Raw genomic sequence first — 57,671 nt, forward strand, 5'->3', positions numbered from 1 at the left:
GCGCCCACTACTACCGCAACGAACTCACCATCGCCGCGATCTTCATCTGGCTCAAAGATCCACGAGAAACGGCCTAGTCCGCCCGCTCAGCCATCGTCGCCGTCCTCCAGATCCTCGTTCGGCCACGCCCATGCCGCACGCTACAGGCCAGCCGGTATCAGCACCATTTTCTCCGGCAATGATGCCCCGGAATGTAGCCACCGCTGACATGATGGCTCTCGTTGTCATTCAGTCCCGACGATCCGCTGTCGTATGTTCCCGCCGGCGGGTCGGCGGATGCCGTGTAGGTGGGCTGAGGTGTTGGCTTGAGGACGACGGTGATCAGGCGGCCGGTCCGAACGTGCTCGCCTGGCCGAGGGAAACTGTCTGCCACGGTAGCGGTTGACGTGTAAGTTGTGGCCGCGAGAACTTCCCGAGAGGCGCGTTCAGATGCCGGTTCAATTGATGGATCGGCAGATTTTTCTGTCGCCCCTGATGCCGGCTGAGTGCTGGGTGTGCTGGTAGGTTGGGACGCGGTTTCTGTGCTGGGTGTGCTTTCAGTTGGGACTGAACGGTAATCGATGAGTTCGCGGATGCCTTCGAGCTGGGGGATGTTATCTCCGGGTGTGCCAAGGGGTAGTTCTGGCATCGTCGAGTGCTGCTGAAACCAGGTGTACTCGTCGTTCCGAAGATAGTAGAGACGCACACTTTCGGTGCTCGAAACAGGAAATCCAGGTGCTGGTACTGTTGCTGCCACCGTCCAGTTGCTCGTCAGCCAGACGCCCCGGCCGCGTGGTGAGAGATCTTGAGTCGTATAACCGTGAGGGGCGGAATTCTTGACTTCGCCGAGCCTCATGCCGACAAGATTTGGCATCCTTGGTGAACTCGATGACTGGGTTCCGGCCGGCTGTGCGGTGAGGTCCGCGAATCCAGTGCCCGATGCTTCTTCGTTACCATTCTGTCCCACTATGATACCGATAATGAGTAGGGCGGTGATGGTAGCAGTCCAGCGAGGATGGCGCGATACCCATTGGAATATCGACCGAATCCTCGTCTGGCCGCTCATGAAAGCCGACCATATTTAATAGTTATCAAAGCTCCCCCGTAGCTTCGCGTCTGTTCAAGGTGGCGCATGCTGAGCATAGCGGGCGCGGGTTTCGGGTCGGACTACGGGTGACCTGATCGCGATGACGTGGTCGCGCGACGAGAGGATGAGCCGTCCTAATGCTGCCCTTCGACGTAACGGGTAGGGATGAAGGGGCTCGGGGCTGCATGCCAGGTGACCAGGAGAGCATCTCGGGCTCGGGTCGCAGCGACGAAAAGCAGGGAGCGGTCCTTGCGGCGCTCGCGCTGGTAGCGATGGGGGTCGGAGTCCTGCAGGCGGTCGAGGAAGCCCCGGGGAATGAGCCCGTGGGCGGCGCCGGCAATGATGATCTGGCGGTATTCGAGCCCTTTGAACCGGTGCATCGTGCCCACGTGGACGGCCGCGGTGTCTCCGCCCACGGGCGGGCCGTCGGGGCCGATCTCCGCCGCGCTGATGCCGTCAGCTTGGAGGGTGGCCAGGACATCGGCGGCAAGCGCTCGGGTGGGGACGCAGACGGCGAGCTGGCCACTGGTAGACGTGCGATGGGTGGGTTGCGGGACGTCGAGCCAGGTGCGGATCTGCGCACTGATGGTGCGCTGTTCGTCGGACCAGGTGGTGCGACCGATGAACAGGGGCTGGTCGCCGTTGAGAAGGCTGCGGTAGCCGGCGAGGTTCTCGGCTCCGTCATCGAGATTGTCGTAGCTTTCGCCGTGTAGAAGATCCAGAGCGACGCCGAGAATCTGACGGGTGGTCCGGTAGCTGAGGGTTAGCCGATGCGACCGGCCGCGGATGTTCACGCCGAGGCTACCCAGACTGACGACGTTGTCATAGATCCGCTGGTGGGTGTCGCCGACGAGAAACAGGTCGTCGACACCGGGTGGGACCATGGCGCGTAGGAGCTTCCAGTGCGCCGGGCTGAGATCCTGCGCCTCGTCGACGATCACATGCCGGTAGCGGTAGCGCGGAATCGATGCGCCGGATTCGCTGCTGGCGGTGTCGCCGCTGCGGGCGGCCCGGGCAGCCCGGGCCATCTCCAGCTCAGCGGCGCGTTCAGCGACCTGCTGCCAGGTCCAGACCCCCCGGTCGGCAAGCCGTTTGGTGAAACGTTCGATGAGCTGCCAGATGGCATCGCGGTCCTGGCGGGCGAGCTGTCGGCCGCGGCCAGGACGGCGGGCCCGAAAATAGTCGGCCCGGGACCGCAGGACCTGGCCGAGGATCACCTGCGACCACTCGGCGGCGAGGAACTCCGCGCTCCACCGGGTCTCGCCGAGCTCGAGTAGCATCGCCGACCATTCCCTGATCTCGGCGTCCTGGCCGATGGTGCGACGTCGGGCGTCGTCGGCCTCCGAGACCACCCGGGCAGCCAGGCTATCGATGTTGATGATGTCCACGCGCGCGGTGTGTTCCGGTCCGGCGAGTTCCAGCAGCCGCGCCCGCAGATCGCCGGCGAGGTTCCGGTTGAACGTGGTGAACAGGATCGGCTTACCGTTGCTGCCCGAGGGCAGGTGCGTGATGAGATGTCGAGCGCGGTGCAGGGCGACGATCGTCTTGCCGGTGCCCGGCCCGCCGCTGACGCGCGCCGGGCCGCTGTAGGTGGTGTGCGCGAGTCGGTGCTGGGTCGGGTGCAGGAACACCTGCCACCGGGCGAAGGATTCGGCGAGGATGGCGCGCAGCGCCTCGTCGTCGGAGGTCACCGGGGTGGACGGGCGGCCCACGGCGGTCGCGAAGTCCTCCCGGTCGACGAGGCCCGGTGCCGCCACCGGCCGAGTGACGATGTCCAGGACCTCGTCGACACTCTTACCGTCGTGCAGCGCGATCAGGACATCCGAGGTCAGCTGCGGAACGCACTCGACGAACTGGAGCAGCTGCTCCTCGGTGCGCAAGGTGCGGACCGACGGAAGCAGCGTGGCGGCGACCCCGAGGTCGAGCAACGTCTGGTCGTCCAGACCGGAGAACAGCCTCTCGGCGGGAGCGGGCACCTGGTCGGGAGCGGGGGAGTGGGCCGGAGCCGGCGTTGATCCGGGCTCTGCGGCGGCGAGCATGCGGCCAGCGAGACTGTTGGTAACGGCGGACAGGTCGATGACCTCGATGCCGCCAGTCACCTGGTTGATCTCATAGCTGTAGCGGGTCAGATCGTCATAGGCATCCTTACGGTCCTTCACCGAGACCAGCAGATAGTCGGAGTTACCGGCGTGCAGCAGGAGCGCTCGATGGTCCTGACCGACACGCGCGGAGCACAGCCGGCTTCCCTTGAGTTGTTTGAAGCGCAGCGATGGATGCTGCGGATCGGCGCGGAACTTCGACTGGAACTCGTAGACCGCACCCTTGACGACCCGGGGCAGCGCGAGAATCTCCTTGTCGGCCCGTTCGAGAATGCGAAGGGTGACCCGGCCCTGAGTGTTCACCGTGCTCCCCTGTCGGTGGTGGCTGCCATGGTGTCGGCCGCTGGGGTGTTGGGGGTACCGATCCGGCGGGCGAGTTCGGTGGGTGTCCAGGCACCGGGCGGGCGGACGTCCCAGCCAGCCGATCGATAGGCGTGATCCCGCCCGGCGGCTTCCTGGTCGTCGGCGCCGGCTGGGGCGAGCACGACACCGACGCGGGCCGCCGGCCAGGCCAGCTCCGCCTGCCAGGCGGCATCGCCGAGCTCAAATCCGGGGGTCGGAAGGGCCAGGCGAGGCACCGCCTCCGGTCCGTGCGGGCCATCCAGTGCCACCAGACCACGCACCAGGTCCACCAGGCCGGGTTCGTCGGGGAGCAGATAGGCCAGCACCTCTCGCCAGCGTTCGCCGACGGCCGTGGGTGCGTCCAACCGCGCGGTGGACCTCTCGGGCAGCGGCGGTCGGCCAAGCCAGGTGGACGTCTCCGAATCCAGCGGCTGCCTGGCCCGGACCTCGGCGAGGCCGCCGCCGTCGGCCGCGGCGAGCAGGGATGGGTCGACGTCGTCCATCCCGGTCACGGTGAGTTGTAGGGCGTCGCCGCCGCCGTCGTCGAGGAACTGGATCAGGTTCGTCCAGGCAAGCCAGGACCGCCACCGGCGCCGGTGCGAGGAGTCGTTTCCCGCGGGATCTGCGCTACCCGGCTCCCCGTCGCCTCCCCACTCGTCGAGGCCCAGCCCCACACCGGCGGAGCCGTGGTCGGCGGCCACCGTCTCAGGTCGGTCGTCGATTAAGACCAGCGCGGAGAAGACGCGTTCGGGCAAACCCCCTGTCCTGGTATCGATGAGCACGGTGATCGGGCAGCCGGCGTCGTCCCGCGCACGCACCACGGAGATCTTTCCGCCGGTTCGCGATGCGGGTAGCGGCAGGCCACGAAGGGCTGCCGTTACGGCGGCCGGAACACCAGGGGGATCGGTGCGGATCCGAGCGTTGCCCGGGGTTTTTAGCAGGCCACCCAGTGCAGCCTCCGCGCGGCGCCGCCACAGCCGCGCGTTCGGGTCGGCGAGGTAGGCGAGCAGCTGATCGACCGGGTTGGTCCAGGCATGGCGATCCAGGTCGTCGGCGGGCCGCGGCGGGTCGCTCACCTGCCGGTAGTAGTTGTGTGCCACGCCTTGGGCGAGGCCCTGGTAAGGCGGGCGGACAGTCGGTGGCGCGCCGGGCTCGCGGGTGCGCCATTCCTCGACGTCCCACCATGTCAGCTGGAAGACCCGCAGGCCGTGGGCGCGTAGGCGGGCGCGTTTGTCGGCATCGTCGGCGAGCCGGTTGTGTTCGGTGCTGGCGTGGTAGCGGAAGCCGTCGAGGTAGACCGCGACCTCGGTCGGTGGGCCATCGAGCCGGGTGAAATGCACATCTGGGCGGGTGCCCTGGACGGTGTGCTGCAGCCGCATCCGCCAGTGGGTGATGGTGCCGTCCGGACCGCTCAGGCGCAGTTCGGCGACCCGGCCGTCACCAGCCGGGTCGGCTCCGGTGGTGACGCTGCCGGCGGTGTCCGGGCGGGTACCCCAGGCTCGCAGGCCGCCGAGGAAACGGGCCTCCAGTTCGCTTTCCACCAGCTGGACGAGCGACATCTGATCGGTGGGTGCGCTGTCGGTCACCGCCCAGCCGTCCAGCAGCTCGCGTAGCACCGCGATCGCTTCCTGTCGCTGGATCTGGGCGAATTCGTCGCCGCGGGCATACCGCAGCAGGCAGCGGGGGCAGCCCGCCCGGCCGGCGTCGACGCAGGCACACGTCTCGATGGCAGTCAGCGCGGTGGTGAGCACCGCGTGGAAGCTGGCTGGATCGGCCAGCCGGTGCAGGTAGCCGGTGCCGCCGGGCTGGCTGTCGTACAGGACGAGGAACTGCCGGGAGTGCCCGGTGGTCGCATCCGGCATGACGGCCGCGGTCAGCCGCAGATGGTCGGGACTGCCGCTATACTGCCGGGCGATCCCGAGCCGCAGCGCCGCCGCGAAGGAGTGCCGCCGGGTGGTGATCGACGTGGTGAGAGCCGGGACGAGGATCCGTACTGCCTCGGTGTGCAGCTCGTTGGCCAGCAGCAGCGACTGGTGGGTGGCGGCCAGGGGCGAACGCCGGTGGCGGCACCACAGCCGATGATGTTCGTGCCCGCGTAGCTCGTCCGCGGACTCGGAACGTTCTGCGCCTGCAGTCCCGTTACCGAACGCATCGGGCAGGACCGGCTGGCCGAAGCCACCGCCCGCATGGGTGGTCGGGGGACCGTCCACGCTGGTTCCGCCGCAGTCGACGCAGACGTGAAACGGGTTGAGGCTGACCGGCTCGCCGGCGAACATGTCGGTGGCCGTCCGGTCGACGCGGCTCGCGCCCAGGTTGAAGGTGCGGATGACCGCCGAGCGGGCGTAGTCGACCCCGAACGTGGCGTGGGAATGCCGCCAGGAGCGGGCGATGCGGGCCGGGTCGATGTCGACGGTGGTGACGGTCGTATAGGCGCGGCTGTCCCGGTCATCAAGGTCGTCGCGGATGCGGACGTCGTCGCGCCGGTCGACCGCGGTAACCCGGGTCGGCCGCAGCACCGCGAACCGCGCCCCGGCATCGCCGATCCCGGCATGCTGGCACCGATCACACGGGCTCGCGTCGTCGGCCACCTGCGCGGGACTGGCGTCGGAACCCGCGCCGGTGGTGCCCGTGTTCGAGGCCGCGGCCAGCGCGCTCTCACGAGGGGTGCGAACGTAGCCGCAGGCGGGGCAGATCCGCCAGAACTCCCAGGCCGGACGGGCCCGCGGGCCGATGTCCAGCCCGGTGATCCGATGGGCGAAACCGCGCACGTAGTAGGTGTTGCCCGGGGCGATCTCGGTGAGCGCCTGGCTCACGGGACGGGCGTACTCGCGGACCTCGCTGCTGTAGAGGCGTTCGCCGTCCGGGCCGTCCTGCTCGCCGGTGAGCGTGGCCTCCAGGATCGTCGATCCGTCGAACAGGGCGTAGTTCGGCAGCAGGCCGAGCTCGACGAGGGTCGTGTGCGCGGATCGGCGGGAGAGCTCACCGGCGAGTTTCGCGAGGGCGCGTCGCTGCGCGGACAGCGAGCGCAGATCGCGGCGCTGCTCCTCATCGGAGCGCAGCAGCGCGTCGCGGGCACGGTCGATCGCGTCGAGCCGGTCGCGTAGCCCGGCGATCCGGGTCTCCCACAGCCGTTCGGCCGTGCGCGCCGCGTCGGAGAGGCCCGCCCGCGCGTAGGCGCGCAGATCGGCCGCCGCAGCGTCACTGACGTATTGGTCGGCCGGAGGAACGCCGAACAGGGCGAGGAAGATGTCGACCTGCGTCGGACCAGCCCGCAGACCTGCGGTGACGAACTCGGTCAGCCAGCCGTCCGGACCGAACAGCGCGCCGGTGACCCGCGGCAGTGGCCGGGCGCCGGGGAGTCGCTCCCGGGCGGCCAGATCGATCAGATGGGCGGTGTACTGGCGGCGCAGCAGTTCGATCGCCGACAGATAGGTCCCGGGCGGCGCGATCTCACCGGCGATCATGTCCCGCGGTTCGGCAAGGTAGTACTGTTCCCGCTCCCCGCGTTCGAGCAGGGTGAGGATGAACGCGTTGCCGCTGGCCCGTCCCGCCCGGCCGGCACGTTGGACGTAGTTCGCCGGCCCGGTCGGCAGTGACGCGAGCAGCACGGTCGACAGCGCACCGATGTCGATGCCCAGCTCCAGCGTCGGCGTGCAGGACAGCACGTTCGGATCGGTGTAGGTCGTACCGCGGCGGAAGTCGTGTTCGACAGTCTCCCGCTGCTCGCGGGTCAGCAGGCCGGTGTGCTCGGCGGTCACCACCCGGAACGGGCCGCCGTCGCGGTAGAGCCGTCGATAGTAGTCACCCGCCGCGCGGGGCAGTGGTGCGGGTCGCAGCCGGCCCGGGCAGCGGTAGCGCTGGCAGGGCTGGCCGGTCCAGCCGGCGACCCGGGCCGGTGGCACGGTCTGCGTCCAGGAGCATGCGTCACAGCGCACACCGGCTTCGACCGCGTCGTCATCATCGAGCCGCATGATCTGCAGATGTCCTGGTTGCAGGCCATAGACGGTGATGCCGGCGGCCGGGGTCGATCCCGCGCGGCCTCGACTCCGGCCACCCACGCGCCCATTGCCGGTGGGGCGGATGATGACCCGCCGGGCCAGCACACCCACGTCGGCGAGCCGTGGCAGGAGCACCCGCAGGTAGTCCGCTGCCTGGTCGCGTGGTAGGCCGAGGCAGCGCGTGGTCCAGTCCTGATACCAGTTGCCAGTGTTGGACAGCACGTCGAACTGGGTACGCGGGCGCGGCGCGGTCATCAGGAACGCCGGTGCGGCAAGACCGCGAGGAAAGGCGGGCATGCCGTCCGGGCGACCGCCCCAGATCCGGTAGCGCCGTCCGGCCTCGTCCAGGTACCGGCCGAGCCACTCGTGGTTAACACCACCCCGGAGTCGCAGCCGCTCCACCAAACCCCGCAGGTAGGCGTCGAGGCGGGCGTCGGTGAGGTCGCCGTGGTCCAGCGCCTGGACCTGCGCCTGCAGCAGCGTGTCCCGGGCCAGCGCACGGGCCATCGTGAGCTGCGGCAGGGCAGCCTCGGCGGCCACGGTGCGGGTCAGTTCCAGCGTGCGCCCGTTGCGGGAACGCAGCCCGAACTCCAGGACGGTGGCGAACCCGAGCCGGTTGCCGAGCAGCCGCCAAGTGGGCCGCCGCCCACGTTCCCGGCCAGCGAGCAATGCGTCCACATCGTCGACGTCGTGCAGTTCCGGTGGGACGATCGCAGCCAGGATCTCCCGGTCGCCGGAGGCGTCGATGAGATCGGCGATCAGGTCGTTCAGCGCGACCGGCATGGTATCGGTGAGCTGCGCGGCCAGCAGCGCGCGCAGCGAGAACGTGAACGCCCGCGCCGCGACGAACCCGGCCCGGTGCGCCGCATCCTGCACCGAATCGTTGAACAACAACGTCCGCTGGGATGTCCGGTCCGGTAGCTCACCGCCGGTGAACAACTGGCTGACCGCCACCGACGCGAGGGCGGCAAGCCCCGCCCCCAGATAGCGGATGCCCTGTTCCAGCCCGCACGCCGGGCAGCGGTCCGCCTCCGCCCCGACCGAATCGTCCAGTGCGCACAGGACGGGAATCCCCGCCTGGTCCGAGGCCGGATCGAAGATGTGCAGCTTTGTGCCGGAGACATCGAGCATCATCAGCGGACTACCCGCCGGCACACCGATCTCCTGTTCGGTCGCCCGAATCAGCGCCCGCACCCGTCGTTTGTCCCGACCGACACTGGCCCGGTAGACCTTCGCCGCGGTCGATTCCAACTCCTGTGGTTCACGTTCGGGGGACAGCGCCGCCCAGCCCGAGCGACCGCAGTGGCGGCAGTACACCGCGGGCAGCATCGGCTGCCCGCTGTCCGCGACCATCCAGGCCGCACCGTGCTCGCTCGTGTCCAGACCGAGCGGGTCCTCTTGTGGATGCCCGTCGCCGTCACCCGGGGTCAGTGCGGCTTGAGAATGACCGCCTGGTTCGGTGGCGGCCGTGAGGTCGAGCGTGGGAACTGGTGCGGGGCGCTGCTCGCCCTCCCAGGCGAACGCCGGCTGGGGGCCGACCGCGCGCAACAGCCGGGAGACGGCCCGCGCCCACAGATGCGTCTCGACGGTGACCAGCGGACGGCGTGCATCGTTGGGATCGCGGGCCACCGACAGCAGGGCGATAAACCGTGCCAGGCCCGCGGCCGCGACTGCCGGTTGGGTGGCCACCGCGACACTCCAGTCGCGCAGGTCCTCTCGGGCGAAGCCTTCCAGCGCCTCCTGTGCGGTGCGCGGCTCACCACCGAGCAGGTTCAGCACCGCCCGAGTCAGCTTGTGGCGGCGCAGCTGGGCGCCCAGCGCAGCCGGGCGCAGGTCAGCGTCGCGTAGCCCGGGGCCGAGGATAGCCTCGGCAAGAATCCGGGTCGAGGCGGGGTTGTCTCCGTTGATCTGCAGCGCGGCGAGCACGGCCGGCGTCGGCTCGTTCAGCGTGGCATCGGGCTCGCCCAGCACCTCGGCCGGAGCAAGCCGATCCTCTCCGATCACCGAACCCTCATCGAACCCGACGCCGAACACCTCCGTGGCCACCGCCCGGATCGCGCCCGTCGTGTCCTCGTCCAGCGAGCCGGATCCCAGCGTCGCCGAGGTGGCGACCGGGCAGACCGTACCCAGCGGCTGGCCGGGCCGGGAGACTCCGGTGACCGCGCCGAGCCGGCGCAGCAGCATCGCGACGTCGGTACCTTGCGCGCCGTCATAGGTGTGGAACTCGTCGAGTACCACGTAGGCGAGGCTGTTGTTCTCCCACAACGGCACGTCCTCCGGGCGCTGCAGCAGCAGGTCGAGCATCTTGTAGTTCGTGATCAGAATGTCCGGCACGGTGCGGCGGATCTCGCCCCGGTCCGTCATCACCCGCGGGTAGGACTGCGCCGGGCCTTCGCCGATGTAAAGGCCGGCGGTGACCTCGGCCAGCGCCGGATCCTGCAGGAAGGCATTGAGACGACCGGCCTGGTCGGTGGCGAGCGCGTTCATCGGATACAGCAGCAGCGCCTTCACCCCCGACTGGCCTTCGGCGCGAGCCCGTCGGCAGTGATCGAGGATCGGCATCAGAAACGCCTCGGTCTTGCCCGAGCCGGTACCCGTGGTCACCACGGTCGGCTTCGCTGTGCCACTCTTCGTCGACAGCCGTGCGAACGCCGTCGCCTGGTGCGCATATGGTGTCCACCCGTCCGGCGCCCAGGCGAGATGCTTCCGCCAGCCTTCGGCTGCCACCCGAAACGGTGTGCGGACCCGTAGGTAGGGGCCCCGGTAGATGCCGTACTCCGGATCGTCGAGGAACGAGGCGAGCGCCGCCTGCTCCGCCGAGTCGGCCAGTGCGAACGTCGTCGTCAGATACTGCGTCAACGTCTTTCGCAGCTCATCCGCCGCAACCGTCGGCCTCATCGGCTGGGCTCTGGCTGCGCGGTAGCTGGCGTATCAGTCCCTCGGTCTACTACTGGATTCATCCAGCCGCTCGAGGTTTCCCGCCATCCCTCTTCTCGTGACGCCTCCAAACGTTTCGAGAAGACGGCATGTGCCGCTCGCATCTCATTCTCTCGGTCGGCTTTGTAAAAGGGAGGCGAATAGCCGGATGGCACCTTTGAATGTGGGGACTTAAAATGCGCTTGAAGATCGATCCAGTCTTGCTTTATCTGCCCATGGCCAAAGGAATTGAAGTTTGCGGAAATTTTCCGCCCATGAGCATCAAAAAACATTTCGGATTCATAGTCAAAAATTTGCGGAAATCGCGACTTGTAGATTGCCGCCAGCGCGTCGGCGGATATCCCGAGCCATACGGAGACCAAGGCATCGAGTTCAACTAGTGCCGCCCTTCTTGCGTATTCCGATCGCAATGGAGTTAGTCGACTCCATTCCTGGTCGACACGCTCTAGGGGCGCCATTTTTGGCCAATCTATTGCCCATTTATCAGAATTTTTCCAAACTGGATCGTAGACCTCATGCCATAGCTCTTCGTAGGCCTCGGTAAGGCAGTTCAGTCGAAGAGTCCGTAGTAGGAGAGACGTCATTAGAGGGTGTTCGGACTCGCCGGTCGGCATAACCCTTACGTCGGAGCTTCTTAGGTCTCCGCGCCCGCTTGCGCGCATCAAATAGTCGAGTGGAAGAGCACTCCAGAATCCGGCGGCCAGTACAAGCTGCTTCTTGGTTGGAAGTGTAAGTGAGTGGATTGAGTCCACGTGGGCCGGCCCTGGGGGCAGAATAGCGGCAAAAAGTGACCTTTCTCCGTTAGTTGCGATCCGGCGCCGCCAAGCTAGCCTGTAGTAGCTCGTGTACGGCCGTCCAGCCCAAATATCCTGCGTTTCAAAATACCGCTTTTCGGGGCAGTTTCTGGTGAAGTCACTCGCGGGAACAAAGTCGTTTGAGATGCGCGTCAAATCGGTTGACTCGTCGTGAGATCCCAATGCCGGTGGCTGTTTGGCGATTGGAGTTCCAACGGCAATTTGAGGGCCGCGTAGAATTACATCTCTCCACTGTTCGCGCGCTCCGGTGTCTTTTCTAATTATTCCCCTCTTTTGCGCTCCGGTCTCATGGTATCCGGGGCTTATCATTGGAAGATCTCCGAGTCGGATCTTCCATGCGGCGAGGGCGGATATTGCAGATCGCTCTTCTTCTCCAACGAGGTAGAGAACGCGGGCAGAAAATATATCTCCTGCGGATTCTCCTGTTATAAGTTGCCATTCTCGGAGAACTTCGTGGTTGACAACGATAATTCGTTGTCGGTGTGGTCTTAAATCCCACGATCCATTGTGTTTGATACCTGGCGCAGGGCCATTGTTGTCATGAATGAGTGAGCCCGATAGTACTGAGGCATCGAAAATCCACGCTGCGTGCATAAAATTGATTGATTGTGGCGGTCCGTAAATGTGTAGGCCGAACTCCTGTGTGCGGCTCAGATCCGCAAAAGCCCAGTTTGCCACGTTAACAAAATGTGCGTGCGCGCGTAGGCGAGGAAATGCCTCTTTGCGTATTCTTTTTTCTCGGACACCGTCAAGATGGGAGTCTGGATGGATCATTCCCACAGTCCCGGTCGGCTTGGCGTGTAGCCAGGCGCGGCACATAAATCCGCGATAGAGGTCTGGCTGTGTCCCTGCAAGAAGAGGATAATTGGTGACATCGCTAAGAAATCTATCAAATCCTGCATTTGCGGTAAGTTCATGAATGACCATTTTGTGCCATTTTGAAATGCCAAAAATCCCTTCCCGGCGGACTTTCCACTCGTCGGTTTGGGTGCCGCGGGACAGCGCAAACCATGGGTCCGCCTCGGCGTATATTGAGCTTTCATGCCAGTTCGGGCGAACCCATGGTGGGTTTCCTACCTGCAAGTCGAAACCTCCGTCGGCGAAAGCTGCGGAAAATTCGACTTCCCAGTGGAAAAAGCCGTGTTGGTTGGCAGCAGTCTCGACGGTGTCGAGCCAGGGGAAGAGTTCGGCCAGGCGGTGCCAGGCCTCCTGGCCGAGCCAGGTGGCTAGGTCTTCTTCGTGGGTTTCGAGCTCGTCGAGGGTGGAGAAGTGGGTGGCGAAGGTGTTCTGTCCGACGTCTGCGGTGCCGATCAGGGCGGTGGCGAAGCGGATCCAGTCGTCCAGGTTAGCAAGCGGGAAGGGACCACGGAGCCGTTCGGCGGGCCGGGCCGACTGGTTTCCTTGCCGCTTGCCGGCGGGGCTTGTGGTTCCGGCCTCGGGTGCGATGAGAGCGGCGTTTTCGATGGTGCCGTCGTCGCCGAACATGGAGGCCGTCTCCCAGGTGCGGGGCGAAACCGCCTCGAGTGCTGGGGCTGGAATTGGGGTCGGCTGGATGCGAGCAGGCGCGGCGGCATTTGTGACACGCAGGAATGTGCGTTGGTAGTCAGGGGCGGTGCCGTCCAGCAGGGAGGCGCTGTCGACGGGCCAGAACCAGAGGGCGCACCAGGTGTCCATCAGCTTTTTCAAGCGCCAGTAGGGCGTGCCAGGGGCCTCGAGGTCGGCGAGGATCTTGGCGCGGGGAACGACGTCGCGGACCTCGGGCAGGTCCTCGGCGCCCCAGACGTCGATCTGGCGGCGGATCTCAGCCTCGGACAGGGCGAGGCGCTGCTGGACGAGGGTCCACAAATACTCGGCGCGCCGGGTGAGCGCAGCGAGTATTGCCGCCTGGTTGGGCTTGCCCTTTGCGGCTTTCGTCGTGGGGGCCTTGGTGATGACGCGGCGCCAGGCGGCGAGTTTTTTGGCGTCGACCTCCGCCAGGTCCTTGGCTTCCTTTTCGGCGGCGACCGCGCCCCAGCCGGCAGCCGGGAGCAGGAAGTGGTGGATGGCGTCCTTCGGTAGGTCGCCGTCGCGGAAGGGATGGTCGACGGGGGCGCTTGTTAGCCAGGAGCGGTCGGCGAGGGTGTCCTGGGTGTAGTAGCGGCGGCCGGCGCCGACGAGGGAGTTACCGCGGCGCAGGTGCAGGCCGAACCAGGGGGCCTGCAGGCCCGCATGCATGACGTTCAGCCAGAGGGAGACGTCAGCGAGTTCGATGGCGGTCGGGTTCAGGTCGACGCCGTAGCTGTTGTGCAGAGCGATGTACGCCTTGACCTTCTGCAGTTCGACGGCGTAGCGCTCCGGGTCGAGCGGCTCGTCGAGCGTACCGTCGGCGCGCTTCTCCTCTTGGCGGCGGCTCAGGTACTCGGCCGCGACCTGGTTGATGGCCTCGTTGAGGAACGCACCAGAGCCGAGGGCCGGCTCGCAGATCGTCCAGTCGAGCATCTCCCGGGCCTTGAAGTCCGGTCCGGCCTCCTTGATCCGGTATTGCAGCGCCAGCTGGACGGTGACCTCGGTCAACGACTGGGGGGTGTAGTACGAGGCGGAGGTCTGTCGGTCGCGCCCGGATAGGCGATAGACGAACGAGCCGGCGGGGTAGCGGCGGCGCCGGTCGGTGCGGTGGCCGTCCTCGTCCACCTCGTGGACGAACACCTCGGGCGGGTACTCGTCGGCACGTGAGGTGGGAACGGTCCAACTGCCGTCCTTGGGATCGCCGCCCTTGGCAACTTCGTAGAGCGCCTCACCAGCAATAAAGCCGGTGTAGGACATAAGGCCCTCGTAGACTGCGCCGAGCTGGGGGATGCCGAGCTGCCGGTAGGAGATGAACCCGCCTCGCCGCCGGGCACCACCGCGGGTCCGCCGACCACCCTTTGTGATCATTAGGCGGCGCAGAATCGCGTACAGCACGTCGTTGCGCAGGCGGGTGTCGAGGATCGCGGCGCGGCCGGCGGGCGCCGTCCCGTCCTCGTCGTCGTTCTCGGGCCAGGACAGGGACTGGCCGATGAGGGTGATGGAGGAGGGTTCGAACAGGTCGGAGCGTAGTGCTTCGAACCGGATGCCCTCACGCTCGCTGGGCCGCCCGCCGGCGGCGCTGCCATCGCTGTCGGAGCCGCTGTCGACAGCGGTAGCGGCTGCGAGGGAGGAATTGGCAGGCTGGCTGGTGCCGTGGGCGTGGTAGCCCTCGTTGACGGCCTTGAAGAGCAAGTTCAGCGAGTCGAACAGGTGGGTGCCGGTGCGGGCCGCCGGGCTCGTTGGTGGGCGGCGGGCAGCCAGGTCACCAAGCCGCGCGAGGCTGTAGCCCTCGGCGTATTCGGGATGGTCGACGGGGAGCATGCCGAGTTCGGGGCGGGCCTCGGCGTAGAGCAGCACGAGGATCCGGTAAAGGTAGCGAAGCGCCTCCCGGGTCAGTCGGTCGCCCAGGGATGTCAGGTCGTCGATCTGCTCCGGTCGCACACCGGCCTCGGCCAGGCGCGCTAGTACCTCGTTCGCGATCAGCTCGACCGATTCCTGCAGGCCGACACGCAGCTCCGCGGTGACGCCGACGGCCTGCTTCCGCGAGCCGGAGAGCAGGTCGGCGAGTGGTTCGGCACCGCCGGTTTCCGGTGGGCACAAGGCATCCGCGCCGAACAGAGCGGCGATCACGTCGATCTCGCCGCCCGGTTTTGCGTCGTGGCGGCTGAACGCCGTATCCAGACTTGCGGCCAAGTAGCGGCCCTCACCCCAGGTCCGCCGGTCGGCGAGGATCACGACGCCGCCAGCGAGCAGCAGCACGTAGCGGGGCGGCTCCTCGACGACGAACAGGTGCGAGGCCAGCCGTATCCCGGAGGTGACCATCTCGCGCGGGCCAAGCACGACCGGGTGAAGCAGCCGGCCGGCGCCCGCCAGGTCGACCGCTGCGTCGGCCTCGGTGGCCCAGCCGCACTCCACTGCCCAGACCCCGTGGACGTCGGCGGCCAGCGGCACGGCAACCTCCACCCCGCCGTGGATCACCGTTCTGGTGTACCGGTGCGTCGGGAAACCGAGGGCACCGAGGACACCGTCGTGCAGCACCTGCAGCACCTCGGCCCGCTTGACGGCGTCGTCGTCCGGGTCGAGCGCGAGGAGATCGCTTTTGCGTTCGTAGTAGTACCGGCGAAACTCCCGCAACCCGGCGCGGGGCGTCACCGCGGTCGCGAAGCCGGCCGGTTCTGTGTCGAGCCTGGCGGCCGGCGAGTCGACCAGGATCGCTCCCAGTTCCGGCCCGATGGAACCCAGCAGGTTCGCGCCACCTGCGGGCAGGACAAGCGTCGGAGTCGTCTGCTCGTGCTCTGGTGACTCCAGGGCCTGTGCGGCCTTCTCCCGCTCGGCCCAGCGGGTCGAGATGTTCTTGCGGATCTCCCCGGGCAGGATTTCCTCGATGAAATACGGCGAGAAGTACTCACCGCGGTTGGTAAGAGCGTCGAAACTCATCGGGCACCCCCCGGTGTCGGTGCGAGGACGGCGAGGACGCGCAGCATCGGCTCGCCGATGGTGTGCAGCCGCTCCACCAGCTCGCGCTGCCGGTTCTCGGTCTCGCGGACGAACCGCGCTCGTTTTGTCAGCGCCGCGACTGCCTGGTCGGTGCTGCCGGGCAGACTGCGGGTCACCCAGGTGTCCAGGCGGGTGAGGTAGGCGCGCAGCGGCTCGGCGATGTGCTCGTCCCAGTCGACCCGCTGGCGCTCAAGGTGGGCGCGGGCGGCTGCGACCGCCGCCGGTACGAGTGCCTGCAACGGCGCGAGGTCCAGGGCAGCCTGGATGTTCGTCATCCCCGGGCCGACGCCGGCCGCGGCCAGCGCCTCGTGCATCGGCCGGAAGCTGGCCGGGCCCGGCAGCCCGGCCAGCGCCATCCACTCGACGACGGTCGGCTGCCCGAACGCGTTGCAGTAGACGCCCTGAACCAGGAACGTCGGCTCGTCGACCGGGACGGTGAGCACCGGTGCCTGCTGCCGGTCTAGGCGCACCAGCACCTTGTCGACCAGCCAGTCAACGACCGGGTGAATGTCGGTCAGGAACCCCTTTTCCGGCCACAGCGTCTCCTTGCCCGCGCGGGATGCGGCCAGAGACGCCTCGGCTTCTTGCCGGTCCACCGTCAGCTGCAGCCGGAGCTGGCCCTGCTGGTCGCGCAGCCTGGACAGGTAGGAGCGGGGCAGGTCGGTGAGCCGGGCCTCCAGATCCTCCGGGGCCGTGAGTGCGAAATAGGTTGCCCGCTCCCGCCCGCCCGTCCCCCGGGCAGCGGCAAATCCGAGGGTCAGGCTGACTGTCGTATCCGCCCGTCCGTCGTAGACCTCGGACAGCGCCTCGTCGACGAACGCTGCCACATCATGGAACAGTCGGGGTGGGCTGAACCGCTGCGGCGTAGGGTCCGCCGCGTGGGCGTCGAGGTCCGGATCGTCCTCCAGCCCAAGCGGATCGTCGGCCTCGACCGTCTCGTCCGCTTCGGCGGCATCGTCCGGCTCGTCGTCGAGTTCGAGTGCGTCCGCGCTGGCCGAAGCGGACGGTGCGCCGGACGTGCTGCGGCGGGCGGCGCTAGCCGCCAGCGACTGGTCGACGGTGCGGCCGGCGAGCAGGTCCTGCAGTAACCGGCGCTCCTCCCGGTCGGCCAGATACTCGCCGGTGACCGCCTCGGCGGTACCCAGGGTGCGATAGGCCTCCTCCTCGGCGGCGAGCAGTCGGGCGGCAACCGCCCGGTCGTCCAGCGACCGCGGGATCGCCGACGTGAGCAACAATGCCCCGAACCGGGGCTGCTGCCGCTGGCCGTAACGGTCGATCCGGCCGTTGCGCTGCTCGATGCGGATGAGGCTCCAGGGCACGTCGTAATGGATGAGCTGGTGGCAGGCCCGGTGCAGGTTCACGCCTTCGGAGGCCACGTCACTGGTGAACAACAACCGCACGGAGGCCTGGGTGAGGGAGAACTCCTCGACAATGCGCTGCTGATCGGCGACAGAAAGGTCGCTGTACAGAATGCGGGCGGCCCCGCGGTTTGCAGGATTGTTGAACGCCTGGTCGAACGAGGCGCCACGCTGCCCGCCGGGCTGCTTCGCCACCGGCAGGTCGAGCAGTGCGGGGACGACGCGGGCCAGCCAGCGCAGGGTGGTCAGTCGTTCGGAGAAGATGACGACCCGGGTGGGCGAGTCCGGCCCGACCCCGGCCGCGCGCAGCTGCGCCAGCAGGTGGCGCAGCTTGCTCGCATCGTCGTCGGACATGGCGGCGGCGAGTTCCTGTAGGCGTTCCAGCCGCGCCCGTTCTTCGGTCTGGTTCTCGCTGTTCGCCAGGGTGGACGAACGCAGCCGATGGTCGATGGACTCCAACAGCGCATGATGCGAGGACAGAAACGCCTTCACTAGGGTGTACGGAAATAGCTGCTGCCTACCGCCACGGCGTGCGCCCGGGCTGCCCGGTGCCGTTGGAGCCGGGTCTGTCGCCTCACCGGGGGCCTGCACCCAGTGGGCGGTCAGTTCGGCAAAGACCCGTTCCTCCACCGGGCCGGCCGCACAGATCAGCCGCTCCGAAGGGCCGCGGTCGGCCCAGACATCGGTGACCTTGTCTCGGACCTCCGAGGACATCTTCGTCCGGCGAATATAAAGGTGTTCGATGTCCGAACGCTGGTAGGTCTTCAGGTTCGCGATCGCCACCGGGTCGAGCATCCGGATCAGCTCACCGAAGGAACGCTTGTTGCCGTTGTGCGGAGTCGCGCTGGCGAGGATCAGCGCGTCCGTCTGCGCGGCCAGCGTGCGGGCAAGTCGGTTGCGCAAGCTGTTCGCGCCGATCAGGTTGTGTGACTCGTCGATGACGACCGCGTCCCAGCGGATGTCCTCCAGATGGTGGCCGTACATGCCAACGTTCTTGAGCGTGTCGACGGAAACAATCACCCGTTTAAAATAGGTGAACGGATTGCGCCCTGCTGGGATCTCCCGCTGGATCCGCTCGATGCCGACCGCATCCAGGCGCACTAGGGGGATGGAGAACCGGGTCCACAGCTCATGCTGGAACTGCTCGAGTACGTGCTGTGGGGTGACCACGAGCAGCTTCTCGCCCCGGCCGCGCCGAATCAGCTCGCCGAGCAGCAGCCCGATCTCCAGGGTCTTGCCCAGCCCCACGACGTCGGCCACCAGCACCCGCGGTTCCAGCCCGCTCAGCGCCATGGCGGCTGGGCGAAGCTGATAGTCCAGAGAGTCAAGCAGGAACGTGTCGGTCAGAGCCAGGCGCCGTTCGGAGCGGGGCAGTGGTGTACGCCGCAGCACTGCCTCCAGGTACAGCCGGCTGCGGCGGAACTGCGCGGACCCGTCGTGGACGAGTTCGGTCTCCTCGGGTAGCAGCGCGTGCACCTCGTCCAGCCCGGTGAAGAACGAGGCATCCAGGCCCCGGACGAACTCCGATGCCCCGGTGACCTTCACCAGGTAGCCGTCCCGGTCCGTCGGCACGACACTGCGGACCAGCCATTCCTCGTCCCGGATGAGTACGCGTGCGCCAGGGGCGTAGGGCGTCGGGGACGGCGCTGTGACCACGGACTGTCTCTTTTCGGATGGGAGGATTCGAGACGAGGGCGAGCAGGGCGTTGGTGCGGCCTGGGTCGGGCGCGCGGTCAGAGCGGGGCGTTGCGGGCATAGGCGGCCCGAAGCTCATTGGCGAGCCAGCCGACGTTGAGCGGCCGCGACCCGCGAGGCCGTGACAAGGGGGTCGGTCCCCTGCCGCCGGCGGCCGCGCCCACAGGCGGCACCGACGCGGGCGGCACCAACGCGGGCGGTGGAACGTCCGGCGGACTGATGATCACTGTCTGATCCGGTTCCGGTTCGGGCTCCGGTGGTTCTGGCTCGTGCTGTTCCGGCTCGTGTGTGGCCGGTTCACGTGCTTCGCCGATCGCGACCGGGGGAGCGGTGCCCTCGTCTGGGGCCGGCGAAGCCTCTGCCGCAAGTTCGGCGGCGATCTCGGGCGGCAACGCGTCGTGGTTCGGCGCCATGTAGGTGCGTTCTTCGAGGAGACGGCGCATCTCGTGCATCGGTCCGGCGGTCTCGGCGACGGCGACCAGGCGCTGCTGGACCTCCAGCACACCCGGGCGGGCGCCCGGGTCGAGCGCGACCATCGTGGCGATCAGCTCGGTCAGTTGGTCCGGAACACCTGCCAGGTCGGGTGCGGTCCGATCGTCGACGATCGCCGCGAGCAGCGCAGCTGCGGTCAACGCCGGGTACAGCGTGTGCCCGGTGGACGCGTAGACGAGCGTTGCGCCCAGCGCGTAGATGTCCGTTGCCGGGGTGAGCTGCCGGCTGCCACTTGCCTGCTCCGGCGGCAGATAGGCCGGGGTGCCGACGATGAACCCGCTGGCGGTCAGGTGCCCGGCCTGACCTTCCAGCACCGCGAGGCCGAAATCAATGACCTTCGGGCCGTCCGGGCCAAGAATGATGTTCTGAGGCTTAAGATCGCGGTGCAGGAGACGCGCATGGTGGAGCTTGGCGAGCGCGTCGGTCAATGTCACTCCGAGTGTGGCGGTTGCCGCCGCGTCCAGGGGGCCCTCGGCCTCGACATGTTGACGCAGCGTGCGGCCCGGGACGTATTCGAAGGCCAGCCAAGGCGGGTCCGTCTCCACCGCTGCCGCCTCGAACCGGGTGTTACGCGATCCGTGCACGAACTGCAGTGCGTCGATCTCCTCGGCGAACCGCTGGCGGATGTCGTCGCCCTCCAGCAGTTCCGGCCTGATCATCTTGAGCGCGACCCGCTCCCCGGTGGGGGACTGCGCGAGGTACACCCGCCCCATGCCGCCTGTTCCCAGGCGCGCCACCAGCCGGTAGCCGCCGACGGTTGCAGGGTCGGACGGCACAAGTGGTTCCAACAGCGAATCCCCCTCGCCGATCGCGCGACTACTCGTGCACGTAAGCGCACAATAGTTACACATCGCATAGGGTTGATCGCTTTAGGGGTATCTCATTGGGGAAAGTTGATGGTTGCGGGTGCTCTGCCCGCCCCCGCCTGGATGTGGTCGCGCCCGCCGCGCTGCTGACGAGGCTCCCGCGGCGATCATCCTGGCGATGGCGCCGCACCGGTGTATCCCACGTGCGGCGAACGGGTAGCAGTGAGATCATTACCGGCAGTCCCTGCGATCTGGAGGATCATCGTGTCCCACGCGCCGAGCGGCTCTGACCCCGATCGCCGCGCCAACCCTGATCAGGACGCGGTGTCCGAGCCCGCCGCGGCGCCGGCGACGGGCCCGGGCAGCTCGGCCGCCGAGCCCCGGCCGGACGGTTCCGCGGAACCGTCGGAGTCTGCTCCGCCTGCCGCCGAGGCAGCGGACCGTCAAGAAGACGCGACCACAGCGCCGAGAAAACCGTTGCGCCCGGTCGACTGGGACGGCTCCTTCACCCGCACCTGGGCCTCCCGCGACGCCAACGCGGTGACCGACCGTCTCGCAGATGAGTTCGAGGATGAGTTGGCTCAGCAGCAGGCAGACCGGTTGTCGCGGAAGTATCGCGACGAGGCGAATGCCCGAGCGGATGCGCGGCAGCGTGTGGAGCTTGACCGGTTGTTGGAGCAGCCCGCGGGCGATGATGCACGGCCGAGCCTGTTTGACCGGCTGGAAAATTTCGGTCGGGTCTGGGACGACGAAGATCGGGGTTCCCCGGATGCTGGCTCCGGGGATTCCGCCGGACCCCGCTGAGGCTTGGTTCTGGCTGATGGTCGACGGTGCCACGCTGGTCAGGGACCGGGGCGGGGGTATCTGATCTCGGGTGCGGCGGGTCGTTCTGCTGGTGCCGGCCGGTCTGGTGAAAACGGTCTGTCTGTCTGCGTCTGGTGCTGGGTGTCGGCGAGGCTGCGGCGGGCGCGAATGGTGTCCTGGTGGAAGGGACCGTGCTCGCGCATCGTGTCGGAAAGGGACGCGCGGTAGAGCGGCGCCGCGTCACCATGCCGGCCGGCCTGCCGGTAGGTGTCGGCGAGGCTGGTTCGGCTTTCGCGGGTGTCAGGGTGAGCGGGGCCGAGAAACTCGCGGCGGGTGTCGAGGACGCGTTCGTGCAGCGTGACGGCCTGGGACAACCGGCCGGTCTGGCGGCATACCTCGGCGAGGTCGGTGGCGGTACGCAGAGTGCGTTCACCGGCGACGCCGTCGGTGCGCAGGCGGGCGGTGAGCTGCCGTTCGAGGTGGTGGTGTGCGCCTTCGGGGTGGCCTTGGTCGCGGTAGTGAGCGGCAAGGTCGTCGCGAGCGCCGATGGTGCGTACGTGGGTCGCGCCCAGGACGCGTTCGTGCCGATCGAGGATGCGTTCCAGGTGCGGGGTGGCATCTGCCGGTCGTCCGACGGCGGAGTATGTCGAGGCCAGCAGCTCGCGGCCACGGACCGTGGCGGGATGATCGGCGCCGAGGGTGCGTTCGCGTCCGGCAGTGGCCCGGTCAAGTAAGGGGATGGCTTGCTCCGGCTGTCCGTTGTCCAGATGGACACGTCCCAGGGCGTCGGCGCTGTTGAGGGTCTTGCGGTGGTCGGGGCCGAGGATGCGTTCGCGGTTGGTGAGGGCGTGGTCGAGTTCGCGGGTGGCGTCGTCGGTGCGTCCGGCCTGGTGGTAGGTGATGCCGAGGCGGTGGTGGCTGGTGAGGGTGTCGGGGTGGTCGGGGCCGAGGGTGCGTTCGCGGGCGGCCAGGGTGGGTTCGGCGTGGGCGAGGGCGTCGTGGGTGGCGCCGGCGCGTTGGTAGGTGGTGGCGAGTTGGTAGCGGGTGGTGAGGGTGTCGGGGTGGTCGGGGCCGAGGATGCGTTCGCGGGCGAGCAGGGTGGGGCGTAGGAGGCGGGTGGCGTCGTCGGGGTGGCCGGTGTCGTCGAGGAGGGTGGCGAGGTTGTGGCGGCTGTCGAGGGTGGCCGGGTGGTCGGGGCCGAGGGTGCGTTGGCGGTCGGCGAGGGTGTCGGTGAACAGCTGGCGGGCGTGGTCGAGGTGGCCGGCGTGCTGGTAGGTGCGGGCGAGGGTGTCGCGGCTGGTGAGGGTGTCGGGGTGGTGGGGGCCGAGGGTGCGTTCGCGGTCGGCGGCGTTGCGTTCGGCCAGTGGGCCGGCGATGTTGAGGTGGTCGGCGTTGAGGGCGGCGCGGATGTGGGTGTCGCGGGCGGTGAGGGTGTCGGGGTGGTGGGGGCCGAGCAGGCGTTGCTGGGCGTCCACAGCGCGGGCGGCGAGGGGTTCGGCCTGCTGGGGGTGGCCGTGTTCGGTGAGGTAGGCGGCGGTGTGTTCGGCGAGCCAGGCGGTGTGGGGGGTGTCGGTGGCCGGTGCGGTGGCGTCCAGGGTGGCCAGGGTGTGGGGGAGCAGTTCGCGCCAGGCGGGCCAGGTGTCCGGGTTGGCGGTGGGGTTTTCGGGCAGGGCGGCGTGGAGCATGCGGGCGAGGCCGTCGCGCAGTTCGGCGGCCTGGTCGGGGGCGGTGTGGGCGCGGGCTGCGGAGCGGACCAGGGCGTGCATGGTGATGGCGGCGCCGTCGCGGTGGGCGAGTCCGGCGCGTTCGAGAGCGGCGGTGGTTGCGGCCAGGTCAAAGGGGTCGCTGGCGGCGGCCCGCAGTCGCGGGTCGGGGATGGTCTGCTGGTCGGCGGTCAGCACCCGCAGCGGGAAGCGGGTGGTGTCGCCGTGGGCGGCCAGGCGCAGCAGCGTGCCAGCGGCGGGATGTTCGGCGTCCAGGCGTTGGATCGTCGCGTCCCACAGGGTCGCCGTGGTCACCTCCGGCCGTCCCGGCACCGGATGATCGCCGAGGGTGGCCAGCAGGCTCTGGCTGGACGGCAGGCGTCCTGGCCCGTCGGCGCCCTGCCGTAGGCCGGTGGGGCCGGCGGCGCGTTCGAGGCTGGCGGCGCGTTCGAGGCTGGTGCGCAGGCCGTCGGCGTCGCCGTGGGCGTCGATGATGCGCCGGGCGGCCTGCTCCAACGCCAGTGGATGATCGCCGAGGAGGTCGGCGATGCGGTCGGCGGTGATCCGGTCGATGGGTGGCTGGCCGCCGCGGCGCTGGTCGGCGGGTAACCGGTCGGCGGGTAACCGGTCGGCGAGCAGGGCGATCGACTCGCCGCGGGTGAACGGTCCGAGGCTGAGGACCTGCCCGTTCCAGGGGCCGTCGAGCTGGCGCTGCCAGTCCCACGCCGACCCCCGTGAGGTCGCCAGCACCCGCCCGGCGCCTTCGGATGGACGCAGCCAGCCGGGCAGCCCGCCCGCGTCGGCGATGTCGTCGAGGACGAGCAGCCACCGTCCACCGGCCGCGTCCAGACGGCCCAGCACTGCGGCGGGTTCGGCGTGGGCCGGAAGCCCGAGGGCCGGGGCGAGCTCGCGGACCCGATCGGCGACGAGTTCGGGTCGTCCGGCGGGCACCCACCAGACGGCCTGGTAGTCCATCCGGTGCCGGCTGACGAACTCGGCGGCCAGGCTCGTCTTTCCGATCCCGGCGAGCCCGGTCACCGTGACCATGCCCCCGTCGGCGAGCGCCGCCTCGACCCGTCCCAGCTCGCTCGCCCGTCCCACGAACCGGGCCGGCGCCCGCGGCACATCCCACACCGCGGGCAGGTCGGCCGGAAAAACCGGGGCGCTCGCTGCGCCGGGAAACCGCACCAGCCCGTCACCAACACCCGGGGCGACACCGACACCGGGGGCTTCGCCGGGGACGGGCGGCGCGTCGCGACCCAGCCGGGCCCGCACCGCCCCGATCAGCACCGCTTCCGCCGCCGACTCACCCCGGTTGACCAGGTCAATCGGTGCGATCTGCCCCAGCAGCCCCGGAATCGGCCGGTCCGTCACCCGCGCCACCAGCAGCGGTCGCTCGGCGGGCGACCCGCCGGCCACCGGCGGCGACCAGGCCGCCCCCCACTGGGCGACCGCCTCCGGCGATTCCAGATAGCCCTCGGACACCACCGCGATCGTGCACCCGGCGCGCTGCATCACCCGGTCCAACCAGGCCACCTGATGCGTGCCCGGGACCAGATCCCAGACCTCGTTGACCACCCCGAGCCCGGCCCGCTCCAACGCCGCGGAGATCCACTCCGCCCACGGCCGGCCATCATCCGCATACGACACGAAACAGTCGACGGCGCCCCCTTCGCCCCCAACCGTCACCCGAACAGCATGGCACGGTCACACAGCCGCAGGAGCGACTACTCTCACGGCCGCAGGAGGGCGCTCCCGGCCGGCGGCGGCGTCGCTGGCGAAGCGGATGTCGTATTCATGGCCGGTGGGCGGCGGCGCAGCGCGCTCTCCGCGTAGGCTGCACTCAGGACTTCCACAGTGGTTGGGATGTCACCGGTTTGCGATCCGGCCCGGGGCACGCAGGGCTGACTCGGGTATGCCAGCCACCGCTCCGCGCTGCGGGATCATCCGGCCGGGGCGATCCGGCTGTCATCAAGGTCGACAGTCGCCTTCCCGTCATCGCGGGAGTCAGCGACAGCCGCGCGCCGTGGATCTGCTTCCTTTTGGGTTCACTCGGTATGGGTGGCGGGCCGGGGGACGTGGCCGGAGCCTGGTGGGGTCGTCCGGATATCGGCTTCGGAGGCGCCGGCGTCGCTGCGGCGGCGGGAGATCTCCGTGTCGATCAGGCGGATGAGCCAGGTGTTCATCGAGACGCCGTCGCTGGCCGCGTGCCGTCTGGTGGCCTCGCGCACCTCGTCCGGCAGGCGAAGGGTGATGGTCCGGATCATGACGGACACGCTATCCGTGTTTGACGGATAGCAAGATCGCGAGTATGCGCCTCGTTGTGGTCCGTTCACTTCCGTCAACCCGGGGGGCGGGCGCCGACGAGCAGGAACGGGTGCGGAAGAACAATGCGGCCGTCGACCGCTTCGCCGCCGCCTTCTGCCCCGGTGCGCCGGACGCTGTCGCCACCAACGCCGATCCGATTGTGGGCGGACTGTTCGTCATTCAGGCAAAGCGTTACAAAAACGTGGTGGGCGTTGAATCGATCCGCGCGCTCGCCGGCGTGATGGAGGATGGGCGTGCCACGAAGGGCATCATGATGGCCACGTCGTGGTATGGGACATCCCGGTCAACGCTCTGGCGTGGCGAGAATCTTGAAAAGCATGGTGTTGACGTTGGTGAGTGTCTGCGTGTCGACCCGGCTGACGCAGGTCTCGAGGGAGGTCTTCAGCACGAAGGTGACCAGGCCCAGGACCGCCCACCTGCCGTCGCCGAGATCGACACAGAAGCCCTCGTCGGTGGCCTGCCTGGTAACCAGCGCGGCCAGCACGGTCGGTTCCTGGGGGATCTCGTTGTAGACCGTGGAGCTGAGGACCAGGACCTCCCGGGGGGCCGCCCGGGTGCGGGTGCTCCAGATCTCGCCGCGGCGCGGTGGTCTCACGCGGCGGGGTTCGCCACGTTGGGGAGCCCGGCATCGGCGAGCGCCTGCTGGTTGGCCTCCCCGAAGGCCAGTGCCTCCTCGATGACGGCGGGATTCGCCGAGATCCAGGCGGCGTGCGCGGCACACCGGCGCCGCATGTCCTCGGCGTCGAGAAGCCCTTCGACCCAGGTGTTCATCGAGACGCCGTCGGCCTGCGCGTACCGCTTGACCGCCTCGTAGTCGTCATCGGAGAGCCGAAGCGTGAGCGTCCGTGGCATGCAGATCATGCTATCAAGATCTGCATCACTCTCTGGATCAGTCGTCGTCGGTGAGGAGGTCCAGGCGGCCGAGGGCCTGGGGGCCGGCGGCGTGGGCGTGGGTGCGCAGGTCGTGATGGGTGGGTGGGGGGACCTCGAGGGCGGTCGCGATGCGTTCGGCCTGGTGGAGCAGGCCGGTGCGGGTGATGCCGGGGCGGCGGGTGAGGGCCAGGGCACGGTCGAGGGCGGCGGTGCGGCGGGTGGCGGCGTCCTCGCACCAGAGCTGGGCCACGTGGTTCTTCGACAGTTCGTACGAGCCGAGGCGGTACAGCTTCAGCGCGGCCTCGCCGAAACCCGACGGTGGCAGGAGGATCCGCCACACTCCGGTGGACGTCTGCCGGACGGTCCCGGTGCCGCCGGCATAGCTGGCGAGCCAGGCCGTCCACAGGGTGCGCGGGTCGGCGGTGTCCTCGGCGTCGATGCGCTGGCGGACCGAGTCGACGTGGCGGCAGACCTCGGCGAGAAACGGGTCGCGTTCGTCGGAGACGTTCGTGTAGGCGAACAGTCCGTGCTCGGCGGTTTCGATGAAGTAGCAGGGCAGGAATGCCTGGGTGGTGCCGAGTTCCTGGATGGGGCCCAGCGCCGCGGGGACGTTGAACTCGGCCCGGTCGGGGCGGGCGGCAAGCTGCTCGACGGATGTGGGACGCAGCGGAGTGGGCGTGTAGACCGGATGGAAACGGGTCCGGCCGGGTGCGCGGTCCGCGGGTATCTCGGCGTTGGGCAGGATAGCGATTTTTCCGTCGTAGTAGGCGCGGGGAAACGGCCAGCCGGTGAACTGTTCGAACATCAGCCGCTGACGGCTTTCCTTCGCCACATAGCGGACGCCGGCCCGCCACGACTGGCGGCCAAGCGACGTCAGCGCCAGACGTCCGGCCGGGCCGCCGGGTGCGGCGGTGATGTGGCCGATGGTGGTGAGGAAGTCCAGGCAGCGCTGGACGAGGGCGATGGGCAGGGAGAAGAACGCGGCGATCTCGTCCGCGGAGGTCAGCCGGCCCTCGGCGAGGGCGCGCAGCAGGAAGCGATCGAGCACCTCGAAAGCCTGTGGATCGTGCACGGACGCGCTGATCTCGATCTGCCACAGCGGCCACAGCACGGGAAACAGCCGCAGTGGGCGCACCCCGGGCACGGCGGCGGCGTCCTCCAGGGCCCGGCGGGCCGGGTAGAGCACCGGTGTGGCCATCAGAAGCCTCCGTCCGCACCGGCACCGCCGTCGCCGCGGCCCCGGCCGTCGCCGTGGCTGCGGCCGTCGCCGTGGCTGCGGCCGTCGCCGTCGGGCAGCAGACGGGCGATCTCGCGCGACGGGCGCAGGTCACCGTAGGCGCGCAGATGGTCGACGAGGCCGCGGGCCATCGTGGCGAAGGGGGCGTCGGTGGCCGCACACAGCGTCGAGGTGTCGCCGACGAGAACGAGCTGCTGCTTCGCCCGGGTGATGGCGACGTTGAGCCGGCGCAGTTCGGAGAGGAACCCGACGGCTCCACGGTCGTTGCTGCGGGTGAAACCGTAGACGATCAGGTCGCGTTCGCCGCCCTGGAACGAGTCGACGGTGCCGATGTTCTCGCCGACCCGCGCCGGATCGCCGAGCCGGCGGGCGAGCGCCGCCTCGATCCGCGCCGCCTGTGCCCGGTAGGGGACGATCACGGCCCAGTCGGCGAAGTAGCGGGCGGCGTGGGCGACGTGGGCGGCGATCAGCTCGGCCTCCAGCTCGTTGACGTAGCCGCGCTGCTGCCACGCCTCGGTGGCACGCAGTTCCAGCTCGGCCCGTTCGGCGGCGGGACGGTCCGAGGTGTCGATCATCCCGAGGGGGCTGCGGAAGATCGGGTCGCCGCCGCCGCCGTCATGGGACGTGCGCAGTTGGCCGTGGTAGAAGGCGCCGGAGACGAACCGGGCGAGCACCTCGGGCATCCGGCGTTGCAGGGTGAGCTCGACCCGCTGCTCGTCGCCGACGCGGGGGAACAGCCGCTCGAAGCCGCTGGCACGCAGCAGTTCGCCGATCTCCCGGGCGTCGTCGCCGGCGGCGAGCGTCTCGGACCAGCGGCGGACGTCCTCGTCCAGGAACGGCGGTAGCTGGTAGTGGTCGCCGACGAGGATCGAACGGCGGGCCCGCACCATCGGGACCAGCATGTTCGGGGTAGAGATCTGCCCGGCCTCGTCGATGATCGCCACGTCGAAGACGATGTCGGTCAGCAGCGGGCTGCTCGCCGTCCCGACGCAGGTGGCGGCGACGACCTGCGCGTAGCGGACGAGTTCGTGGCGCAGTTCGGTCTCGGCGTCGCCGATCCGGGAGCGCCATTCGGCCAGCAGCGTCGCCCGGCCCCGCACCGTCACGATCGCCTGTTCCGCCCAGGCGTGCAAGGACGCCCAGCCGGCGAGGTCATCCGGAGCCGGAAGATCATCTGTGTTGGTGCTCGCGAGGAGACCGCCGCCGGACGTGGGGCCGCCGGACGTGGAGTCGGCGGTGCTGTCGTGTGCGGTGAGCAGGGGGAGCAGGGCGCCGAGGACGACCCGACCGGCCTCGGCCAGGTGGTGGTGGCATTCGGCGATGGTCGCGGCCAGTTCGTCGCGTTCGGTGGTGAGGGCGGCGCAGTGCGGGTCGGCGGCGGCGAGGGCGGCGGTCTGGGCCCGGAGCTGCTCGCGGGTCTCGGCGAGGCGGGCGAGGTCGGTGTCGGCGGCGGCGCGGGCGGCCCGTGCCCGGTCGAGGCGGGACCGCAACCGGTTCAGCCGCCAGCCGCGCCACCACCCCAGCACGCCCACGGTGCCTGTGGTGCCTGTGGTGCTGTGGCCGTCGGCAGCGGTGGTGCCCTGGCGAGCTGCCACGGCGGCGTGCAGTGCGGCGAGTCGTTCGTCCAGCGCGGGTATCGCGTCGAGGATGCGGTCGGCGTCGGTGGTGGCCCGGCGGCGGGCGGCGGCGAGCTCGGGGGACAGCGCGAGGACGGCTTCGTCCACCGTGCGTTCGACCGTGGCCAGCCGGGCCCGCGTCTGCTCGGCGAGGGTGCGCTGCTCGGCGAGATGGTCCAGCCACTGGCGCAGCACCGGTTCGGCGCGGCCGAAGGAGGCCATCAGCTCCGGCAGGCGGGTGTCGGCGAGGACGTCCCGGCGGAACGCCTCGAGCAGGCTGTCGACGGTGCGGGTCCGGGCGGCAGCCGTCATCGAGGCCTCGCTGCCGATCCGCACGGCGTGCACGTCGGCGGGCAGGCCCGCGAGCACGTTGTCGACGGCCCGGTTGGTGTGCGAGGTGACCAGGACCGTCTCGCCGCGGGCCACGCATTCCAGGACGATCTCGGTGATGGTCCGGGTCTTGCCGGTGCCCGGCGGGCCGAGGACCAGCAGCAGGTCCGGCACGGTCAGCGCCCGGCGGAACGCGGTGAGCTGGTTGTCGTCCAGCGGGCCACGGGCGCGCGCCGGCGCGGCCGGCTGGTAGGGCAGGAACGCGCCGTCGACGAGGTTCGCGAGCAGGTTCGGGTTCGCCGCCAGGCCGTCGGCGAGGGTGTCCACCGCCTGCTGTTGGATCCGGTAGACCCGGTCGCTCGGGAGCACCCGCAGCGCACCCTGCGCGGGCAGCGCCCGGAAGTCCACGGCCTGCTCGAACCGGACGACGACCTCCCGGCCGTCCACCCGGTCGACCCGGCCGCGCAGCTCCGGGTGGTCCTCGACCTGCACCTGCGCACCCGCGACGATCCCCTGGGGGCGGGCCAGGTGGAACGCGTAGACGCCGCGGCCGGAGAACCGCTGCTCGCGGGCCGCCTCCCGGCGCGCGTACGGCACCGGTGGGGCCAGCTCCTGGCGGGCGACCTCGATGTCCCGGCTCGCCTCGATGACCTGTGCGACCAGATCGAGGTAGCGCTGGTGTTGCGGCGCGAGCCGCCCGCCAGGACCGGTCCCCGGCCCGCTCGCGGCGTCCGCTGTCCCTTCCCCGGCGCTGCCCGCCGACCCGGCCGCGGTCAGCCCCGCCCAGGCCTGGCGCAGCTGCGCCCACTGGGACGACCAGGGCTGGTCGAACGTGCCGCGTCCGCGCGGCAGGTCCTGCAGACGTTCGAAGATCCGCCATCCGGACGGGCAGGTCAGCACCAGCGCGGCGGCGGTCAGCCGGTCCTCGTCGTGGAACGTCCGGCGGCGGGCATGGCCCAGGCGGTATCCGTCCTGGTACTGGGTCGGGTAGAGCGTCGCGACGTACCGGCTGGCGTAGACGATCAGCCGGCCGCGGTCCGGGTCGTTGCGGTCGGGTTCCAGCCGGGCGGGCAGCATCCCGCGGGCCGACAGCTCGGTGAGTTCCTCGAGGAACCGGGTCGGCTGCCCGTCGAGCGCCTCGATGGCCTTCGCCGTCGGAATCACGGCCAGCGGCCAGCGCACCGTGACCGGCAGCGTCGTCATGAGTGTCCTGTCTCTGCGGCCGGGTCGTGTTCGCCGAGCGACAGGGGGCGCCGGGCGGCCCGCAATGCGTCGGCGAGCTCGTCGAGCCGGGGCCAGTGGCGCGGGTCGGCGGCGGCGGCCCGGGAAAGCACCTCGTCGAGCTGTTCCGGACCGCCGATCCTGGACGGACGGCTGCCAAGCACGCCGCGCACCAGCGCCGCGACCTGCCGGACGTCGGTGGCCGCCGCGTCCGTTTCCCCGCGTTCCTCCATCCCGCCTGCGCCGCCCATCCCGCCTGCGCCAGCGGTGCCGTCCGGCGCGAGCCTCGCGCTCATCCCGACCAGGCCCAGGTCACGCAGCATCGGCGTGGTGCGGCCTCCGCTCGGGCGCTGGCGGGGGCCCCTGCTGCGCGGCTGGTCACGGCCTCCGCGACGGGCATGGGCCCCCTCGGCGGCAGGGAACACGATGTCGTCGGGGGTCAGTCGGCGGTGGGCCTGTCCGGCGCGGTGCAGCACCGCCAGCGTCTCGCACAGCGCCGCCGCGTCTGCCAGCACCCGCGCCGCGACGATCCGATCCGGACCAGTCGGGCTCGCCAGAACGGCGGACGCGGCTGCGGCCTCGCCGTGGACCTCACGCCAGGTCCGTCCCACCGGCGCGGACATGACCAGAACCGCATGGTCGCCGCGATGCCGAGGGGCGATCAGTTCGGGTAGACCCGCGGTGCCGCGCAGCGCCGTGAGCAGCTGGGCCTGGGTCCGTAGGGCGTCGTACCAGCTCGTGGCGTCCGGCGTGCGGTGGCGGACCCACAGATGGCGCAGGCGCACCAGGCGGTCGCCGGGTTCAAGTTCCCGCGCCGTCACGTCGCGCAGCACCCAGGACCTGTCCGGGGCCGTCCACTGCGTGACGGGCTCGTGCAGCAGGTGGACGACACCGCCGACCCGCAGTTCGAGGCCGCCGTGCCAGGGCGTGGCATCCGGACTCGCCGCGTCAAGAACGGTCTCGTCGGCCCGGATGCGCAGCGCCGACCCCGACGCCGCCTCGTGCGCGCGTGTCGACGACGAGCCGTAGTAGATCTCGCGCAGGCCGGAGCACTCCGGCTGGGACAGTAGCGTGCGCAGCCGGGTCTCGTCCCACAGCACGATGGGAACGCCGGTGAGCTGCGTCTGTTCCGCCCGCCACCGTTCGAAACGCTGTGTCCGCGGGCCGTCCATGGTCACCGGAATGCACAGCGTCCATTCCTCGATCCGGTACCTCTGTTCCGACGCCGCTGTCCAGGCCCGGGCGAAGGATTTCCGGATGCTGGCGAGCTGGTCGTCCTTCACGCCGTCGATGAAGTACTTCACCTGCCAGATCCGCCCCTGGTCGGTGAGATCACCGGTGTAGACGTCGATGCCCCAGTCGCCGGGCGCCGGCTCGATGTTGTGCGCCGGACCCTGCAGCTGATCAACCAGCGACGTGACCATCTGCTCGAAGTCATGCCGCCCGCCGGCGTCGTTGGACCGCAGCCGGTGCGCGTGGAAGTTGATGGGCGGCGACCCGACCGGAAGATCCACCCACCGCTCCCTCTGTCGTGTTCGCTCCGTCCGCCGCCGCACCGGAGACGCCACGCGCCATGATCGGATGGGCACTCTGGTCGCCGGGGTGGCGGAGAATCCGTCGTCCTGCACCGTAGCCGTATTCGGTACAGCACTGTGCGAATCTGGCCAGAACATGTCGCTATGGGGACATCTCACCAGGCGACGAGCGGTCGCCTCCGCGCACCGCCCAGCGGCTGTTCTCCATCCCGCACCCGTCCTGGCCTCGTCCTGATCTCGTCCTGGCCTGGCCCTGGCCTTGTGATCGGCTCGCGAGGTGGCCGACCGGCACCGACAAAACCGGAAAAGTCCGTGGTGGTCGGGACATCCACATCGGATGATCGGAGAGCGCAACGGCGTGTCTGCGTCGGGTGACGGTCTCGGACGGTGAACGGGGTGGCGAGGGTGTCGGGCGGGACGTACGCCGCGGTACTGGACGGGACGGCCGCACCGCGGTCCGTCGTGGTGGTGACGGGGTTGCTGGCCCTGCTGGTCGTGCTGGCCAGCAAGTGGGGGGAGCGGTTCGACGCGGCGGTGCACGAGGGTGGGCACGCGCTGGCCGCCTACCTCACCGGCCGGCAGGTGCTCGCGGTGTGGGTCGAGGCGAACGGCAGCGGCGCCACCCTGACCCGCGGGCGTCCGCGCGGCGCGGGGCTGTTCGTGACGGTGGCCGCCGGCTACACCGGCCCACCGCTGGTCGGGGTCTGCTCGGCGGCGTTGCTTGCCGCGGGACGGGTCACCGCGGTGCTCATCCTGGCCGCGTTCGGCCTGGTGACGTTACTGCTGGTCACCGTCAACCGGTTCGGGCAGGGGCTGCTGGTCGGGGCGCTCGCGTCGCTGGTGGTGGCCGGGCGGTTCAGCCCCGACTGGGTGCAGCTCTGGTACGCCCACTTCCTCGCCTGGCTGCTGCTGCTGTCCGGGCCGCAGTCCGTGCTGATCCTGCACCGGGCCCGGCGCGGTGGCGCCGGCGGTTCGGACGCCGACCTGCTCGCCGCCCTCACCCACATCCCCGCCCTGCTCTGGGTGCTCGGTTTCGCCGCGTTCAGCCTGTGGTGCGCCCTGCGCGGCGCAACCCTGCTCGTCCACGCCTGAAGGCGCCCTCTTCTCCTGCACCTGCATCTGGCACCTGGACAGCAGGAAGCGGTCACGCGAGCGGGCTCAGGGTGAACTGCTGTCGATCACGGCAGATGGTCGCCGGACCGGACGCGGGAGCGCCAGGAATCGTCGTTCCGCTCTCGGGCGAAGCGCTCACAGCTGTCGGTGCGACGTCCTGAGCGGATCTGACGGCTGTGCTGGTCCGAACGTCCCGGCCGCTGGTCCGAACGGCTCTTCCGCGACGGGGCGGGGAAGAGGAGTGTGCTGACGAAAGCCAGTCCGTCAGCCGTCGTCATGCCTCCCCGGGAGCCACTCAATGATCAGTCGGGTTCGTGTGGGCGGAGTGCACCACTCGGCGCCGGCCAAGTCCGGGCCGCCGCATGATCCGCCGCCGAAGCCCGTGCCGCCGCCGCCGCCCGCCTGGCGGCGCTGGCTGCTGCCCGTCGGCCTGCTCATCACCCTGGTCCTCCTGTTCGGCCGTGGGCTGTTCGTCGCTGCTCCGTCGACCTCGCTGAGTTACACCGACTTCGTCACCCGGGTGACCGCCGGCCAGGTGCGGGCCGTGACGCTGGATGACAAGGGCGGCGTCGACGGGACCCTTACCGACGGGAAGAAGTTCACCAGCCGGATTCCCACCGTCCTGGACAATCCGACGCTGGTGGGGCAGCTACAGGCGAAGCGGGTGCAGGTCAAGGCGAAGCAGACCGGGAGCTCGCTGCTCTCGGTCCTGTTCAGCTTCCTGCCGCTGCTGTTGCTGCTCGGGTTCTTCGTCTGGACCGGCCGGCAGGCGCAGCGTCAGCTCGCCGGCGGCATCGGCGGGATCGGCCGCTCCAAGGCGAAGATCAACGATGTGGAGCGGCCGACGACCCGGCTGGCCGACGTCGCCGGGTACGAGGGAGCCAAGCAGGAGATCGGCGAGGTCGTCGACTTCCTGCGCCACCCCGACCGGTACGCCAGGGCCGGCGCGGTCGGTCCGCGCGGGGTTCTGATGGTCGGGCCGCCGGGCACGGGCAAGACGTTGCTCGCCCGGGCGATCGCCGGCGAGGCCGACGTGCCGTTCCTGTCGATCACCGGATCGGCGTTCGTCGAGATGTTCGTCGGGGTGGGCGCCGCCCGGGTGCGCGACCTGTTCGCCGAGGCCCGCAGGCGGGCCCCGTCGATCGTGTTCATCGACGAGATCGACGCGATCGGCGGCCGGCGCGGCGCCGGCCGGCTCGTCGGTGCCAACGACGAACGCGAACAGACGCTCAACCAGATGCTGGCCGAGATGGACGGCTTCGACACCGGCAGCGGAGTCGTGGTGCTGGCCGCGACGAACCGGCCGGAAACGCTCGACCCGGCGCTGCTGCGGCCGGGCCGGTTCGACCGGCAGGTGACCATTCCGCTGCCGAACCAGGGCGAACGGGCGGCGATCCTGGCCGTGCACGCCCGCGGTATCCAGCTCGCCGCCGACGTCGACCTGACCGTCGTCGCCCGCGGGACACCTGGCTTCTCCGGAGCCGACCTGGCCAATCTGGTCAACGAGGCAGCGATCAACGCGGTTCGTGCCGACCGGGAGATCGTCACCGCGGCCGACTTCGACACGGCCCGCGATCGGCTGCTGCTCGGCCGCCGCGACGCCTCCAACGCCCTGCTGCCCGACGAACGCCACTCGGTCGCGGTGCACGAGTCCGGTCACGCGCTGGTCGCGGCCCTGTCCGAGCATGCGGACCCGGTCGCCAAGGTGACCATCCTGCCGGCCGGTATGGCGCTCGGGGTCACCGAACAGCTCCCCGAGGCCGAACGGCACCTCTACAGCGAGGTCTACCTGCTCGACTCACTCACCGTCCGGCTCGGTGGCCGCGCCGCCGAACTGGTCGTCTTCGGCCACGGCTCGACCGGCGCCACCAACGACCTGGCCGGCGCCACCGCGCTCGCCACCCGGATGGTGCGCGAGTTCGGGCTGTCCGCGGCGGTCGGGCCGGTCAGCTACTCGACCGGCGAGGCACAGTTCCTCGACGGCGAGGACATCATCGGCCGGCCCTACTCCGAGCAGACCCAGCAGCTGGTCGACAGCGAGGTCGCCCGGCTGCTGCGCGATGCCGAGCACCGTGCCGTCGATCTCCTGACGACCCATCGCGGCCTGTTGGACCGGCTCACGGCCGAGCTTCTCGACCACGAGACCATCGATGGGTCCGTCGTCCAGCGGCTGGTCCGGGGCCCAGCGTCGAACGTCCGGGTCGGCGAGCCCGCCCCGCTCGGCTGACCCCTCGGTTGCGGCCGGTTCAGCCCCGGCCGGGTCCAGCTCTGGTGCGCCTTCTTCTGCTTCATGGTCGGGTCCGGCCCGAGCCCGGTGTCGGGGCACCCCGACGAACTGACTCCGACCGAGACGGCCGAGGCAATCAGGTCCACAGCGGTCGCGGTCTGCTCGGCTGGTGCGCTGTCCGCGAATGTTCACGGGCAGCGCGCTGGTAGCTGTCTGGGCTGGGGCTGGGGCTGGGGCTGGGGCTGGTCGGGGCTGGGGCTGGCTGGTCGGGCTGTCGCTGGCTGGCGTCCACTGCCGTCCGTCGGCACTCTCCGGTGTTGTCCGGACACCATCCGAGGTCGCTCCGCTCCGCGGGGCTGGTTGCGACGGCCGACCTCGCCGCCGTCACGGGCCGTCGTCGGCGTCGGCGGGCCTGGCGGGGCGGATGGGTCCTTCTGTAGGGATGAAACGGACAAAATTTCGGTTTGACCCCTATAGAAGGACCACGTTGATCGACATGCCCGGGATTGTCTCGACCTGCCGAGCCATTCTGGTCACGGTGCGTAATGCCGGTCGCCGGGTGCGGGTCGCCGGTGCCGGGTGGCTGCCTCCGGCCCCGGAGGATGTGCCCGCAGTCACCCGGTCACCCCGGCACCCCGGTCACCCCGCTACCCCTGCCACCCCACCACCCTGGCGCCCGGCCACAACCGGAAACATTCATGGACGGCGCACTAGGCACGCACCCAGGTCGAGATCGGCAGCTTCTTCGACGGTCTCGAGCTCGTCGACCCGGGCGTCACCCTGGTGCGTCGCTGGCGCCCCGACGAGCCGTTGGACGAGAGCCGCACCGACGCCGCCGTCAGCACCTTCGGTGCCGTCGCGCGAAAGCCGTAGTTACTCTTGGTAAAAGCCTGAGGCGTCGGTCGAATGTCGGGAAACCGCATTCTGGGCATCGGCGCTGCGGGAATCGGTGATACGGGCGAAATGATCGTCCACGGCGGTCAGCCAGGCGAGCGGACGGCTGGCATGTGGGCTGTGGTCGGCGCCGGCGATGACGGCCAGCCGTGCCCCGGGAATCGAGTCCGCCATCGTCCGGGCGGAGGCGCGCAGGCTCGAGTCGTGCTCGCCGACGATGACCGTGGTCGGCACCGCGATCTCGCCCAGCCGGGAGACGAGCGACGGGTAGGTTCCGAGCTCCCGGCCGAACGAGGCGAGGGCGTTGGGATCGACCTTCCCGAGTCCGTCGGCCGCCCGCTGCTGTGGTGTCGGCCCGCTGCGTACCGCCTCGATCTCCGCTGTGGCGTGAGAGTCTGCGTCTGCGTCTGCGTCTGCGTCGGCGGGTTCGGCGGGATCCGTGTGTTGGCGGCCGGCGAAGGTGTCGGACACCTTGTCGAGGATCGAGCCGACGAGGCGACGGGCGATCGGGCCGGGGGCGTTGGCCGGTGCGGCGGCGGTGTCGACGAGGATCAGGGATCGCACCCGCCGCGGATGTTCCAGCGCGTAGCGCAGGGCGATGACGCCGCCCATCGAGTGGCCGAGCAGGTCCACCGGTGCGGGTCCGAGGGCGGCCAGAACGGCGACGAGGTCGGCGAACAGCAGGTCGAACGTGTATTCCGACCGTCCGCCGCAGGCCCATCCGCTCGCACCGTGGCCCCGGTGGTCGTAGGCGACCACCGGGCGGCTGGCCGCGAGACCGGTCGCCACCGCCGCCCAGTCCTCGGCGCTGCCCGCGATGCCGTGCACCAGCACCAGCGGCCCGTTGTTGCTGTCCACCGGACAGTCCGTGCTCCCGACAGAGCCGCCGGTCACGCCGGTCAGTCCTGCACCGGCGAAGCCGCCGCCGTCCGGTGCGATCTGCTCGACGTGCAGGCTGAGCCCGTTACCCACCGGTATCCGCCACTGTCGCGTCTCGACCACACCGGCATTCTCCCCCGGTCAGGCCGGACCATCCCCACCCGTGGCCTCGGGGCGAGGACGCGGGCGCGGGCGCGGGTGTCGGTCGATGTCCTGCGGTGTGGATCACATCGACGTCCCGCCCAAGAGGGTTATTCTACGGACTGTAGAAAGTTCGACGTCCCGTAGAAGATTGGTGGTGGGGCGGGATGGAGCTGGCGGCGGGGGTGGCCGGGGCAACGGATCTGGCGCGGGCGCAGACGGCGTTCTCGCTGGCGTTCCACATCTGCTTCGCGGTGTTCGGCGTGGGCATGCCGTGGCTGCTGCTCTACACCGAGGGACGCTGGGTGCGTACCGGTGATCCCGGCTGGCTCGCGCTCACGAAGAAGTGGTCGCGGGCGTTCGCGGTGCTGTTCGCCGTGGGAGCGGTGTCGGGGACCGTCCTGTCGTTCGAGTTCGGCCTGCTCTGGCCGGCCTTCATGGCCCGCTACGGCGGGGTGCTCGGGCTGTCGTTCACCCTCGAGGGGTTCGCCTTCTTCGCCGAGGCCGTCTTCCTCGGGATGTACCTGTACGGCTGGCGGCGGCTGTCCCCGCGCGTGCACTGGCTGACGCTGTGGCCGATCGCGATCGCCGGGACGCTCTCGACGGTCTTCATCATCACGGCCAACGCGTGGATGAACGTGCCCGGCCATGTCCGCGAGGTGGACGGCACGGTGGTGTCCGCCGAGCCGCTCGCGCCGTTTCTGAGCCCCGCCGCGCCGGCGCAGGTGGTGCACATGCTGCTGGCCGCACTGATGTGCACCGGGGGAGTGGTCGCCGGGATCTACGCCGTCGGCATGCTGCGCGGGCGCCGGGACGTCTACCACCAGCGCGGCCTGCGGATCGGGCTGACCGCGGTGCTGGGGTGCGCGCCGTTGCAGTTCGTCTCGGGTGATCTCGCCGCCCGGGTCGTCGGCGCCCGCCAGCCGCTCAAGCTCGCCGCCATGGAGGGCCTGCTCCGCACGCAGCGCGGCGCCCCGCTGACCATCGGCGGCTTCTACGACGAGTCGACCGGCCGCGTCCGGTTCGGCCTCGAGCTGCCGAAGCTGCTGTCGCTGCTGGAGGGCTTCCACACCGACCACCGCATCACCGGCCTGGACGCCGCCCCACCCGCCGACCGGCCGAACGCCCTGCTCGTGCACAGCGCGTTCACTCTGATGGTCGGCCTCGGCAGCGCGCTGCTCGCGCTCGCGGCGCTGGTCACGCTGGTCATGGTGCGCCGCCGCCGGCGCGGCCAACGGCCACTGCTGCCGACCGGCCGGCTGTGGCTGTGGGCGGCGGTGGGGACCGGACCGGCCGCGATGCTGGCGATGCTCGCCGGCTGGGAGGTCACCGAGGGCGGCCGTCAGCCGTGGATCGTCTACGGTCGGATGCGCGTCGCCGACGCCGTCACGTCCAGTCCCGGTGTCGGCTGGACGTTCGCCGGCACCGTCACCCTCTACCTGGGCCTGGCCGGCGCCCTGCTGCTCATCCTGCGCCGGATGGCCACCGGCGGACCGGGTCCGGACGTCCCACCCACTCCCGTCGCACCCATCCCGGTGCCGCCGACTCCCGTGCCGCGCGACGACGGCGAGCACCGGGATGAGCAGGCACCGTCGACCCCGCACCGGCCGAGACGTCCGGACCGGCAGGCTCCCGACCGGCAACGTCCTGAGCGGCAACGTCCCGGGCGGCGGCGCAGGGTTCCCGTGGGCGGGGGGACCGACCGATGACCGCCGCGGATCTCCTTCTGCTCGTGATGGTCGGCGGGCTGACCGCCTACGCGCTGCTGGCAGGCGCCGACTTCGGTGCCGGTGTGTGGGATCTGTTCGCCCGTGGCCGGGACGCGGCCGACCAGCGTCGGCTGATCGCCGCGGCGCTCGGGCCGGTGTGGGAGGCCAACCACGTGTGGCTGATCTTCGTGCTGGTGGCGCTGTTCAGCGGCTTCTCCGAGGCCTTCGGGATCATCGGGTCGACCCTGGAGGTGCCGCTGCTCGCCGCGCTGGTCGGGATCGTGCTGCGCGGATCGGCCTACGTCTACCGCGCCTACGGCGGTGGTGCCGCCGGCCCCGACCACTGGTGGGGTCGGGTGTTCGCGGCAGCCTCCACCATCACCCCGTTCGCGCTCGGAGTGACCGGCGCCGCCCTGGCCACCGGCGATCTGGCGCCAGCCGCCCCCTGGCGCCCGTGCACCAACGCGTTCGGGCTGGTCTGTGGCCTGTTCGCGGTGACGGTGACGGCTTTCCTCGCCGCCGTCTACCTGTGCCGGGACGCGGCCACCGCGCCGACTACCGCGCACCTCGTCCCCGGCCTGCGCCGCCGGGCCCTCGGTGGGGCGCTCGCCTCGGGAGCACTGGCGGCCGTCCTGCTGCCACTGCTGTGGTCGGACGCACCGGTTGTCGCCCACCGTTTCGCCGAGCGCTCGATCCCGTTCGCCGTCGCCTCGGCCATCGGCGGCATGGCTGCGCTCGCCCTGCTGTGGCGGCGCCGGTTCACCGCCGCCCGGATCGCCGCCGGCCTCGCCGTCGCGGGGGTGCTCTGGGGATGGGCCGCCGCCCAGTATCCCGACCTGGTCGTGGGACGTTCCACCGCCACGTCGGCCGCGGCGCCGGAGGCGAACCTGGTGGCGCTGCTCATCGCGATCGGCCTGGGCATGGCCGTCATCGTGCCGTCGATGGTGCTGCTGTTCCGCCTGTTCTCCCACCCCGACGTCTCCGACGGCCACGGACCCGGCTGACGTCGAGAAGAACCTCGTGGCCGTGGCGTCCGCGGGCCGCACGTGGCGCCGGCGGGAAGCACGTGGCGCCGGCGGGTCAGGCCGGCGGGCGGGCGGGCACGGTGGTGAGGGTCGCGAAGCCGGCGTTGAAGGCGCCGACCTCGTCCTGGGGGGTGTCCGTCGCGGTGCACGACTGTGCCTTCAGCACGGCTGACATGTCGGCGAGCGTCGCCTCGCTGGCGACCTCCCGCAGACCGCGGACCTTCCCACCGGCAAAGCAGTTCGGGACGTTCAGGTTGGCGACGGTCAGGGCGGTGGCAGCGCCGCCGGCCTCGCTCGCCGGCCGGCCACCGGCCGCCGGGGCGGCGAGCAGGCCCGTACGGTGCGCCGAAACCCAGGCGAGGACCTGCGTGACGGCCGGACTGTAGTCGTAGGTGTCGCCGAGACCCTCGCTGACGGCCAACGCCGGGATGCCCCGCTGGGCGGCGGCGCGCGCCGCACCGACGGTGCCCGACAGGTTCACCACCGGCCCGAGGTTCTGGCCCTCGTTGACGCCGGAGACGACCAGGTCCGGCTTCAGGCCGAGTTCGTCCAGGGCAACATGGACGGCGTCGGCCGGATAGCCACTCACCGCGGTGGCCTTCAGGCCGCTGGTCGTGGTGGTCTCCTCGTGGCTGACCTGGCCACCGCTGGTCTTCCCGCCGGTCCCGCTCTGGTTCGCCGCCGGGGCGACGACGTGGACCGACGTGTTCGGCAGGGCCGCCAGGGCGTGGGCGACGGCGTCGATGCCCGCCGAGCCGACACCGTCGTCGTTGGTGACGAGAACGTCGAGCGTGCCGTCCGGCGTCCGCCCGGTGCTCGCACCCGCGGTGGCGCCCGCACTCGCCGTGGTGCCCGCGGAGGCCGGCGCCGCCGACCCGGACGGCGCGGCGCCCCCGGAACTCGACCCGCAGGCGGCCACGGTGACAGCGACCAGAAGTGCCGCAACGGGCAGACACCTGCGAGCGAGCTTCGTCGACACCGATCCTCCAGACCTATGCGGACATTCTGACCTTGTGGGGCTTGTGGGGCACTGGCGTGCGGGTACCTGTGGGTTGGACTGCCCAGGTGCAACGTGGCCACAACCTAGCGGCAGCAGCTCGTGGGCGTCCGCGGGGCGTCCGGTACCGGACGTCCGACCTGCGGTGATGCTCGTGTGTCCCGGCCCGAATGTGGGCTGCGTCGGTGATCAGAGCGCCGGGGATGGTCGGACAGTAGTGTGACGGCGCGGGTCGCGGCGCACGACGCTGACCGGATGACGCGGAACGGATCGCACAGCGACGGAGGACAACGGTGACGGCCGAGGCGAAGCAGGCGGCGGACTTCCGGCCACGGCGCTCGGTGCTCTACATGCCGGGCGCGAACGAGCGGGCGCTGGAGAAGGCCAAGGGCATCCCGGCGGACGCGCTCATCCTCGACCTTGAGGATGCGGTCGCGCCGTCCGCCAAGGAGTCGGCGCGCGAGCGGGTCTGCGCGGCCGTCGTCGACGGCGGGTACGGCCGGCGTGAGCTGATCATCCGGGTGAACGGGCGGGACACCGACTGGCACGCCGACGACCTGCGGGCCGCCGCCAAGGCCGGGCCGGACGCCATCCTCGTGCCGAAGGTCGGCTCGGCGGACGAGGTGCACGCCATCGAGCGTGATCTCGTCGCCGCCGGCGCCCCCGAGCACACGAAGATCTGGGCCATGATCGAGACCCCGATCGCCATGCTGCACGCCCTGGCCATCGCCGGTGCCTCGCCGCGGCTCGCCGTCCTGATCATGGGCACGAACGACCTGGCCAAGGAACTGCGTGCCGAGCACGTCCCCGGCCGCGCGCCGCTGCTCACCGGCCTCGGCCTGGCCCTGCTCGCGGCCCGCGCTGCCGGCAAGGTGATCATCGATGGCGTCTACAACAACGTCAAGGATGCCGAGGGCTTCGCCGCCGAATGCCAGCAGGGCCGTGAGCTGGGCTTCGACGGCAAGACCCTGATCCACCCCGGCCAGGTCGAGCCGTGCAACACCGCCTTCTCCCCGACCGAGGCGCAGCTCGCCGAGTCCGCCGAGATCGTCAAGGCCTGGGCCGAGGCGGAGGCCGAGGGCCGCGGCGTCGTCACCGTCAACGGTCGGATGATCGAGAACCTGCACGTCGACAACGCCCGTCGCCTGCTCGCCGCCGCCGACGCCATCAACGCCCTCGCCGCCGGCTAGCAGCCGCTCGCCGCTGGCAGCCGCTCGCCGCTGGTAGCCGGCTGACTCTGGCCGCCGCCGCCGACGGCCGGCCGGCCGAAATCGTCGCCCCCATCACGGGTTGTTGCCCACGCCCGCAGCTTGGCCGGGTGTACGGGTCCTTCTGCAGGGATAAAGCGGACAAAATTGCTCGATCAACCCTGCAGAAGGACCACGACGAGTGTGGCGGGCGGGTCTGGCCGTGGTCGGGATAACCCGACCACGGCCCGGCGGGCGCACCGGCTGGGACGGAGCCGCCGGACGCGCCACTGTGGACCCTGTCCACGCCGCACCGCGACCCGAGGCATCGATGACCATGACCTTCCCACCACCGCCGGATCCAGGTTCACCCTTCTCGCCGACCGCGCCCACCGCGCCCATCCCAGCGACCCGGCCGACCGCGCCGATCCCGTCGACCGCGCCGACCGCCACGGCCGCCACGGCCGCGGGTGTGCATGACCGCCGGGTGGATCCCACCGAGGTCCCGAACGCCGAAACCGGCAGTTTCGCACCGGGGGAGGAACGTCCGGGAACATCTCGGGCGGGAACAGCTCAGGCTGGGGAACGGTCGGCGGTGGAACACCTGGCTGGGGAGCGGCCGATGCAGGAGCGCCAGGCGGGGGAGTGGCCGGCCGGGGGACGTGGACCGGTGGAGCGAGGCCCGCGTGCCGGTGCGTCCGGGGGGTGGTTGTACGGGCGTTTCATGCGGGAGGTCGGGTACACGCTGGTGTGTTTTCCGCTGGCGATTATCGGGTTTGTCTACGTGGTGGTGGCGCTGTCGACGGGTCCGGCGCTGGCGGTGACGTTCCTGGGGATTCCGTTGCTGGCGACGATGCTGGTGGGGGCACGGGGGTTCGGGACGGTGCAGCGTGCCCTGGCCGCGGAGATGCTGGGTGATCGGGTGGCTCCGCCGCGTCCGTTGCGCCCTCGTCGCCGAGGGGTGATGCCCTGGGTCTGGGCGGGGCTCAGGGATGGGGCCGGCTGGCGGGCATGTGTCTATCTGCTGGTGAAGTTTCCGCTGGCGATCACGAACTTCGTGGTGACCGTCGCGTTCTGTTCCGCCGGACTGGGTGGGGTGAGCTATCCGGTGTGGCAGAGGTACCTGCCCCTGCAGCATGACAGCGCGGGACGGCCGCATCGCGGTGCTTCCTTCGGCACCGACTACTTCCTGGACACCTGGCCGCGGATGGCGATGGCTGTCGCGGCCGGCGCCGCGCTGCTCTACCTGGCCCGGCCCCTGATTCACGGGCTGGTGGGGCTGGACCGGCTGCTCATCCGCGGCCTGCTCGGCCCGACGAACCGCCAACTCGCCGCGGAGCGGATGCACGAACTCGAGCTCACCCGGGCGTCCGCCGTCGACGACTCGGCCGCGGCGCTGCGCCGCATCGAACGGGACCTGCATGACGGCGCACAGGCCAGACTCGTGTCGATGGCGATGAACCTCGGCACGGTTCGGGAACAGCTCGCCACCGCGGACGGCGACAGCCTCGACCTCGACCGGACCCGCTCCATGATCGATGCCGCCCACCGCGACGTCAAGGAGGCCCTCACCGAACTACGCGACCTCGCCCGCGGCATCCACCCGCCGATCCTCGACCACGGTCTCGAGGCGGCGTTGGAAAGCCTTGCCGCCCGAGGCACCGGTCGCGGCCAGGCCGCCGGCGGTGGCGGGCAGCCGGTGGCGCTGCATGTCGACCTGCCCCAGCGGCCGTCGGCGGCGATCGAGACGATCGCCTACTTCTGCGCCGCGGAGCTGCTCACCAATGCCGTCAAACATGGCCAGGCCGACGAGATCCGGATCGGTGTCATCGGACGCGCCGGACGGCTCCGCCTCACCGTCGTCGACGACGGGACGGGCGGCGCCTCCCTGGAACCCGGTGGCGGCCTGACCGGGCTCGCCGAGCGGGTCCGCACCGTGGACGGCTGGCTTGACGTCACCAGCCCGACCGGCGGACCCACCCGCATCACCATCGACCTCCCCCTGCATGCCTGATCCTGACGCCGGACGGGTCAGTCACGGCGAACGCGCGGACGTCGACAATCCCGCCGTCGTCGACAATCCCGCCGACGCCATCCCCGCCGACGCCATCCCCGCCGCGGCGGCCCATGACTGCGCCCTCGCCGCGGCCGTCGCCACCATCCCGGGTGATCCCGCCAAACTGATGCTCGTCGCGTACAACGCCGACCCCGGGGCGGTCCTGGCAAACCATGGCGTACCCCCTATGTCGAAATCCCGCCCTGTTGGTACCGCCACGGCGACCTCGTCGAAGCACTGACCACCCCGACGCGCGATTCGACGATCCGGTCCGCTGGCTCGACTGGCTCGCCCGTGCACGGACCCACTTCGCCCGGCGATCTCCCCGCTGCGGAGTCGGTACCCACAAGGAAACCGGCCTGGGAGCGGCCTACGACGACGGCGACTTCGCCGCGTTCGTCGCCAGGCAGAGCGCCAGCACCACAACGATTGCCACGGCCAGAGTCCGAGTATTCCTTACCAGTCGGCGACATCTCCGGACATGGAATGGCGATGAACGAGGAAACTCTCCCGCGGGTCCGGATCAACCTGCTTGTCCTTTACTGCTCCGATCTGCCGTCGTGCCCCGTAATCCCGATCCGGGGCTCACGTTCGACGGCCGGATGTACCCGCCCCGCGACGACTACATCAGTCGTCGGCCCGACGGCGGCCTCGTGGCAATCACCAAGGGCAACAGGCTCGGGATCGGGCCCACCGGCGAGACGACAGTCCTGAGCCGACGGTCCGAAGAAGCCATATACCATCGGCCCGCCGCGGACCCGATCGCAGCACCCGATCGAGGTGCCTCCGACCGGATCAGGGACCTGCAGCACCGACTTGCCCAGGCGCCGCCCGATCCGATGCCGCAGCGGGGATCCGATCCTCCGCGCGAACGATCCGTCCCCGGGACCGGAGCCGGACCGGGACATGGGCGTGGAGGGACCCGGCCTCCCGGGTTGAGACCGCGGTGTCTCGTGTGGAGAACAGTCTGGCTCTGTGGTTGGGCGACGACTGCTCCCTTGCCGCAGCCGTCGCCCGGCCGGCATCGAGGGTGCTCCCGCTCGGCCACCACCCGACCGGCGGAGGACTCCCGTTCCGGGAGAACAGGGGAGGCCCCGCACCCGCGTCGGGTGGTCAGGCGCCCTTGGAGGCCTCGAGGGCGTCGAAGGTCTTCTTCCACGGGAACATGGCTTTCCAGGCGTCGATGTCCGGGACGTCCTCGAGGACGACGTCCTCGTAGTCGAAGATGACCTGGACGCCCCAGGAGCGCAGGGTGGCGATGTTGGCCAGAAACGCCGGGTGCTTGGCGTGGGTCGGGTTCGGCGGCAGGGCGATGATGATCGGGATGCCGGAACCGATGGTCTCGTTGAGCAGGCTCAGCGCCAGGGTGTCGGAGATGCCGCCGGCGAACTTGTTCACGGTGTTGAAGGTGGCCGGGGCGACGACGACGGCGTCGGGGATCGGGCGTTCCTCCTCGTCGTCCTCGACCAGGACGTACTCGCTGCGTACGGCGTAGCCGGTGAGCTCGGCGAGCGCGCCGGTGTCGAGGAACTTCAACGAGGCCGGCGTGGCGACGATCCGGGTGTCCCATCCGGCGGCCTTCGCCTGCGAGACGAAGTCGGGCACGTCGTCGGCGGGGTATCCGCCGCCGCACACGACGATGTAGAGCGCGCGCGTGTCAACAGTCATGGCATGCACCTATCTCGAGGCCGTGCGCACCTCGGAAACCGAGGACGGCCGGGGTGGACGTGGAGCTGTGGAGCTGTGGAGCTGTGGAGCCGTGGCGCCGTGCGGACAGAGCCGTGGGCAACCGGGTGAACGTGAGCCGGGCGGACGTGCGTCGTGGACCGGGTCATGCGGGCCGACCGGGTACATCTTCCGCCCGGATCTGCAGCTTTTCGGCAGAATAGGCAAACGGCGGCCAGGTTCCGAGCAAAAGTCCCTTCTGCGCCAGTCCCGAAGACCCGGTCCGGACGGGTTCAGGGTCCGATGCGGCCACTGCGCTGACTGCCCGCCCGGGTCGCGCCCGACTCGGGCGACGTCCCGGGCGGGACGTCAGATGCGGGTGAAGGTCTGGGCGTCGCGGCGGAAGCGGTCCAGCTCGGTGAGGCTGATCGTCGGACGGGCGGCACGGGCGGCCTCAAGCAGGTCCTCGGTACGCAGCGGCGTCGTCGCGGCGAACGCGCCACCGTGCGGACCGGCCGCGTCCGAGCCGGGCTTGCCGGCCTCCCCTGACTGGCCGGCCGCACCGGTCTCGTCCCTGCTCCCCACCCCGATCGTCGCCACTCCGACGGTGCTGCGGGCGCCGTCGGCCGCCCGGTGGAAGGCCGCGGCGGCGGAGCGTTGCACGACTGCGGACAGGTCCGCCGGGGTGAACAGGTCGGTCGCGGCGACCACGGCGTCCAGGTCGATCTCGTCCTTGTTGGCGACCCGCTCCAACAGGCCGGCGAGCAGCACCCGCCGTCCGGTCGCGTCCGGCGGGCCGACCGGCAGGACCAGGTCGAACCGGCCGGGCCGGACGAACGCCGGGTCCAGCGCGGACACCGCGTTCGTCGCGCAGATCAGCAGCCGCCCGGCCACCCCGCGAAACGCCGGGATGGCCTTGAGCAGCTCGTTGACGACCGACTGGTTCTCCGGCCGGGTCTCCCGGGACTGCGCGATCTCGTCGACCTCGTCGATGAACACCACGACCCGCTCGACGCCCATCAGATCGTGGATGGCCGAGCGCAGCTCCGAGGCCAGCCCCGCCGCCCCGGACGCCAGCCGCGACGGCAGCAGCTCGACGAACGGCCACTCCAGCCGGGCGGCCACGGCCCGGGCGAACGAGGTCTTGCCCGTCCCGGGCGGTCCGAACAGCAGCATCGCCGTGGGAATGACCACGCCGTACGCCTCGGCGAGCTCGCGCTCGCGTACCGGCAGCAGCAGCCGCTGCTCGATGAGCGCCCGCTCCTCGGTCATCCCGGCCAGGTTCGACCACTCGGACGTGCTCAGCAGCGCCCCGCCCCACCGTTCGACGGTCGACACGTCCGCCGGGCGCAGCGGGATCTCCTTGTCGTAGAGCACCTGCCCGGTGGCGGCGAACCCGCGGTGCAGGAACGCCTCCTCGTCGGTCTGCCCCGGAGTGATCAGGGTGGTGATCCGCCGGCAGCCCGCGTGCAGCAGCTGGTTCTCCACCGACTGCAACAGCCCTGACCCGATCCCGTGGTGCCGCCAGGCCGGTGCGATCGCCACGGTGAGGACGCGACCCTGACCGCCCTCCTTGCGTCCGACGGCGGCGCCCACGATGTGCTCACCGGCGACGGCCACCACCGCCGGGCTCTCCGCGTCCGGCCCCTCGTGACGCAGGGCCAACACCGTGTCGGTCAGGTTGATCGGCGGACCGCCGGGTGTGCTGCGCACCTCCTCGAGCAGGCGGACGGTGGCCGCGTAGTCGACGGTCTCGTAGGGACGAATGTGCCAGATGGGCACGCTGGCTCCTCAGGGTCGGTCACCGACGGATCGTCCCTGCCGACTCTCGTTGCCCAGAGTGACCATTTAGCCGGGACCGTTGGGGCCTTCTCGCGGGACCTTAGGACCGCCACCCATGGACGTTGGCGCTGTGACCGCCCACCGGTGGTCCCCCCACGAGGGTCGCCGCCCTTGCCGCACCGCTGTGACCTGCGGCGCTATGGGCCGGGTACCCGCAGGCGGGAGGGTTGCTGCCTGGCCGTGTGACGATCGTCCCCGGCACCTTCGATGTCGGGCCCGCCCTCGGCCCGTTCAGGCGTCAGGTGGACAGTCCGTAGTCATCCCTGCCTCACCGCTCCTGGCCAGACCCGCGGTTCCGCTGTGCCTGGCCGGCTCCGCGGTTCTGCTGTGCCTGGCCGGCCCACCGTAGCCCGTCCGCCTGCCCTCGCGAGGCCGCCGGCGCTCCTCGCTGTTCGACCGTCCACGACGGTAGAGTCTTCCTGCGGTGGCTCCACCCGGCATCCTTCCTGTATGGAATATTTCCTCCATATAGGTGCGACATCCGCCCTCGATCGATCCCTGATCGATCTTTGTGTGTCGCCGCGGGGTGCGCGGAGATCTCATGCGGAGGGTTATTCGGTCGCATGTGGAGGGTTATTCGGGAAATCCGGGCTGATTCCTTGAATAACCCTCCACATGCCCGTCGAAGGCGGCCGACTCTCGCGGTTGTGGTCGCGGCTCGCGGGGGTGCGCGTGCAGGTGGCAGACGGGTGACCTGGCGAGCTTGCAGCCCGTAGCTCGCGGCTCGCAGTCCGTGTCCTCGGAACGGCGGGTTGGGGAGCGGGTTCGTTCGGGACGCGAAGAATCATCGCGATAATCGTGACACTGGCCGCCGCAATCATGGCTGTGGCGGTTGTTTCATGTGGCACGGCCGGATCTGGTCCGGTGAATCCACGGGTTACGGGCGTGGTCACCGTTGTGGGGCAGGACAGGTTTTGCGTCGGCCGCCCGGCCGCGCAGGGTGACTGTTTCCTGGCCGGGGTGTCGATCCTGCGAGGTCTTCAGATCGGCCGGTGTGTCACCGTCGACTGGCTCGGCCAGAAAGGTGGCGAGACTCTGCGGCAGATTTCCGGGGTAGGGGAGGTGGCGGACGATCCGACCTGTGCGGAGGCGGCCGCCCTCTCCGCCGGCAAGGTCAGATAGCGAGGTGTGGCCGCAGGTGGTCGTCCTGCCGGGATGGTGACCGGAAACAGGATGCCAGGTGGACGGTCACGCCGCGGTGACCAGGCAGGTGCAGGAACCGTGGGCGATGAGTTTTCCGTCCGTGTTCACCACGGAGGCCTCGGCGGTGGCGGTGCGGCGGCCGACGTGGACGGCCTTTGCCTCGCAGGTCACCAGGTCGGCCGTCAGACTCACCGGGCGGACGAAGTTGACCTTGAGTTCGAGGGTCGTGTAATACGTGTCGGCCGGAAGCCTGGTGTAGACGGCGCTGCCCATCGCGGTGTCCATCAGCGTGGCGATGACGCCGCCGTGCACCGTGAGCATGGCGTTCGCCGCGGCGGGGGAGGGGCGGAAGGTCCACACGCTGCGACCGATGTCCAGCGTTACGAGGTCGATGCCGAGCGAGTGGCCGACGCCGACGCCCTCGGCGAGCCCCTGCTCGAGCAGTAGCCGCAGGTCCGCGATGCGCTGGTCGACCCCGGCAGGGCCCTCGGGCGCCGGCGCCGGCGCCGCCGTCGGTGGCGGGGTGACTGTGCCTGGCTGACCTGACCTGGCCGGCGGGGTGGGTGTGGCCGAGCGCAGACCGATCCGGTCGAGGATGCTGCCCTGGTCCGCCGCGCTGGGCTGGCCCGCGGTTCCGTTGTGGTCCACGCTTCGACCTCCTGTTGACGGGGCGCCGGCCGGTGGACGGGACCCGCCGTCCGGGCGACATGTGATCGGCCGATATGCCTGGACGATATCCATCTTCCATGTTCTGCGTCCGGGTTCACGGATTGCGTGATGGCGGGTCGCCGGTGGACGAACACCGGCCGAACGCGCGCCAACTGTGCGGTGCCGCGACACGTAATAGTTGGTGAACGTCAGGAAACCGTGGCCGGAGCATTCCGCGAAATGCGAGGTGTGTCCGTCCGGTGTGGCTCATTGCGGACGACGATGGATCGATAGAAGAGGTAGTGCGTTCGTTGACCGCCCGGTGGCCGATTGTCAGTATTGGTGGCGGCAACCGGAACGCTGATGCCCCTCGACGGAACGTGCTCTGCCGCCATACCGGCCTGCGGACCATACCGGTTCGTGGACCAGGTCGACCTCCGGTCCACCCCGTTGCGTCATGAATGGTTCGCCCAGATTGCACCCGCGCGTGGCCATGCCCACCTGAGCAGATGACGACCGACCAGACGCGAAAGGGGTGGTGTCGTGCCGGGATCCCGAACCGTACCGCCGCCGCGGGCTGTGTCGGTGCCGCAGCTCCATCGCGGCGGCGGCGCGCGGCCGGCACTGGAGTGCCATCTGCTCGCGCTGACGGACCTGGCCGCGCTGACGGACCTGGCTGCCGTGACAGAGCGGGCTGCGCTGACGGAGCGGGTGGCGGTGTCGGAGCGGGTGGTCGAGTGGCCCAGGGCGCTGGTGCGCCGGGCCGGGCGGCTGCTGCTGGCCACCGTCCTCGCCGAGGACCGTGGAACCGCTGAGGCCGGCGTTGCCGCACTCGACGTCGCACCAGGCGGCCGGCCGGTGGCGCGGGGTGAGCAGGCGGCGGGTGCGCGGGCCGGGATCAGCCATGACGGGGGCGTGCTGGTCGTCGGCTTTCATCCGGCGGGCTGCGCGGTGGACGTCGAGGACACGCCGGTGCCGTTGATCACCGAGGTGGCCAGGCGGTTCTGCGGAACCGCGGACTGGCCGTCCCTGCCGGTGGGCGCGGCGGTGCGCGGGGTGTGGACGGCGAAGGAGGCGGTCGCCAAGTACACCGGCCTTGGCCTGCGAGCGGGGCTGCGCACGATCACGTTCGACGGCGACCCGCTCGCAGACTGGACGAGCGCGCGTCACCCGGGAACCCATCGTGCGCCGCTGTGCCGGGTGGTCGCGACCGGTCGGCGTCATCTTGCCTTCGCCGTCGGCCCCAGAACGAACGCCGGGCCTGGATCGGGTGGTGGCTCCGGGACGGTGATCGGTCCGGTCATCGAGGTGCACCGGTGGGTGCCGGTCCTCGGCCCGGGTGCGGACGGGGATGCCGGCTCGCTTCGCCTGGTCCGTGCGGGCCTCGCACCGTCCGGGGAACTGACCGCGCTGGCCCACGCCGTCGCCGGGGCCGCAGCGGTGCCTGGCCCGGGCACCGGCCCACAGCAGACCCGCACGTCGCCCACCAGCCCTGGACCCCTCTGCCCTGGACGGGAGCATTCCTGATGCGTGGCCTGACGCTGCCCGGCGCCCTTGACGAGGCGGCGGCGGCACATCCGGACGCCGCCGTGACCTTTCCCAGCTCAGCAGAACGGGTGCGCCTTGCCGACCTGGCGACCGCCACCATCGACCTGGCCCATGGCCTGATCGCCGATGGTGTGGGCTTCGGTGAGCGGGTCGGGGTGTACAGCCGCAACAACGCCGACTTCCTCGTCGCCGTCATCGGGGCGAGCCGGGCCGGCGCCGTCGCCTGCCCCATGCCGATGCCCACCTCCGCCGCCGATCTGGCCGGCTATGCGAGCCGCCTGCACGCCATCACATCCGCGGCCTCGATTCGCCGGGTGCTGGTCGGCGCCGGTGTGGACGGCATCGTCCGCCGGCTCGGCCCCATCCTGCCCGACCTCGACTTCCTCGGCGTCACCACGCTGACGAAGGCCGGCTCCGCCCGCGCGGGGCTGCCGACGGTGACGCCGGCGGACGTGGCGATCGTCCAGTTCACGTCGGGCAGCACCGCGGTGCCGAAGGGCGTGGTGCTCACACACCGTAACGTCGTGCACGGGACGGCGGCGATCGTCGACGGTATCGAACTCGGTCGACCCGGCGACCACGGGGCGACCTGGCTGCCGCTGTACCATGACATGGGGCTGTTCGGGACGCTCGCCGCGGTGCTGATCGGCACGCCGATGACGGTGTGGTCGCCGTCGACGTTCATCAAGAACCCGGCCGGCTGGCTGCGCGCGTTCGCGGCGATGGGCTGCACGGTGGCGCCGTCGCCGAACTTCGGCTACGACGCGCTGCTCACCGCCGTCGGCCCGGACGAGCTGGCCGACCTGGACCTGCGGCGCTGGCGGATCGCGTTCAACGGCGCCGAGCCGGTCAACCCGGTCACCGTCGATCGGTTCGCGGCACGGTTCGGTCCGGCCGGGTTCGCGCCCGAGACGATGTTCCCGGTCTACGGGATGGCCGAGGCGACTCTCGCCGTCACCTTCCCTCAGCTGGGCCGGCGGCCGACGACGACCTGGGTCGACCGCGAACGCCTCGCCCGGGACGGTCTGGCGCTACCCGCCGGGGCGGGTGCGCCCGGGGCACGTGGCCTGGTCGGACTCGGGCGGCCCGTGCGGGGGATGCGGCTGCGCATCGTCGACGAGCAGGGCCGCGAGCTGCCCGACGGCACCGTCGGCGAGATCGAGATCGCCGGCGACGCCGTCACCGCCGGTTACCTGACCGCCGGTGCCGACCCCCGAACCCTGACCGCCCCCGCCTCCGCCCCTGCCTCCCTCGCGGCCGTCGCCGTCGCCGAGCCGGCCCCGGGCCTGGCCCCGGGACTGTCTCCGGCACCGGGCCTGGGCTCGGCATCCGACCTGGTGGTGGCGTCCGACCTGACGTCGGCGACGGTTCCGGTGCAGCCCACCGCCGGCCGGCCGGCCGCGTCGACGTCGGACGACTGGCTGGCCACCGGGGATCTCGGCTTTCGGGTCGGCGACGAGCTGTACATCAGCGGCCGGCGCAAGGAGATGATCATCATTCGCGGGGTGAACTACTACCCCGAGGACGCCGAGGCGCTCGTGCGCGACGCACCGGGGATCCATCGCCGTCGGTGTGTGGCCGTCGCCGACACCGACGACGCGGGCGTCGAGACACTCACCGTGATCGCCGAGACCACCCTGGAGCAGGCCGCCGACCGGATCGGACTGGCCACCGGGCTGCGCACGGCGATCGGCGCGGCGCTGGGCCTGGCCGAGGTGTCCGTGCGCCTGGTCGCCCCGGACGTGCTGCCACGCACCTCCAGCGGCAAGTTCCGCCGCGTGGAGGCCCGTGACCTGGCCCGATCCCAGCCCTGACCGGCCTGGCGCCCCCGCCAGGCCCGGCGACCCCGATGCGCTCGCTGACCCCGGTGACCCGTCCGGCCCCCGACGGAGGTTGATCCCGATGCACGGCTATGACGTCTTCCGCCATTACGAACGCAAACGCTGGACGATCGAGGATCTCCCCTTCGACGAGATAGACCTCGACCAGGTGCGTCCCGAGTACGTCACGATGGTCAAGAGCTCGGTGATGGGGGAGGCGAACTCGATCGCCGCCCAGCACGGCTTCCTCAACGAGTTCGACGACTACGACTTCTCGGCGTTCGTCGCGGTCTGGGGGTACGAGGAGCTCCAGCACCACTTCGCCTTCCGGACCTGGCTGGACGCCGTCGGCGTGACCATGCCGAGCGCCCCGGTCGAGGCGATGCGTGCCCCGTACGGGCCAGGCACCACCCCATGCGCCACCCTCGCCACGAACATCATCTCCGAGCTCACGGTCAACCACGTCTACCGGTCGGTCGCCGCCTGGGTGCAGGAACCGGTGCTGCGCGGCCTGATGCTGCGCGCGAGCCGGGACGAGGCCGGGCACGCCCGGGAGTTCGTCCACTACGCCCGCCGCCGTCTCCAGACGCACCCGGACGAGCTGTCCTCGGTGCTCGAGACGCTCTACGTGTACACGTCCGAGCAGCGCATCAAGCATCCCGTCGGAGTGTTCAAGAGCGGGCTCGCCGAGGTCGAGGACCACGAGACGATCGACACCGCGTTCGACATGTTCCTCGCCGGCATCGCCACCGAGGGCGAGCTCGACCGGCTGCAGGACAACATCCGCCGCGCCTTCTCGGCGCTGACCGGCCTGGACGTCAGCACCAACGGACGCGTCCGCCGTCGACTCGCCGAGGCCCTGGCATGACCACCGTCGAACCACCGCCCACCACCGCACCCGAGCTGCCGTGGGCGGTGCTGGAGGACTACCGCTGCTTCGGCTGCTCGCCGCACAACCCGCACGGCATCGCGCTGCAGTTCACCGACCATCCCGAGGGGATCGCGACCACGTTCCGGCTCGGGCGCAGCTACGAGTCCTACCCGGGGGTCGTGCACGGCGGGCTGCTCGGCGTCGTCGTCGACGAGACGATGGGCAACCTCATCGTGGTGCGCACCGGGCAGGTCGCGTTCACCGTCAGCATGCGGCTGCGCTACCTCGCCCCGGTCAGTGTCGGCGCCGAGTACATCTGCGTGGCGCGGCTGGGTCAGGGTGCCGATGGCCCGCTGACCAGCGCGTCGGCGGAGATCCTCGACGCCGACGGCGCCACCGTCGTGACCGCCACGGCGACCTACCGCAACGTCTCGTTCGGTACCGCCCGGGACCGCATCGCGCTGAGCGCCCCGGAGGCCACCCGGCTCGGCCAGGCGCTGACCACCACCGCTGCCGACGCCTCGCCCGACCAGTCCGACCAGTCCGACCAGCCTGACCAGCCTGACCAGTCCGACCAGCCTGCCCGGCAGGACCATCCGACCGCGAAGGAGCCGCAGTGAGCATCGACGCCGACGGCATTGTCCGTCAGATCACCGAGATCGTCGCCGCCGAACTCGGCGTGACCGTGGACTCGCTTGTCCCCGACACCGACCTGCGTGGCATCGAGGGTGCCGACTCGGTGCGGCTGCTGCGGGTCGTCGCCAAGGTCGAGCAGACCTGGGACGTCGAGCTCGAGGACGACGAGGTCTTCGGCGTCTCTTCGATCGCGGACCTGGCCAAGGTCGTCACCGCCGCACTGCAGGTGCAGGCCGCGTGACCACCATCGCCGAAACCAGCCCCGCGACCGCCGACTCCGCCACCGCCGACTCCGCCACCGCCGACTCCGCCACCGGGCAGTCGCAGCCCGGGCAGACCAACCAGCACTACGACCTCGACCCGGAGATCTTCGGGCTGTTCCTCGACCCGCTGCGCAAGTACTCCTCCGGGCTCTACCGCACCGAGCCGATCACCCTTGCCGAGGCGCAGGTCGCCAAGCTGCACTTCGTCGCCGACCTGCTGCACCTCACCCCCGGGTCGCGGCTGCTCGACGTCGGCTGTGGCTGGGGCTCGCTGATCCTGTTCATGGCCCGCGAGTACGACGCCAGGGTGACGGGCATCAGTCCGGCCGGGCGCCAGCACGAGTTCATCGCCACCCGGGCCGCCCAGCTCGGCGTGATCGACCGGGTCACCACCACCGTCGGCCGGTTCGAGGACGCGGCACTGCCCGAGCGCTCCTTCGACGCCGTCACCATGCTCGGCTCCATCGTCCACATGCCCGACGTCGACCTCGCCGTGCGCCGAGCCCGGGCGATGCTGCGCCGCGGTGGGCGCTACTACGTCTCCGAGACGTGCTTTCGCAACGCCGCCGCCCGCGACGAGTTCGACCGGCGCGCCGGCACCGAGTTCGTCCGCAACTCCATCTTCGGCTGGGGCGACATGCGCCCGCTGTCGGAGCTGGTCCGCGCGGTCGAGGACGCCGGGTTCTCGGTGGACGGTGTCGAGGACCTCACCGAGGACTACCGCCGCACCATCGAGGACTGGCTGGTCCGGGTGGGGGAGTCCGCGGCCGCGATCGACGAGCTGCGCCCCGGCATGGCGGCAGCGCTCACCCGTTACCTCGAGGTCGCGAACGCCGGCTGGGGTTTCACCACCAAGCACTACGCCCTGGTCTGCCGCAATGGCCGCTGACCTCCGCTCCGTGCCCGCCGGCGCCATCCCTTCGGACGCCACGGCACCTTCGGACGCCACAGCACCTTCGGACGCCACGGCCCGCCCGGGCGATGGGGGCGGCGCCGGGTTGCCGGCGTCGGCACTGGCGATGCCGGTGCGCTCGGTCGGGCTGCCCGCGGACGACCTGGACCGCGCCGTCACCGCGTTCATGGCCGCCTCGCCGGTGAGCCGGCGCTGGGACGTCGAGCGGGACTTCGACTGGGCCGCCGCCGACGCGAACCGGCTCACCGACGGGCAGCGCTCCGCCGTCCGGTTCATCACCTTCATCGAGGATCACCTGCCCGGCTACTTCGCCCTCTACGGCAGCAGGTTCCCCTTGGACGCCGACACCGACGTCGAGACGTTCCTGCTCAACCGGGAGATCTACCACTTCACCGTGCGCTGGGCGCAGGAGGAGGACAGCCACGCCCGGGCCCTGTTCCGCTACCAGGTGGAATCGGGGATCTCCGCGGCCGGACCGCTGCGCCGCGAGCTCGCCGAGGAGGGCCGCAAGCGGTTCAGCCTGCCGCACGAGCATCCCGCCGCGCTGTTCGCCTACACCCTGGTGCAGGAGAAGGCGACCCAGATCTACTACCAGAACCTCAAGGCCGTCGTCGGTGATCCGGTGCTCGCCGAGGTCCTCAACCGGCTCAGCCGGGACGAGGCCCGCCACTTCACCTTCATGGCCGACATGGTCGAGACCTACCTGCACCGCTACGGCGACGCCGTCGTCGAGCCGATCCGCGAGGCGATCGCCCAGTTCCGGATGCCTCTGGCCGACACCCTGCGCGGTTACTGGCGCTGGGCGCTGCGCATCGCCGACACCGCCCACTACGACCACACCGAGGCCTACGAGCACCTGGTCCGGGTGGTCCGCCGCGCGGTCGACGCCCCCTCCGACCGGGTCGACGAGCTGGACCACTTCGTCCGTGCCTGTCGCGCCCTGCCCGCCGACTCCCGCTGACACCCGCTCCCGTCCGCTGGCACCTGTTCCCGTCCGCACCCCGCCCATCCCGGGCTGTCAGCGGAATGGGCAAAAGCCCGAAGGTGACTTTGTGTGACAAGGGTGGGGGCGGGACGGGAATGTGCCGCGCCATGTGGTCAGCCCTAATGACGATGCTGTGAGGAGCTCCGCCGTGGACACCTTCGCTGGTCCAGCCCCCACTATCGCCCCAGCCGCGGCCACCACGGGAGACGGCGTCGGCGCGCAGGCAGGAGGTGTCGACGTAGCCGGGATCACACCGGAACAGGCGGCGGTGAACATCTTCGATCCGGCCTGGCATCACGACACCTTTCCCAACTACCGGGTGCTGCGGGAGGCGGGGCCGTTCGTCCCGGCGCCGCTCGGGGGGATGCGGCTGGTCACCCGCTACCGGGAGATCGACGCGATCCTGCAGGACCCGGCGTGGAGCCACGCCGAGGAACGCGACCTGATGCATCCCGACAGCGACGGGTCGGACCTGCCGACGTCCTTTCTGTGGATGGAGCCGCCGGACCACACCCGCATCCGGCGGCTGGTCAGCAAGGCGTTCAGCGGCCGGCGGATCGAGGCGATGCGGGTCCGGGCCCGGGAGCTGGTCACCGAACTGGTGGACGCGGCAATCGTCGCCGGTGAGGTGGACCTGGTCGAGGCGATCGCCTATCCGTTGCCACTGACGATGGTCGCCGAGCTGATGGGTGTGCCAGCGGCCGATCATGCAATGGTGCGTTCCTGGTCGCACGGGCTGGCTCGGGGGCTGGACCCGGACGTCCTGCTGAGCCCGGCCGAGGTCGACAACCGGCAGCGCTCGGCGCGGGCGATCCGCGCGTACTTCACCGAGCTCACCGCGCGCCGCCGAGCCGAGCCCGCCGACGACCTGGTCAGTGCACTCGCGCTCGCCGAAGCCGAGGGCGACCGGCTGACCGGCGACGAGATGCTCGCGACCCTGGTCGTCCTGCTTGTCGCCGGACACGAGACGACGGTCAGCCTGATCTCGAGCATGTTCGACAACCTGATCCGCCATCCCGACCAGTACGCCGCATTGCAGGCCAATCCGGATCTGGCCGGCCCCGCCGTCGACGAGCTCATGCGCTACAGCACCCCGTCGCACCTGACCACCCGCCGGGCGGTGCGTGACACCGAGGTCTCGGGGGAGCGGTTCACCGAGGGCGACGGTGTGATCATCCTGCTGGCCGGGGCGAACCGGGACGCAACGGTCTACGACGACCCGGACCGACTCGACTTCACCCGCTACGCGGGTGGGGCGCGGGTGCCGCGCCATCTCGGCTTCGGCCGTGGGCATCACTACTGCATCGGTGCG

The 57,671-nt window shown here is 70.2% G+C and carries 35 protein-coding genes and 2 pseudogenes (1 of these 37 running past the window's edge); 19 read left to right on the plus strand and 18 right to left on the minus strand.

Going from position 1 to position 57,671, the window contains the following annotated elements:
- Positions 1-157 precede the first annotated feature (157 nt).
- The 6 genes from ND747_RS03420 to ND747_RS03445 form a co-directional block, all read right to left on the minus strand.
- A complete protein-coding gene (locus ND747_RS03420; RefSeq protein WP_251731709.1) occupies positions 158-1,045 on the minus strand; it encodes a hypothetical protein in 888 nt (295 codons plus the stop codon).
- A gap of 155 nt (positions 1,046-1,200) precedes the next feature.
- Positions 1,201-3,468, minus strand: a complete 2,268-nt coding sequence (locus tag ND747_RS03425; RefSeq protein WP_251731711.1) for a UvrD-helicase domain-containing protein — start codon at positions 3,466-3,468, stop codon at positions 1,201-1,203.
- On the minus strand, positions 3,465-10,364 hold the full coding sequence (locus tag ND747_RS03430) for a DEAD/DEAH box helicase (RefSeq protein ID WP_251731713.1): 6,900 nt from the start codon (positions 10,362-10,364) through the stop codon (positions 3,465-3,467). The genes ND747_RS03425 and ND747_RS03430 overlap by 4 nt, the downstream gene beginning before the upstream one ends.
- Positions 10,365-10,399: 35 nt before the next feature.
- Positions 10,400-15,739, minus strand: coding sequence for a hypothetical protein (locus tag ND747_RS03435; RefSeq protein WP_251731714.1), 5,340 nt, complete (start codon positions 15,737-15,739; stop codon positions 10,400-10,402).
- Positions 15,736-18,813, minus strand: a complete 3,078-nt coding sequence (locus tag ND747_RS03440) for a DEAD/DEAH box helicase (protein WP_251731716.1) — start codon at positions 18,811-18,813, stop codon at positions 15,736-15,738. Before ND747_RS03440 ends, ND747_RS03435 begins: the two co-directional genes overlap by 4 nt.
- Positions 18,814-18,890: 77 nt before the next feature.
- The gene (locus tag ND747_RS03445) at positions 18,891-20,132 is read right to left on the minus strand and encodes a serine/threonine-protein kinase (RefSeq protein WP_251731717.1); all 1,242 of its coding nucleotides are present in this window, start codon (positions 20,130-20,132) and stop codon (positions 18,891-18,893) included.
- A gap of 495 nt (positions 20,133-20,627) precedes the next feature.
- On the opposite strand from ND747_RS03445, the gene ND747_RS03450 reads away from it, so the two are divergent.
- Positions 20,628-20,954 carry a hypothetical protein gene (locus tag ND747_RS03450; RefSeq protein ID WP_251731719.1) on the plus strand — a complete coding sequence of 109 codons (327 nt, stop codon included), beginning with the start codon at positions 20,628-20,630 and terminating at the stop codon, positions 20,952-20,954.
- 38 nt (positions 20,955-20,992) lie between these two features.
- Here the strand turns inward: ND747_RS03450 and fxsT are convergent, their stop codons facing one another.
- Together fxsT and ND747_RS03460 are read right to left on the minus strand one after the other, a co-directional pair.
- Entirely contained in the window at positions 20,993-24,346 is a 3,354-nt protein-coding gene (fxsT, locus tag ND747_RS03455; RefSeq protein ID WP_251731721.1) for an FxSxx-COOH system tetratricopeptide repeat protein, read from the minus strand.
- A gap of 359 nt (positions 24,347-24,705) precedes the next feature.
- Entirely contained in the window at positions 24,706-24,924 is a 219-nt protein-coding gene (locus tag ND747_RS03460; RefSeq protein ID WP_251731723.1) for an Arc family DNA-binding protein, read from the minus strand.
- A gap of 44 nt (positions 24,925-24,968) precedes the next feature.
- On the opposite strand from ND747_RS03460, the pseudogene ND747_RS29995 reads away from it, so the two are divergent.
- Positions 24,969-25,247: pseudogene (locus ND747_RS29995) on the plus strand (restriction endonuclease); the annotation flags it as partial.
- Positions 25,248-25,268: 21 nt separating this feature from the next.
- Here the strand turns inward: ND747_RS29995 and ND747_RS03465 are convergent.
- The 5 genes from ND747_RS03465 to ND747_RS03485 are packed head-to-tail and all read right to left on the minus strand — an operon-like array spanning position 25,269 to position 31,776.
- A complete protein-coding gene (locus tag ND747_RS03465; protein WP_251731725.1) occupies positions 25,269-25,580 on the minus strand; it encodes a type II toxin-antitoxin system PemK/MazF family toxin in 312 nt (103 codons plus the stop codon).
- Positions 25,577-25,837 (minus strand): toxin-antitoxin system HicB family antitoxin, encoded by a 261-nt coding sequence (locus ND747_RS03470; protein ID WP_251731726.1) that lies wholly within the window; start codon positions 25,835-25,837, stop codon positions 25,577-25,579. The genes ND747_RS03465 and ND747_RS03470 overlap by 4 nt, the downstream gene beginning before the upstream one ends.
- A gap of 37 nt (positions 25,838-25,874) precedes the next feature.
- Positions 25,875-27,056, minus strand: coding sequence for a hypothetical protein (locus ND747_RS03475; RefSeq protein ID WP_251731728.1), 1,182 nt, complete (start codon positions 27,054-27,056; stop codon positions 25,875-25,877).
- Positions 27,056-30,244 (minus strand): DEAD/DEAH box helicase, encoded by a 3,189-nt coding sequence (locus tag ND747_RS03480; RefSeq protein WP_251731730.1) that lies wholly within the window; start codon positions 30,242-30,244, stop codon positions 27,056-27,058. Before ND747_RS03480 ends, ND747_RS03475 begins: the two co-directional genes overlap by 1 nt.
- A complete protein-coding gene (locus ND747_RS03485) occupies positions 30,241-31,776 on the minus strand; it encodes a hypothetical protein (protein WP_251731732.1) in 1,536 nt (511 codons plus the stop codon). The genes ND747_RS03480 and ND747_RS03485 overlap by 4 nt, the downstream gene beginning before the upstream one ends.
- 417 nt (positions 31,777-32,193) lie before the next feature.
- On the opposite strand from ND747_RS03485, the gene ND747_RS03490 reads away from it, so the two are divergent.
- The 3 genes and pseudogenes from ND747_RS03490 to ND747_RS03500 form a co-directional block, all read left to right on the plus strand.
- A complete protein-coding gene (locus ND747_RS03490) occupies positions 32,194-32,889 on the plus strand; it encodes a M50 family metallopeptidase (protein WP_251731734.1) in 696 nt (231 codons plus the stop codon).
- 319 nt (positions 32,890-33,208) lie between these two features.
- Positions 33,209-35,137, plus strand: a complete 1,929-nt coding sequence (gene ftsH / locus ND747_RS03495; RefSeq protein WP_251731736.1) for an ATP-dependent zinc metalloprotease FtsH — start codon at positions 33,209-33,211, stop codon at positions 35,135-35,137.
- A 729-nt stretch (positions 35,138-35,866) separates the two neighbouring features.
- Positions 35,867-36,010 (plus strand): annotated as a pseudogene (locus ND747_RS03500) (SAM-dependent methyltransferase); the annotation flags it as partial.
- On the opposite strand, the gene ND747_RS03505 reads toward ND747_RS03500, so the two are convergent.
- Positions 36,011-37,033, minus strand: coding sequence for an alpha/beta fold hydrolase (locus ND747_RS03505; RefSeq protein ID WP_251731738.1), 1,023 nt, complete (start codon positions 37,031-37,033; stop codon positions 36,011-36,013).
- 185 nt (positions 37,034-37,218) lie between these two features.
- On the opposite strand from ND747_RS03505, the gene ND747_RS03510 reads away from it, so the two are divergent.
- Together ND747_RS03510 and ND747_RS03515 are read left to right on the plus strand one after the other, a co-directional pair.
- Positions 37,219-38,760 carry a cytochrome ubiquinol oxidase subunit I gene (locus ND747_RS03510; protein WP_251731739.1) on the plus strand — a complete coding sequence of 514 codons (1,542 nt, stop codon included), beginning with the start codon at positions 37,219-37,221 and terminating at the stop codon, positions 38,758-38,760.
- Positions 38,757-39,764 carry a cytochrome d ubiquinol oxidase subunit II gene (locus ND747_RS03515; RefSeq protein ID WP_251731741.1) on the plus strand — a complete coding sequence of 336 codons (1,008 nt, stop codon included), beginning with the start codon at positions 38,757-38,759 and terminating at the stop codon, positions 39,762-39,764. Before ND747_RS03510 ends, ND747_RS03515 begins: the two co-directional genes overlap by 4 nt.
- A gap of 76 nt (positions 39,765-39,840) precedes the next feature.
- Here ND747_RS03515 and ND747_RS03520 read toward each other — a convergent pair whose 3' ends face one another.
- Positions 39,841-40,764 carry a 5'/3'-nucleotidase SurE gene (locus tag ND747_RS03520; protein ID WP_251731743.1) on the minus strand — a complete coding sequence of 308 codons (924 nt, stop codon included), beginning with the start codon at positions 40,762-40,764 and terminating at the stop codon, positions 39,841-39,843.
- 311 nt (positions 40,765-41,075) lie between these two features.
- Here ND747_RS03520 and ND747_RS03525 point away from each other — a divergent pair, with 311 nt between their 5' ends.
- From ND747_RS03525 to ND747_RS29650, 3 genes are all read left to right on the plus strand, one after another.
- Entirely contained in the window at positions 41,076-41,972 is an 897-nt protein-coding gene (locus ND747_RS03525; protein WP_251731744.1) for a CoA ester lyase, read from the plus strand.
- A gap of 721 nt (positions 41,973-42,693) precedes the next feature.
- Positions 42,694-43,983, plus strand: a complete 1,290-nt coding sequence (locus tag ND747_RS03530) for a sensor histidine kinase (RefSeq protein ID WP_251731746.1) — start codon at positions 42,694-42,696, stop codon at positions 43,981-43,983.
- Complete coding sequence (locus tag ND747_RS29650; protein WP_308204548.1) at positions 43,976-44,266, plus strand: hypothetical protein; 291 nt, start codon at positions 43,976-43,978, stop codon at positions 44,264-44,266. Before ND747_RS03530 ends, ND747_RS29650 begins: the two co-directional genes overlap by 8 nt.
- An 872-nt stretch (positions 44,267-45,138) precedes the next feature.
- On the opposite strand, the gene ND747_RS03540 is transcribed toward ND747_RS29650, so the two are convergent.
- Together ND747_RS03540 and ND747_RS03545 are read right to left on the minus strand one after the other, a co-directional pair.
- Positions 45,139-45,693, minus strand: a complete 555-nt coding sequence (locus tag ND747_RS03540) for a flavoprotein (RefSeq protein WP_251731748.1) — start codon at positions 45,691-45,693, stop codon at positions 45,139-45,141.
- A 366-nt stretch (positions 45,694-46,059) separates the two neighbouring features.
- Complete coding sequence (locus ND747_RS03545; RefSeq protein ID WP_251731750.1) at positions 46,060-47,472, minus strand: bifunctional GNAT family N-acetyltransferase/ATP-binding protein; 1,413 nt, start codon at positions 47,470-47,472, stop codon at positions 46,060-46,062.
- Positions 47,473-48,330: 858 nt separating this feature from the next.
- On the opposite strand from ND747_RS03545, the gene ND747_RS03550 reads away from it, so the two are divergent.
- Entirely contained in the window at positions 48,331-48,654 is a 324-nt protein-coding gene (locus tag ND747_RS03550; RefSeq protein ID WP_251731751.1) for a hypothetical protein, read from the plus strand.
- Positions 48,655-48,720: 66 nt separating this feature from the next.
- On the opposite strand, the gene ND747_RS03555 is transcribed toward ND747_RS03550, so the two are convergent.
- Positions 48,721-49,137, minus strand: a complete 417-nt coding sequence (locus tag ND747_RS03555; protein ID WP_251731777.1) for a PaaI family thioesterase — start codon at positions 49,135-49,137, stop codon at positions 48,721-48,723.
- 771 nt (positions 49,138-49,908) lie between these two features.
- On the opposite strand from ND747_RS03555, the gene ND747_RS29655 reads away from it, so the two are divergent.
- The 8 genes from ND747_RS29655 to ND747_RS29660 form a co-directional block, all read left to right on the plus strand.
- Positions 49,909-50,850, plus strand: a complete 942-nt coding sequence (locus ND747_RS29655; RefSeq protein ID WP_251731753.1) for a 4'-phosphopantetheinyl transferase superfamily protein — start codon at positions 49,909-49,911, stop codon at positions 50,848-50,850.
- Positions 50,850-52,685 carry an AMP-binding protein gene (locus tag ND747_RS03565; RefSeq protein WP_251731755.1) on the plus strand — a complete coding sequence of 612 codons (1,836 nt, stop codon included), beginning with the start codon at positions 50,850-50,852 and terminating at the stop codon, positions 52,683-52,685. The genes ND747_RS29655 and ND747_RS03565 overlap by 1 nt, the downstream gene beginning before the upstream one ends.
- Before the next feature lie 88 nt (positions 52,686-52,773).
- Entirely contained in the window at positions 52,774-53,559 is a 786-nt protein-coding gene (locus ND747_RS03570; protein WP_251731757.1) for a ferritin-like domain-containing protein, read from the plus strand.
- Positions 53,556-54,182 (plus strand): PaaI family thioesterase, encoded by a 627-nt coding sequence (locus ND747_RS03575; RefSeq protein ID WP_251731758.1) that lies wholly within the window; start codon positions 53,556-53,558, stop codon positions 54,180-54,182. The genes ND747_RS03570 and ND747_RS03575 overlap by 4 nt, the downstream gene beginning before the upstream one ends.
- Complete coding sequence (locus tag ND747_RS03580) at positions 54,179-54,439, plus strand: acyl carrier protein (RefSeq protein WP_251731760.1); 261 nt, start codon at positions 54,179-54,181, stop codon at positions 54,437-54,439. Before ND747_RS03575 ends, ND747_RS03580 begins: the two co-directional genes overlap by 4 nt.
- On the plus strand, positions 54,436-55,350 hold the full coding sequence (locus ND747_RS03585) for a cyclopropane-fatty-acyl-phospholipid synthase family protein (protein WP_251731762.1): 915 nt from the start codon (positions 54,436-54,438) through the stop codon (positions 55,348-55,350). Before ND747_RS03580 ends, ND747_RS03585 begins: the two co-directional genes overlap by 4 nt.
- A complete protein-coding gene (locus ND747_RS03590; RefSeq protein ID WP_374216132.1) occupies positions 55,340-56,335 on the plus strand; it encodes an acyl-ACP desaturase in 996 nt (331 codons plus the stop codon). Before ND747_RS03585 ends, ND747_RS03590 begins: the two co-directional genes overlap by 11 nt.
- A 172-nt stretch (positions 56,336-56,507) precedes the next feature.
- Positions 56,508-57,671 carry the 5' portion of a cytochrome P450 gene (locus ND747_RS29660; protein WP_251731764.1) on the plus strand. It continues 159 nt past the right edge of the window, so only the first 1,164 of its 1,323 coding nucleotides appear in the window; it begins with the start codon at positions 56,508-56,510; the stop codon falls past the right edge of the window.

Origin of the sequence: Frankia sp. R82, from assembly GCF_023716925.1 — a bacterium.
In the GTDB taxonomy this organism is placed as follows: Bacteria; Actinomycetota; Actinomycetes; order Frankiales; family Frankiaceae; genus Frankia.

Bases quoted from the DNA above. Each gene is read 5' to 3' on its own strand.
- ND747_RS03420 (WP_251731709.1), bottom strand. From the start codon at position 1,045: ATGAGCGGCCAGACGAGGATTCGGTCGATATTCCAATGGGTATCGCGC.
- ND747_RS29650 (WP_308204548.1), top strand. From the start codon at position 43,976: ATGCCTGATCCTGACGCCGGACGGGTCAGTCACGGCGAACGCGCGGAC.
- ftsH (WP_251731736.1), top strand. From the start codon at position 33,209: ATGATCAGTCGGGTTCGTGTGGGCGGAGTGCACCACTCGGCGCCGGCC.
- ND747_RS03570 (WP_251731757.1), top strand. From the start codon at position 52,774: ATGCACGGCTATGACGTCTTCCGCCATTACGAACGCAAACGCTGGACG.
- ND747_RS03590 (WP_374216132.1), top strand. From the start codon at position 55,340: ATGGCCGCTGACCTCCGCTCCGTGCCCGCCGGCGCCATCCCTTCGGAC.
- ND747_RS03475 (WP_251731728.1), bottom strand. From the start codon at position 27,056: ATGGCCACACCGGTGCTCTACCCGGCCCGCCGGGCCCTGGAGGACGCC.
- ND747_RS03540 (WP_251731748.1), bottom strand. From the start codon at position 45,693: ATGACTGTTGACACGCGCGCGCTCTACATCGTCGTGTGCGGCGGCGGA.
- ND747_RS03510 (WP_251731739.1), top strand. From the start codon at position 37,219: ATGGAGCTGGCGGCGGGGGTGGCCGGGGCAACGGATCTGGCGCGGGCG.
- ND747_RS03530 (WP_251731746.1), top strand. From the start codon at position 42,694: ATGCGGGAGGTCGGGTACACGCTGGTGTGTTTTCCGCTGGCGATTATC.
- ND747_RS03460 (WP_251731723.1), bottom strand. From the start codon at position 24,924: ATGATCCGGACCATCACCCTTCGCCTGCCGGACGAGGTGCGCGAGGCC.
- ND747_RS03515 (WP_251731741.1), top strand. From the start codon at position 38,757: ATGACCGCCGCGGATCTCCTTCTGCTCGTGATGGTCGGCGGGCTGACC.
- ND747_RS03565 (WP_251731755.1), top strand. From the start codon at position 50,850: ATGCGTGGCCTGACGCTGCCCGGCGCCCTTGACGAGGCGGCGGCGGCA.
- ND747_RS03470 (WP_251731726.1), bottom strand. From the start codon at position 25,837: ATGCCACGGACGCTCACGCTTCGGCTCTCCGATGACGACTACGAGGCG.
- ND747_RS03435 (WP_251731714.1), bottom strand. From the start codon at position 15,739: ATGAGTTTCGACGCTCTTACCAACCGCGGTGAGTACTTCTCGCCGTAT.
- ND747_RS03480 (WP_251731730.1), bottom strand. From the start codon at position 30,244: ATGACGACGCTGCCGGTCACGGTGCGCTGGCCGCTGGCCGTGATTCCG.
- ND747_RS03575 (WP_251731758.1), top strand. From the start codon at position 53,556: ATGACCACCGTCGAACCACCGCCCACCACCGCACCCGAGCTGCCGTGG.